This is a genomic window from Kitasatospora sp. NPDC032150 (assembly GCF_055579945.1).
The window spans coordinates 4,586-60,739 of sequence record NZ_JBVIMH010000039.1 but is presented as its reverse complement, the minus strand read 5'-3'; the positions used below and the strand labels follow the sequence as shown (position 1 = coordinate 60,739).

The following is a 56,154-nucleotide window of genomic DNA, read 5'->3' as shown; positions in this document are numbered from 1 at the left end:
AGGGGCTGCGGGCGGAGCCGATGGTCGCGGCCAAGCTCCGGCTGGCCGTGCTGGGCTTCTCCGACGACGTGCAGGTTCGGCTCGCGGTGGCCGACATGCGTACCGAGACCACGGTGCCCCGGCTGGTGATCCGCGGGGTGACCAACTACCGGGCCGTCTTCGAGGACCTGCTGCAGCGGATCCCCGGCGACGTGAAGTGGCTGCGCGGCGAGGGCTACCGGGTGCACCGCCCGGTGGTCTTCCTGCTCAGCGACGGCCAGCCCACCGACGGCTCGTCCTGGCACGCGCCGCACGCGGAGCTGACCGACCGGGACCGCACGCCGACCGCGCCGAACATCATCGCCTGCGGTCTCGGCGACGCCCGGGCGCAGACCATGGTCGACGTCGCGACCCGCCCCGAGTTCGCCTTCCTCGCCAAGTCCGGAACCGACGTCGGCCGGGCGATCTCGGAGTTCTTCCACTCGCTCACCATGAGCCTGGTGGCCTCCGGACACGCCCTGAACTCGGCCAACCCGCAGCTGGTGGTGAACCGGCCCGACCAGTTCACCATGGCCATCGACGAGGTCGGCCGGTGACGCCCGCCCGCCGGGGCGACCCGGACCCCACGCCGCCGGCGGCGCCCCCGAGGCCCGCCGGGCCACCCCCGGCGGCCGGGCCGGACCGGGCACCGTGGCAGCGGATCACCGTGGACGTGCCGGGCCTGGAGTTCGAGGCCCGGCCGCCCAGCCAGTACGCCTTCGACTTCCCCGACAGCGAGTGCGAGGGCTGGTCCACCGACCGGCTCACCCTGCGGTTCGCCTCCGTGCGCGGCGCCAAGCACCGCTACTACCGGCAGCCGCGCCAGGACGCGGCGCGCGCCGCCGTGCACGAGGCCACCGGCAGCATCGTCTTCGCGGTCGCCGACGGCGTGTCCAGCGCCGCCGAGTCCCACCAGGGCGCCGTCGAGGCGTGCCGGGCCGCCGTCGAACGCATCCTGCACCTGCTCGACCGGGGCGCGGAGCGGCTGGACGGCGCCGACGTCGCGGCCCACGCCGTGGAACGGCTGCGCGAACTGGCGCGGTGGCGGCTCGGCGTCGCCGCGCCGCAGGCGGCCGAGGTGGCCCGGCTGTACGCGACCACCCTGGTGGCGGGGGTGGTCCGTGCCACGGGCGACGTCCTGGAGGCCGAAGTGTTCCGGATCGGCGACTCCGGGGCGTGGTTCCTCGACCGGGCCGGCGGCGGCTATCACCCGCTGTTCGGCGGCAAGGCCGTACCGGGCACGCCGCTGGTCAGCAACGAGGTCTCCCCGCTTCCCCTGGTCCCCGACTGGCCGGAGACCGCTGTCGGGCGGCTGGCCGAGCCGTGGACGCTGCTGGTCGGCACCGACGGGTTCGGCGACCCGCTCGGCGAGGGCGACGGCCGGGTCGGCGAGCTGTTCGCCCGCCAGCTCGCGTCGCCGCCGCCGCCGTTGTGGCTCGGCCACGTGCTGGACTTCACCCGGGAGACCTTCGACGACGACCGCACCCTGCTGGCGATCTGGCCCCGGGCCGGGGGAGCGAGGTGAGCGCGCGGCCGGCCGCCCCGGTCGAGTTCGCCACGCTGGCCCTGGACGGGGAACTCGGCCGAGGAGGCCAGGGATCGGTCCACCGGGTGCGCAACAAGCGCATCAACGAGTCGGCGGCCGACGGCGGTTGGGAGGTCGTCTACAAGGAGTACGCCCCCGCGGTGCTGCCGCAGGTGGACGCGGCCGCGCTGGCCGCTGCGGTCGCGCTGCCCGGGCGGCTGACCGGCGAACAGGGGCGCTGGCTGTGCGAGAAGACCGCCTGGCCGGCCGCCGTGGTCCGGCGCGGCGGACAGACGTGCGGGTTCCTGATGCGGGCCGTCCCCGACCGCTTCCGCTTCACGCTCCGGACCCTGGCGGCCGGCAACCAGGGCTTGCCCCGGCTCGCCACCCTGGAGTACCTCCTCAACGAGGACGCCTACGTCGCCGGAATTGGACTGACCGTCACCGACCGGGACCGGCTGCTGCTGCTCGCCGACCTCGCGACCACCCTCGACCGGCTGCACCGCTTCGGCGTCGCCGTCGGCGACCTCTCGCCGAAGAACCTGCTCTTCGCCCTCGCGCCGCAGCCCGAGTGCTTCCTCATCGACTGCGACGCGGCCCGCACCGACCTTGCGACGGTGCTGCCGCAGGCCGAGACCCCGGACTGGCAGGTCCCCGCAGGCGAGGAACGGGCGACCCGGCACAGCGACACCTACAAGCTCGCCCTGCTCGCCGTCCGCCTCTTCGCCCGCGACCAGAGCACGACCGACCCGGCCGCGCTGGCGGCGATCGACCCGGCCCTCGGCGACCTGGCCCGTGCCTCGCTCGGGACGGACCCGGCCGCCCGGCCGACGCCCGCCGCCTGGGCCGAGCAACTGGCCTCGGCGTCCGGCAAGTCGAAGCCCGGCCGCGGGCCGAAAGTCGCCCGGGGAGCGAAGCCGGCCGGCGGAGCGAAGCCGAAGCCGCCGACCGGGCCGGCTGCCCCGCGACCGCGCGTCAACAGCGGGGCAGGTTCGGCGGGTTCGGCAGCAGGTGGCGCGGGAGTGGGCAGCACGGCGGCCGGAGTCGGCAAGGTGCTCGCCGCCGTGGCCGCCGTCGTGGCAGTGCTGCTGTTTGTGGCCCACCGTGACGACTCCCACCCGGCCGACGCCCGCTCGGCCGCCGACAGCCACCCACTGACGGTCAGTCACCCATCGCGCTCCGCCGGCAGTTCGTACCGGACCCCGCAGCCCGATCCGACCCTCAGCAACACCCGCCCGAGAACCCCGACCCCGACACCCACGCCCACCCCGAGCCCGAGTCCGACCGATCCGGTCGCCACCGCGGGCGTCGGCGACTGCTTCTTCGACACCGGGACCAGCGGTCACGCCGACCTCACCCCGACCACCTGCACCACCGGGACGTTCAAGGTCGTCCGGATCAACGAGGGCAGCACCGACCTGGACGGCTGCGCCAACGTGCCCGGCAACGACGAGAGCGTCAGCTCCAAGCGCTACTCGCGGGTCCTGTGCCTCAGTTACCAAAGTTCCGGCGGGGACTCCTACCACGCCCGGCAGGGCGACTGCGTCTTCGGGCCGAACGGCGCGGGCCCGTGGTCGCTGCTGTCCTGCCGGACCGGCGCCTTCAAGGTCCTCGCCGTCTACCGCGGCACCAGCGACCACTCCAAGTGCGACAGCTGGCCCCACTACAACCAGTGGCGGACCGTCTCCGGCCCCAAGGGCGCCGACCAAGACGTCCTGCAGTGCCTGTCCATGGTGTTCCCCGATGACGCGGGCTACGCCACCGTCCGCGAATGCCTGTCCAAGTCGGGCTCCACCTTCACCAACGTCGGCAGCTGCGACCGCTCCAACGTCTACGTCACCGGACGCACCAGCACGCCGAACTACCCCGCGTTCTGCGGCCAGGACGCCTCCACCTACTGGCGCTCCAACGAGTTCCCCGACCTCGGCTACACCGTCTGCTGGCGCTGGCGCTGACCCCGCCGAGCGGCGACCGATCCACCATCCCACCGACAAAGTCCAAGGACCTGACATGGCATACCGCTACCGGTGCGGCGAGTGCGGCTTCAAGACCTCCTGGGGCACCGAGTCCCAGGGCGAGCGGGCACAGATCGCGCACTACACCAACCGCCACCCCGGCCTGTACCCCGGCGGAACGGTCGAGACCAACACCAAGAACCCGGAGGGCGGCATCGGCTGCCTCGGCCTCCTCGCCGTGCTGTTCCTCCTGTTCCTCCTCGCCGTCTCGTGCAGCCGATGAACGGCGCCGACCCGAACACCGCGACCAGGAGGACGTCATGACGAAGCACTACTGGAACCAGGACCCGGCCACACCGGCACCGCCCACCTGGCAGCAGACGCCACGCGCGGTGCCGCCCCAGCTCGGCCGCGGCGGCGGCACGGCGCCGTCCGTGCCCGTGCAACCGGCTGCCGGGCCGGGCGCGCAACCGCCGGCCGCGTCGGTGACGCCGCCCGGGGCGCGGGCAGCGCGCCGCGGAGTCGGGGTGCTGCGCCACTGGCGGCTGCTGGTGGCCGCAGTGGTGCCCTGTCTCCTGCTGGCCGGCATCGGGTGGTGGTTCTGGCCGCAACAGCCGACGGGCCTCCCTCCGCACATCGCCGAGGGGACCGTCCAGGCGGACCTGCTCAGCGCCGACGGCGTCAGCAAACTGGCCGGAACGACGCTGGTGACCGGGCCCCAGTCGAACCAGCCACACGCCCCGCTCGCCGCGACCCCGTCGGAATGCGCTGTCGCCGCCGGACCGACGACGCAGTCGGTCTACGGGCAGGCGTGGAAGGCGTTCCTGTCGGCGACCTACCAAGACGCCGCAGGCTCGGGCAGCTACACCGTCAACCAGGTGATCGGCGTGTTCCCGGACAGCGACAAGGCGGCCGCAGCCTTCCGCGCGCTCACCGACGGCCTCACCAAGTGCCCGTCCTCGACACTCACCGACCAGTCCGGACGCACCTCGAAGTGGACCTACACGGCGCACGCGCCGTTCGCGGTCGTCATGGCGTGGAAGGCGACCCAGGACGGCGCTGCGGGCTGGGCCTGCTACCACCAGGCGCGGGTGAAGGACACGAGCCTGGTGCAGGTCGCCGTCTGTCAGGCCGGTGACGGCGCGCCGACCACCTCGAAGATCGCCGACGAGCTCGCCGGGAAGGTGACCGGATGACCCCGCTCCCGCGCAGGGCGGCCGCGCGCCGCCGGCGGACGCTGCCCCTCATCGTCCAGCTCGTGCTGATTGCGCTCCTGGCGCCGATCGTTGCCGCGGGAGCGCAGACGATCGCGGCGACCGATGCCGTGGCGGTGACGGCGCAGGCGGGCACGCTCGCCCCCGTTCCGCTGGTGGCGCCCCGGGGTTTCGAGGCTGCCCTGGCGACCCTCCTGGTGGAGATCGAGGACGCGAACCGGCAGGCCGCGGAGCTGGCGCAGCAGGAGAAGGACGTGGTCGCCGAGGCGGAGCGGATCACCAAGGAGTCCGCCGCCATACGCGACAGCAAGACCGCGCTCAACACCAGAGTCGCCGCGGTGAACCAGGAGATCAGCGGCCACAACGAACGCGCGAAGGCCCTGGACGGCAAGATCGCCGCCCACAACGCCAAACCGAACAGGTTCGAACTGCCGGCGCAGGCGGCCGCAGCCAATGCCTACGACGCCGAGGCGCGCCAACTGGAGGCCGAGAAGAGCCAGGAAAACGCCGTGGAGGACAAGATCCAGGGCGAGGAGAGCCAGATCCAGCAGGAGGCTTCCCAGGTCGACGCCAGGTCCTCCCAGCTCGACGCCGCCTCCAAGGCCAATGACACGAAGGCCGACGGGCTCAGGACGAAGACACAGCAGCTCCAGTCCAAGAGCCAGCAACTGCTGGCGCAGATGGCGCAGGTGATCCAGAGTTTCACCTCCGCTCCGTCGAACCCGGCGGCCACGATGGACCAGGGCGGTGACGCGCCCGCTCCGGCCCCGCAGGCCGGCAACCGGTCCATGAGCCAGGACGAGGACACCGGCGACACCCCCTACCGGCAGCCCTGGGCCTCCGCACTGAAGCAGTACGCGAAGCAGCACGGCACCACCGTCGACATGCGACCGGGCACGGCGTACCTGATACCCGAAGCCGTCCGGCGGCTCCCGGCCGCGCAGGCAGCCAACCTCGGCAGCCCGTCCGTCACCTACGACGGGCTGCTCCGCAAGCCCAACGGGCGCTACACGGCGCTGCGGGTGCGAGCGCCCGGGGCCGCCGCCCTCCCGGCCCCGACGCCGGAGGTGCTGGCATCCGGCGGGCTCGTCGTCCACCAGGCCGGCGAGCAGCGCGTCGTCGACGAGGTCATGTCCGTCGAGGAAGCGCCGAGCCCGTCCCAGCCCGGCCCCGCGAACCCGCCGTCCCCCGATTCCGATCCCGCCGACTGCCGGAGCGGTTTCGGTGGCGGATGGCGCACGTACCTGCCGGTCGACCGGTCCGGCCGTGCCCAAGGCGCGGAGGCGTGCCTCACCAAGGACTTCATCGACAACAACAAGGGAACCGCAACCGACACCAAGACGGTGGCTCCACCCGCATACCTCTGGGCGGCGATATACGCGTCCGGCCTCGGCGACCGGCCTGCCAAGTTCTGGCGCAACGCCTGCCACCTGTTGGCCGGTTCGCTCGGTGGCTCGGGCACCAGCTACGACAACCTCGCCACGTGCTCCCGTACGGCGAACTCCACGAACATGGGGGGATCGCCGCCTCACCACACCGGGAATATGGCCGCCTACGAGAATGAAGTCCGGCAGGTGCTGAACAATGAGATCGGCGTGGTCGTCCATTACACCGTGACCCCGGAGTACAACGGGACAAGGGTGGTCCCGACCCAATTCCACATGCAGGCCACCAAGTACACGCCCGGCGTCGGGGCGGTGAAACTCTTCGACAACTACGTCCCCAACGACATCTTCAGCCTGAAGGATCAGCAGTGGCACAACATGGGCAAGGACGCCCCGACCGGATGGGAACCGTAGAAATGAGCGACGGACAGAGCCGGGTGCCTGCCGTGGTAAAAGACCTCGCGAAGGAACTGACGGTCATCGGGCCGACCCGCGGCGACGTCATCGACTGGAACGCGGCCGAGGCGGTGTACGGTCGACCCTTCCCGGCCGACTACCGGGCCTTCGTGGCACTGATCGGCCACGGTTCGATCGAGGAGATGGTGGGAATCCGCATGCCCGCCGTCACTTCTGAAGAGTCGTATCAGAACAAGGTGTCACCGCTCGCACCTCACGCGATCGCCGACGCGACCGTTAACAACTGGGCTGCTCCCGTCCAAGCCGGGGAGTACCGCCTGGACGACCTGCTCATCTGGGGAGAGACGGCCGCGGCCGACACCTTTGCCTGGATTGCCGCTGATTCGGATCCCGACCGGTGGCCGGTCGCGGTGTACTCGCGCTTCGAACTCGCCTGGTCCGTGTACCCGGGCGGAATGGCCGAATTCCTGCTCCGGCTGCTGCGTGACGGGTTCGAGGAATGGCCGATCAGCGACACCTCCCTCCGAGGTGTCACCCGGCCGCGATTCCTGCATGACCAGGACGAGGAAGCCGCGTGGGAGTCGGGGACCAACCCTTGGGAATGACTGACGGCGTGTCCGCCGCCCCGTGCCTTCGGGTGCCGGGGCGGCCCGCTGCGTGCGGGCCACGACCCGGCAGCTCCCATGAGGCGGTGAAGTTCTTGTCGATGAGCAGCTGCAGGACGTTGACGTGGAAATCGGAGAAGTCCACCGGGACGAGGCCGTAGCGGGCGGGCTGGGCGGTGCGGGCGGCCAGGTTGGGGGTAGACGGACTGGTCTATCAGGGTCTGTTCGGCGGTCTTGGTCAGAGGCCGCCGGCGTAGCTGAGGAAGTTGACGTACATCTGCGGGAAGCCGGGGTCGGCGGCCGCGGCGTCGAACTGCCGGGTGATCACCCGGCCCTTGACCTGCAGTGGGAACAGCTGGTCGGTCTGCCAGAGGTCCTGGGTGCGGAAGTACTGATTGGTGCCGCCGGGCCGACGTCGACAAGCTCGTCCATCGGGAGGCCAGGGCGGTCGAGCGGCACCAGCCTGCGGGGTAAGTTCACCATCGGCCTGTCGGGCGCGGCGTCCAGGGTCGGTGAGGCTCTTGTGCCGGCGGCCGGGCCCCTGGCCATCTGGGCCGTCGATCCACCGTCGCACTGGTCACATTCCGGATTCCCCACCGAACTGTCCGTGTACCCCAGTACTCTCGGCGGGTGGCCGTGCCATGGACTGAAAGGGGGCGTTGGTGGACGGGATTTCCGCGCGGTTCGAACGTCTGCAGGCGCAGGTGAGGACACGGCAGGCTGCGCTCGAAGGGATGGAGGCCGGCGACGATGGGTACGACGGGGCGTTGAACGCGCTGCTGGATGCCACGGACGCCTTGCTCGCGTTCGGCAATGAGGTTCCCGCTCTGCGCGAGGCACCGGCGCGCCACCAGACGGCCCGGATCGTTGTCTGGACGGCGCGAGGATTCGCCGCCGTCACGGCCGCAACGGCCGGTGCGGTGTTCTTCGGCCTGGTGGGATGGGGGTGGCTCTTCCTTCTCCTGCCCCTGCTCGTGACCGGACTGGCGATGGGGCGGAGGGCCCGGCCGGCCGCATCCGGTGAAGCGCACGGGCACCAGCGGTGGGGCGCACTCTTCCTCGGGGCGGCCGCAGTGTTCCTCAGCGCAGTCGCATTCCACGTGGTGAGTGCCTGGTTCGTCCTTGCCGTCCTGGCTTGCGTCGCCGTGGGCGCCGTCGCAAGCCTTCCCGCCGGCAACACGGGCAAGGAGGCGCGGAAGTGACAACCCCGTACGACACGAGCCATCAGATCAGCGAGCTGCAGCGAAAGGTCCGGGAGCTGCAGGACACCGCGGACGACGTCGGCCGCCTTCGTCGCCAGCGCCCGCAAGGCCGGGGACGAGTGCGCGCCGCTGGACATCCTGCCCGAGGTCTACCACCGCTACGGCGTAGGCCCAGGCGGCGCCGTCATCCCCGACGGCCTGCTGCACTACACCACGGGCGGGGCCCGCCGGCGGTCATTTCCGCGTCCAGGGCGCGTTCCAGCACTGCCTTGGTGACCTGGGTCAGCAGCCCGCCCTCCCCCAGCAGGGCCGCACCCGACGCGTCGGCGCGGTCCATCAACCGATCGACGACCTCGTCCACCAGCCGCTCATCGACCGGCTCGACGTCCGGGTTCGCCTCGTCCGTCATGACTCGTCCGTTCCGCCTGGCCAGAGAGCCCGTGGCCGAGCCCTCGGCCAGACTGTCACGTCACGGACTTACACGATCTTTCGGACACGCTCTCTCAGAACCGTCTCGCACAACCTGCTGGTTTTGCGAGGGGTTCTGCGAACGGCGACCTGCGGATTCGTGAGCGGCTCCGGGGCATTCGCAGAACTCTCGCAACTGGTCATTTGTGAGAATCACGCAGCACCCGGCCGTAGCCGCTGCGCTCGGGTACGCGGGCCGAACTGTTCCGTGTACAGAAGCCCCGGCCGCGCCTGACGGTTCAGCCCGTGAGGGTGTTGAGCCAGCCGGTCAGCAGACGGTTGATCTCCTCGGGGCGTTCCTGCTGGATCCAGTGGCCGCAGCCCTCTACGAGGTGGGAGGCGGTCAGGCCGGGGAGGGTGGTGGGGAAGGCGTCGATAGCGTCGGACATCCAGGTGGTGGAGGCGTCCAGGGCGCCGCCGATGAACAGGGACGGCTGCTTGATCGGGGCTCCGCGGTGGGGGGCGAGGTCCTCCCAGTCGCGGTCCACGTTGCGGTAGCGGTTGAGGGCGCCGGTCAGACCCGTGCGCTCGAACTCTCCGGCGTAAACGTCGAGGTCGTCCTCGGCCAGCCAGGCCGGGAGGATGCCGGCGGGAAAACGGTCACGCAGCTGGCCGCCGTGGGCGACGAAGTGCGGGTCGGGCTCGCCCTGGGCGGGCATGGTGTCGGCGGACAGGGCGGCGTAGAAGCCCGCGAGCCAGCCCCGCACGTCAGGCTCGATCTCCGTCTCGGCCCGGCCGGGCTCCTGGAAGTAGGAGACGTAGAACTCCTGCTCGGGGCCGCCGATCTGCCCGAAGATGTCGGTGGGGCGGGGGCCGCCGGGTGGCGCGTACGGGACGCTCAGCAGGGCGACGGCCCGGAAGACCTCGGGGTGGAGCAGGGCGGAGGTGGCGGCGATGTTGGAGCCCCAGTCGTGGCCGACGACCACCGCGTTCTCCTCGCCGAGGGCGTGCACGAGGGCGACGTTGTCCTCCACCAGGTCCAGCATCCGGTAGGCGTCGGTCTCCGCAGGCTTGGAGGAGCGGCCGTAGCCGCGCACGTCGATCGCCACCGCCCGGTAGCCGGCCGCGGCGAGGGCCGGGAGCTGGCGGCGCCAGGAGTACCAGGACTCGGGGAAGCCGTGCACGAGCAGGACCAGCGGGCCGGTGCCCTGCTCGACCAGGTGCAGGCGCCCGGCCGGGGCCTCGACTGTGCGGTGGCGGAGTGCGGCGGACGGCTCGGGCTGCATGGGGTCTTCTCCTCGGTTCGCGGGTGGACGCAGGTACGCATCGATCATGCGGCGCAGCGACCGTCCACCGCGATTGCACTTGCCAATCTGGCAAACTTGCAGGACAGGATGGTGGAGCGGCACGTCCGGAAGGGGGCAGAGCGGGTGACAGGCGACGACGTGGCCGACGCGCTGGCGGCGATGGGCCCCCGGCTGCGGGCCGCACGCGAACACCGCGGCTCCACGCTCACCGGCGTCAGCTGCGCGACCGGCATCTCCCCGAGCACGCTGTCGCGGATCGAGACCAGCCGACGCAAGCCCACCCTGGAAGTGGTGTTGCAGTTGGCGAAGGAGTACGGCGTCTCCCTGGACGAGCTGGCCGGCACCGCCCCGGCCGCCGAGCCCCGCACCTCCGCGCTCCAGCGTTTCGGCGACGACAAGGCGGTGCTGCCGCTGACCCGGTACGTCGGGGGCCTGCACGCCCACAAACATGTCCTACCCGCCGTCCAGGAGCCGCCCGCGCGGCCCCGGCAGGTCTCCCACGACGGCTGGGAATGGCTGTGCGTCCTGTACGGGCGGCTGTGGCTCGCACTCGGCGACCAGGACCTCGTCCTGAGTGCCGGGGACGTCGCCGAGTTCGACACCCGCAATCCCCATGGGGTCGCGAACGCCGGCCCCGGCGGCCCGGTCGAGTACCTGATCATGTTCGGGCCACAGGGAGAGCGCCTGCGACCGCGCACCCCACCCGCCCCCGGCCCCAGGGCCCGGTAGCAAACAGCGAACGAACGGCCTGACGTCCTGGAGGCACTGTCAGGTTGAGCGGGGTGGCCCGGGCAAGGGATGATCGTTGGGCTTGTTGATCATCCGGAAGGGGGCGGCAGTGGAGACGGACGCAGCGGTGTCGTACAAGGGGTTCCGGTTCCCGGTGGAGATCATCTCCCACACGGTATGGCTGTACCACCGCTTCCCGCTCAGCTACCGCGAGGTCGAGGAACTGCTCCTCGCCCGCGGGATCGTCGTCTCCCATGAAACCGTCCGGGCCTGGTGCGGTCGCACCAGGCCCGGACGGTTTCATGGGAGACCATCAATAGGTATGTTCAGGGCCTAAACGCCCAGTCAGAGGTGGACGACCTGACTGGTGGACTCCAGCCAGCACCAGTCGACCGGGGAATACTGCTTCTTCAGCGCGAGGCGCCCGGAGCCGTAGGCCTTGAGGGCGGTCTCGACGGCGGCGGGCAGGGTGTCCAGGTCCTGCGGCACCGGGACGCGCAGCAGCAGGCGCTGCTTGCGGTGGAGGAGGAGGATCTCGCCGGCCGGGGTGCATTCCAGCAGCTCGAAGTTCTTCAGGGCTGTGTAGGGCTTGACCGTGGTGGACATGTGGGAGCGCAGCTGACCGTCGGCGGTCCAGGCGTAGAGGCCGTACCGGTTGAGGTGGTAGGCGCGGCCGCGGTGCGGGTCGGCGGTGACGGTGAAGTCGAGGCCGGTGAAGGGGCTGTCGTCGTGGCGGTGCAGGCCCTCCAAACGGCCGCGCAGGGTGCCCTGGTCGTCGAGGAGGGCGAAGCTGAACTCCTGGCCGCGGCTTCCCGACCGGAAGGTCCGGCCGAAGACCGGGACGACGAAGAGGTCGTCGCCGAGGGCGGAGGGCCGGGTCATCGTGCAGTCCTCGTAGTTGTAGAAGCTGCCGGAGGTGCCGGTGAAGTCCGACAGGAGGTCGGTCAGCGTGGGCGAGGGGCGGTTGTCCCGGCACACCGGCGCGTCGCCGAAGACGACGTGGGGGTGCTGGTCGGCGTCGGTCTGCCGGTCGGTGTTCGCGTGGAGGCTCGCGATGGCCCGCAGGGTGGGCTTGGAGCCGGGCGCGAGCGCGGTGACCGGATCGGAGACGGCGACGATGTTGGTGTTCGCGCCAGCCCACTTGAGCCCGTACTCCGAGGTCGTGCAGAGCAGACGACCTGAGGGCGTGACGGCGATCGAGGCGGCGAAGGGGTCGCCCGCCCTGGCCTTCTCCTCCTCGAAGCCCCAGGGCATCGGCCACGTGGCCAGGACCTGGCTCAGGTCGGCCGAGAACAGGTGGGTGCTGCCCGGCCGCAGAGCGAGCGCGACTGTCCCGTCCGGGAGGACCGCCATGGTGTCACCGCTCCCGTCCGGGATGATCGCCGACGCGGTGGCGTCCGGCCGGGGATGTCCGAACACGGCGGTGGCGACGGGCGTTCCGTCCGGGGCGTAGCGGGTGATGAAGCGGAAGTTCAGCGGGCAGTGGGCGGGGTCGGCCGGATCGCCTGTGCCGCGCCAGGGGCGCCACACGGTGGAGACCACGTAGGTGTCGCCGTCCGGCGTGGCCACGGCGTGCTGCGGGGCCCACCCGCCAGCCGCCGGGTCGAGGCCGTAAGTAACGGCCAGCGATGCGGGTATGGTCATGGGCAGGGTGGGCGTCCGGTTCATGATCGGAATTCTGCACCGGCCCACCGACAGCAAGACCGAGGTCGGCATCGGTGAACCCGAACCGGCGCGGACCGTTGCCCCGCCATTCCGGTGTCGTTGACGGGTGGCACTATGGCGATCATGAGCCGGATCATCTCGTACAGCACCGCAGCCAAAGCCGACGTCCTGGGGTTCATCGGAGCCGCCGATCGGCTCACCGACGACCAGCAGCGCCTCCTGCCCGTGATCCGGGAGATGGCGGAGACGCGCCAGCTCTCACTCGACCGGCAGGGCATCGACTTGGGCATAACTGTTCCCGAGGCTCTCGACCACCTCATCGCCGGTCACGCGAACTCGGACGCCGAGTACGCGGCCGGCGCCTACTACCGTGCGCTCCAGCACATCATCGACTGCAACGCGTCTGACCCCGCGGATCTCGGCGTCTACTCCAAGCCCAGCACTTTCTTCAGCGTCCTCGACCAGGAACTGGCCCGTCTGGGCGTGCCCAGTGACTTTTTGATGCACGACCACCTGTTCTCTGGCCCGCCGCAGGAGATCCCCTTCCTCATCCCCTACCCCGTGGACGGCCCGCACATCGGGATGCTCCCCCTAGCCAAGGCCGGGCCCGCCGCCGACGCCTACCGGGCGGTCCTGGATCTCGTCGACAAGAGCTTCCGGTACGACCTGCAGCTCCTGATCGACAAGCTCGAATTCGAACACACCGAGTGGGAGCGCGCCACGAACGCCCTCGACTGGTTCGACTCGGACACGATCTTCTTCTCGATCACCGGCTGACCGCAGGAGCACGGCCCTTCGACTGCCTCCCGGGACGGCCTCCACGGTGCTCCCCGCCCGCCCCGGCGGGATGGTCGTCCGGCCCCGGCCAGGCGGCCTGTTCGGCATGGCGGCGCCGGCCCACTCGAACCACTCTTCGCCACGCGCCGCGATCCTGATGTCACTGTTCGTCATGGCGGTCAGGATGTCAGTCGTTGGGGCCGCGCACCGGAAAGCCGCAAAAGATCTTGGAATTTGGCGTGGGGTGCCCGGCCACAGGCCATTTACAAGCGGTACACGGCGCGGGACCTACAACCCGCGCTGGTACGGAGCGCCTGAGAAGGGCATCCACTGGGGCGGACGTCCCCTCGCCGATGCAGCTTGATGGGTCGGGCGACCTTTCTGGCCCGGTCCTAGCAGTAGCCGTCCATCCTGGCGCCGGCCGGGGCGAGGTCGGGCCAGGGACGCCCAGCTTTGTCGGAGGCGGCCGACCGCAGGAGGTCAAGAAGAGTGCACCCCGGGTAGCCCTGGAAGCTCGCATAGGCGCCGCGGTAGTAGCAGCTCCAGTAGCTCACGACCCGCCGTTGCGTGCGTGCGAAGAAGGCCGGGTTGTCCACGATGAACTGCCCGTAGGCGAGGTGGCCGCTGGTGCCGGGTGCGATGAGATCACGGAGCTCGTCGCAGATGACCACAAGGATCTCCACGACGTACTCGCCGACCAGTTGCACGACGAAGGGCACAACCCACGGGTCCGTGCAACCAACGACCTTCTCCAGATGGCGCTGCCTGACCACCCCGCCGCTGCGCCTTGAGTACAGGCAGTGCAGAAGCTGCCGTTGGCGCGGCGAAAGCGATGCCACGGCGTCAGTGGCGGCTCGTGGTTGTAGAGGCGCCCGGGGATCGAACCCAGCTGGCCCTCCACAGCGACGGAGAACGGGGCACGCGGCTGGAACCGAGAAACAGGCATCACCGCCCGGACTGCCTCGGCATCACTTGGGAGCTCGATTGGGAACGCCGCGGCCAACGGATCGCTGCTGTCGGAGAGCGACTGCACGAGGGGGCGTGGCTATTGCGTGTCGGTGGCGATCACGGTCCATGCCTTGGCCGAGATGTCGTCCAGCCGCAGGTCGAAGGTGAAGGCGATCGGCCTGCGCTTGTGCGCGTCACCGCGCAGTACCTGTTCGGTGCGGCGGTCGACTTCGTAGTAGACCCCCTGCGCGTCGACCGCGACGCGGAAGACGACCGGGTCGCGTGAGACCAGCGAGCGCACCGTGACCGACGTGACGGTGGCCTCGCGCAGGACGGTCCGACGGGCCGTGCGGACGGGGGTGAAGTCGAGGCTGCCGTCGTTCATGACCCACTCCTCGAGGAACCGCTCGACGGCGACCTCGAGAACCGCTCTGTCGAACCGGCCGTCGAGGACGCTCAGATCGCCGGCGGCAGTGTCGGCGTCCGTGCTCCACGAGATGTTGGTGAGGGAGAGGACGTCGCTCGCCTTGGTGACCGTGCTCTTCTGCGCGACCTCGAGCACCGCGTCCCGGGCAACCTCCTTCTGGTCCCAGCCGTCGGTCTCGATGGCGCTGCTCAGGTGGTGCGCTCCCTCGGCGGCCTGCTCGAGTGAGGACACGATCCACTCGCCGGCCGCACTCTTGCGCAGCGTCCAGTACTCGACCGGGCGCGTCGAGCCGTCCTTGCGCACGGCCTGCCGGCCGTCGCCGCGGCGTACGTAGTCGCGGAGCGTCGCGGTGATCCGGAAGGTGACGGTGTCGTTCACCTCACCCGCCCGGTTGGCGACGTCGACCAGCTCGACCACCGGACCGTCGACGATCTCCACGACGTTGACCTCGCCACGCGACTCGTAGTCGCGCAGCTCCTCGGCCCACTTGCCGTACAGCACCGGGGACAGGATCCGCTGCAGCGTGGCGTGATCGTGTCCGGTCCACGCCCGCTGGGCCGTCACGTACAGCCACACCGCGCGGCGCTCGAGCGCCGCGCGGTCGAAGGTCGCATCGGTGTCGGCGATGGCATCGACCCGGGCCGAGACCCGGGCCGAGCGCTCGCGCGCCTGCGCGTCCGCACGGTGCGCCGTACGGTCCGGGACCGTGTTCAGGCCGCCTGTCAACGCCGCCTTGCGGCGCCGGGACCTGAGCCACAGGATCAGCAGGACCACGGCCACGATCACCAGCACGGCGACGAGCCCACCGCTACCGGCTCCGAACCCGGTCCCGAAGCCGACTCCGGAGCCGCCGCCAGTCGACCCGTGGAAGCCGCCACCGCCACCGCCATGGCTGCCACCGCCCCCGAACCCGTGACCGCCGCCCCCACCGCGGGCATAGGCGACCGTCGGGCTGCTCAGCGCAACGGCTCCCGCGACCACACATATCCACCGACGGACGCCCACCGGGCCCTCCTACCAAGAACCGCAGACCTTCCAGGCGAGCAAGCGTACAAGCAGGGGGTGCGCGTGAAACTTCGGGACCAACACCGTCTCGCTGCCACTACTGTCAGGGGCGGGCGGTACATGCCGATCGAGTCCGGCGCGGTGTCGGTGAACCCGAATTTGCGGTAGAGACGGTGTGCCTCGCCGTCGGCGATCAGGGAGATGAACGCGGTGGCCGGCGCGCTGGCGCGGGGCGGGGTCGTCTGGTCCAGTTCGTCGGAGAGCGCCTGCAGGATGACGCGGCCCAGTCCGCGGCCCTGGTGCTGCGGAAGTACGCACATGTCGACGATGAACAGGTGGCATGCGCCATCGCCGACGATCCGGCCCATGCCGACCGGCGCGCCCTGGTGGCGGAGGAGAACCGAGTGCCAGGAGTGGGCCAGGCCGATTTCGGCGGCTTGCGGGCTCTTGTCGTTCAAGCCCGCGCCGCTACGCAACATGCGGTAGTCCTCGATCGAGGGCACTTCAGCGCTCACGATATAGCCCTCGCCTGGAGGCTGAGGGGTGGTCACGATCCGCTTCCCGTCAAGGTGCCGCGAAGGAACTCGACGATCTCCGCGCGGGCGGCTTGGGCCTGGGTCATCACGCCCGGCATGCTCAGGAACGCGTGCGTGGCCCCGGGGTACTCGGTCAGCCGCGCAGGCGTTCCCGCCGCGCGCAGGTGTTCGGTGTAGCGGCGGCCGTGGTCGGCCAGCGGGTCGTGGGTCGGCAGCACCACCAGCGCCGGGGCGAGGCCGCTCAGGTCGTCGGCGTACAGCGGGGACATCTCCCGGGAGTCGGCGCCCGGGGGGACGGCGAGCCGGACGAAGAGCTGCAGGGTGGGGACGGTGAGGGTCGGGGTCCGGGCGTACTCGGCAACCGAGGGGTGGTCGAGCGCCGTCTCGGTGACGTCGGTGACGGGGTTGACCAGCACCTGGGCCCGCAGCGGCAGGCCGGCTCCCCTTGCCCGGTGGGCGGCCAGCGCGGCAACCAGCCCGCCGCAGCTCTCGCCGACGACGGCGAGGCGCACCGGGTCGATGCCCCAGTCGTCGGCGTGCCGCACCAAGTGCTGGAGTGCGTCCCAGCCGTCGTCGACGGCGGCGGACAGCGGGAGGTCATGGGCGAGCAGGCGGTGCTCGACGGAGACGACCACGGCGGGCAGTCGGGCGGCGAGATGGCTGGTGGTCCAGTCGCACTGCACTGCGGTGCCCACGAACCCGCCGCCGTGGACGTGCAGCACCAGGGGCAGCGGACCGCCGTCCGGGGAGGACGGCCGGTGGACCCGCACGGGGAGGCGGCGCCCGGGCAGCGGCAGTTCCTCCCAGGTGATCACGGCACCGGGGTCGGGCATCCCGGTGATGGCCCGCGCCTCGGGTGCTGCCCTCCGGCGGTTCTCCGCCTCGCGGTAGGCGGCCAGTTCATCGGCGGTCATCGCCGGCCAGTCGGGCTCTCCGGTAGCTGCCGAGCTCATGTCATCCCCCTCTTCAACGCGCTTCACCAGCGTGGTTTCGATACCCAAGGTTTCGCTACCTCAGGTATCGATACCTAAGGTAGCGCAACCGGTATCGTGAAGGAATGCCCCAAGCCCCCCGATCTCCCGGCCGCCCCCGCGCCGGCGTCACCACCGAGGTCTTCGCCACCACCCTGCGCACCGTCCACGAACTCGGCTACGCCCGTGCCACGGTCGAGCGCATCGCCGCCGCTGCCGGCATCGCGAAGACGACGGTCTACCGCCGCTGGCCCTCCAAGGGCGAGCTGATCGTGGACTGCCTGCTCGACGCGTTCGGCCCCGTGCCGTTCGAAGAGGGCGCCGACCGAGCCGAGTTGATGGCCTCGATGATCCACTGGATCGCGGCGAAGATCGCCGAGCCGGGCGTCGGCGACGCGTTCGCCGGCGTGTTCAGCGACGCCGTCAGCGACCCGGCTCTGCGCGAGATCCTGGCCAGCCGGCTCCAAGACCCCTACCGGCTCGCCCTACGAGACGCGCTCGACGAACCGGACGACCGTGTCCTGTTCTTCATCGACACCGTCGTCGGCACCCTCCTGCACCGCATGGGTATGACCGGCCTACCGATGGCCGACACCGACGTCGCCGCGCTTACCGAGATGGTCCTCAAGCACTTCACCGACAGCTCCAGGCGGACCCACACCCACCATCCAGCCACCCCTGACAGCGAAGAAGCCCGCCCCACCGTTGAGCCAGGACACACCCCGCCGACCCGTGCAGCCCAACCCGAAACGTGAAACAAGGGCCAGACAAACTGAGGCGCATCCAGATCGGCACTGGCCGATTTCACAGATGCTCATCAGCCGGCCGGTCAGGTAGTGCCGCCAGGACGCGGCGGCATTGTCGCGGTTGAACCAGGGCGTGTCGGTGAAGGTCCGGGCCGACCAGGTCTCCTGTCGGTCGTCGAGCCCGGGCTGGTTGAGCAGTTGGAAGCGGATCGCCGGCGCCCGCCGCGTTGACCCGGCCGGCCGGAAACTGATCCGGCGAGCCGAACCGACTCGGCCCGGTGTTGCCGCTGACTGCTCCCCCCGGCTCGGTCAGCGACGGAAGGCGGGCATCCCGGCGTGGGTGGACACCAGGGCCGGCTTGGCGGAGCCGTCGGCCGGGACGGTGGCGATGCCGCCGGTGGTGCGGGCCGCGATGGTCCTGCCGTCCGGGGACCAGGTGGGCTGAACGTAGTTGGCGGTGGCGCCGGGGGTGATGTCCTTGCCGGTCTGGTCCTGGCTGTCCAGGTCCCGCTCGAACAGGTGATTGTGCCCGTCGACGGAGCGGACGAAGACGACCTTGTCGCCGTCGGGCGACAGCGCGGGCTCGGAGCCCTCGGTCACCTCGCTGCCGCGCTGGCGCAGGTACTCGTCGCGGATGTACACCTTGCCGGTGTCGGTGTTGGCGTAGCCGGAGCGGCTGCCGTGGCCGCTGGGCCAGACGTTCCCGGTCTGCGGCAGCGGGTCCGGTGTCGAGAAAGCGTTCGCATTCCATCTTCCGTGTGTCACTGCTGTGTAACAGTGCTCAACTGCCCTGTCTCCCAGAGGCCTCCTCCCCCAGTCCCTCCTTGCCGCAGATGACCACGAGCCCTGTTGGAGCAAGCCCCGCGGTCATCGGCGTGTGCGGCCCCCGGTCGGCCGGCACGGGTGGAGGCCTGCGGGGGGACGTGAAACTGACTGAGCACGTGGCCGAAGGGGGCGATCCGGCCGACCTGGTGTCGGTGTACACCCGAATGTGCTCAGGCAAGTACACGGCTACGCACCCACTCTTCTCTGGCTGGTGGCGACGCTCGCCTCGCCCGCCCGCGAGAGTGGCCCCGGGCCCGCAGCTACGATCAGATCGTGACCAAAATACAGCCAATTCCGGTGCGGCGACTCTGGTGTGCCGTATTCTTAACCTATCTCGCCCTCGGTGCGACACTGCAGGAACTCCCCGGTTATGTGGGCGAGAAGTTCCACGGCGGCCCGACGGCGGTGGGGGTGGCAGTGGGTGCCGCTTACGCGGGTACGGCACTCACCCGTCCCCTGGCCGGGTGGGCTGGGGACGCTGGACTGGCCCGGCGCGTCTCGTTGGGCGGGGCCGCCGCCGCCGCGATTGGCGCCGCCGGCCAGTGGTGGGCACCCGCCCTGCCGGTGCTGGTGATCTGTCGCTTCCTCATGGGGGTCGGCGGAGCGGCCGTGTTCTCCGGGGCGCTGCCCTGGGTGATCGGGGGCGCGGCGGCGGGTCACCGGGGGCGGGTGACGGGCTGGTTCGGGCTCTCCATGTGGGTCGGCATGTCGCTGGGCCCGCTCCTCGCCGACGCGGCTGTCTCCCGCGGTGGGTCAACTCCCTTGTGGTGCTTGATCGTCGGCCTTCCGTCGGGGTCGGCCGTGCTGATCGCCGCGGTACGGCCGCAGCCCGGCGGTTCCCGGTCATCGGGCGGCCGCTGGCCGGCCGGCTGGCAGGAACTGGTGCCGCGCGGGGTGACGTTGCCGGGGATGTGCCTCGGGCTCTCCTCGTACGGGTACGGCATGCTCGTCTCCCTCCTCGTCCTCTATCTGTCCCGCGAGCACATCGGCGGCGAGGAGTTGGGGCTGACGGTCTTCTCGGTCGCCTTCCTCGTCACCCGGGCGGTCGGGAGCCCACTGGTGGACCGGCTCGGCGGAGTCCGGGTGGCCCGAGCCGTCCTGGTGATCGAGGCGCTCGGGCTGTTGATGCTGGGGAGCTCACGCAACGCCCCGCTGGCGCTCACGAGTACGGCGGTGACGGGCGTGGGGCTCGGCCTGATCTACCCCTCCGTGAGTGCCATCACCCTGGACCGCACCGGTTCCCGGCAGGCCGGGGTGTCGATGGGCACGATGACGTCCTTCTGGGACCTGGGGGTAGCGATCGCAGGGCCGGTGGGCGGCGCGATGGCCGCGTGGCTCGGCTACGGCACGGCCTTCGTCACCGCGGCCGCGGTCAGCCTCACGGCGGCGGGGCTCACTTGGGCGATGTCCGGCGTGGTGACGTGCCGTCACATGAGCTGGGGAGGCGGCGAGATGGCGAAAGCCGGCGAGTGGAAGAGATCATCTCGATAGTAGGGTGTGACCATGGAACAGCCAATGCAGCCGGAGAAGGTCCAGATCACATTCGGGAAGTTCCAGAATGTCGATCTCCGCGTCGCCCGTGTCCTGTCCGCGCCCCTCGCTGAGGGAACCCGCTTCCCCTGCCGCGTCCTCACCCTCGACCTCGGCCACCTCGGCCGGCGCACCTCGGTGGGTCAGTACGCGCTCCTCGACGAGGCCGAGCTGACGGCCCGGAACGTCGTCGCCTGCGTCAACCTGGGGGCGCGCCCGATGGGGGAATACGTGTCGGAGGCCCTCGTGCTGGGCGCGCCGCATCCGGCGGGGCCGGCCGACCAGGCGCAGGCAACCCCGCTCTTCGTTTCGGCCGATGCCCGGCCCGGGGACTGCATCTACTGAGCCCCTTCACTCCGAGTCGCGGGTGGGGCACGGACACGACGGCGGCGTCCCGTACCGCGGGGTGCGCGCGCAACACGGCCTCCAGCTCGTAGGGGGAGACCCGGTGGCCGCCGGTCTTGAAGACGTCGTCGGCCCGGCCGAGGACGCGCAGGTAACCGTCCCCGTCAGCCTCGCCGATATCGCCGGTGCGGTAGGAGCGGGTGCCGCCCACCGCCCGGATCGGCCGGCCGTCATAACCGGCCAGGATCCCGGCCAGGTCGACCTCGATGTGGCCCTCGTTGACGCGGATCTCCCAGCCCGGCAGTGGCTTGCCCAGCCAGCCGGGCTTGCGGACCATGCCGGGCGCGGTGCCCGTAGCCGCCCGGGCCGGGGTAGCCGGGATCCTCCCGGGCCCACCACTCGACCAGGGTCGGGCCGGCACCCGCCCGGGCCTGGCCGCACTGCCCGGGGCCAGAGAACATCGTCACCTCGCCGCAGGCGGTGTTCATCAGGAAGCACTCGTCCTGCATGGTGCGCCACACGCGTCCGGAACCCACCTGGACCTTGTCGTTGAGGGTGATCGACACCTCCTGGTTGGTCACCTGGTACCCGCTCTCCTCGAGCTGCAGCTGCAGGAAGACTGGGTTCCAGGTGTGCAAGTCTGACGACACGGTCGACAGGACGATCCGTCTCCGGAGTATCGCTGAGCCGGCCAAGTCATTGCTCCGTTTCGTCATCACGACTGCGCGGTGGAGGGTGGTGGTATGAGGCGCAGGGCGGCGGTCAGCGCCAGGAGGCAGCCGGCGACCCCGACGGCCATGGCCGCGGTCGTCCCTGTCGCCAAGTGGCCCGAGACGATGGCGCCGAAGAGGGCGACACCGACGACACCGCCGGTCTGCCGGGCGGTGTTGAGCGCGCTGGAGCCCATGTGCCGGTGCTCGTCCGGAGCGAAGGACATGACCGCGAGGGTCTGCGCCGGGGCTGACAGGCCCATCCCGAGGGAGAACAGCACGAATCCGACGGCCACCAGCCAATAGGGCGTGGAAGCCGGGGAGATGGCGAGGATCGCGAGGCCCAGACCGGAGGTGCCCATGCCGTAGGCCAGGCAGAGCCGGGCCCCGAAGGCGTTCATGGCGCGTGCACTGATGAGCGTCGAGGCCGCGGTGGCGGCGAGCGTCAGCGGCAGGAACGCCATGCCGGTCTGGAACGCGGAGTAGTGCCGCAAGTCCTGGAAGTCGTAGGTGAAGACGATCAGCATGCCGTAGAGCGTGAGGTTGTAGACCGCTCCGCAGAACAGGCCGGCCTGCACCGGTCGGGCCGCCAGGATGGACGGCGGCAGCAGCACCTCGCGTCCGCGGCGCGCTCCCAGGTGCTGGGCGAGAACGAAAACGACGAGCATCGCCGCACCGCCGACCAGGGGGCCGAACACGGTGGGCGACGCCCAGTCGTGGAGGCTCGAGGTGACGCACCCCCACACCACACCGGTGAGGGCGGTGACGGCGAGGAGCTGGCTCCACAGGTCGAACGAGACCCGCTGCCGCGGCGACTCCTCGACGTGGCGGACGATCAGCCACGCCGCGACGGCGGCGACGGGGAGGTTGATCAGGAAGATGCTCCGCCAGCCGAGGGTGTCCACCAGCAGGCCCCCGAGGAGCGGCCCGACGGCGAAGCCGACGCTGCCCACGCTGACCCAGGCCGCCACCGCCTTGGTCCGGGCAACCGTCTCAGTGTAGGTGCGGGTAATCAGGGTGAGCGGGGCGGGGGCAATCAGGGCGGCGCCCAGCCCTTGGCCGGCGCGGGCCACGATGAGCAGGGCGGCATCGGGTGCCACGCTGCACAGGATGGAGCCCACGCTGAAGACGGCGAGCCCGAGCAGGTAGCCGGACCGGGCGCCGATCCGGTCCCCGAGCCGCCCGGCGGAGAGCAGCAGAGAGGCCATCACCAGGGCGTAGGCGTCGACGACCCACAGCCCGGTGGCCGCGTTGGCGTGGAGCTCGGCCCGGATCGTCGGCACCGCCACGTTGACGACGCTCGCCTCCGTGATGATCAGGCCGGTGCCCAGGCACATCCCGGCCAGGCCGAAGCCGCGCCGCCGGGCGGGCCGTGGCGCGGCGGTCCCGGCCCCGCTCGGCGTGCCGGTGCCAAGCGTCGCCTTCACGCCCCCACCTCCGCGGCGAGGGCGAGCGGTGTCGTCGCGGCGGCTAGGAGGTCGCCCGCGATGGCGTCGGCGTCGACGAGGTACTCGCCCCAGGGGCCGGGGCGGCTGCTGCCGACCTGGGTGAGCCACCGGACGTGTTCGGTGGGTATCCCCAGCGCGTACAGCTCCGGCACGGGCCGCCCCCGCCCGTCGACGGGGTGGAACGGCGACGGGGCGATGGCCATGCCGCCGGTCTCGAACCGCTCCTCGCCGTCGGCGTTGACGTGGTCGCTGACGACGGCCTGCCGGCGCAGCTGCCGGATGAGCGGGGAGGTGTCCCGGCGGATGTCCGGGGCGGGGATCCGCGCGTCGACCAGCGCGTCCAGCAGCACCGGCGGCTCGGCGACCCGGGGTGAGTGGGCGGTGAACCGGCCCAGCTCGTCGTCCACCCCGAACTGCGCACCAGGCCCGATGAGTTGGAGGATCCCGGCATCCATCAGCGCCAGCAGCTGGCGGGCCCTGGCGATCGGCGGCCCGGCGAACAGGTGGTGGCTGACCGGGGCGAACGAGCCGAGGAAGTCCTCCCGGTGGGAGCGGGGCGTCAGTCCGGAGAAGTCCACGGCGGCCCGGATCGCGCCCCGCACGTCGCGCAGCGCTTCGATCGCCGCCTTGAGCGGGTTGCGGACGTTGCCCTCCTCCGCGTCGGCGATGTCGCGGCGGAGCAGCTCGGCGACCGCCCGCTGGTAGCTGGCCCGGTCCGGGAACTCCCGCCCGGTGAACGGCTTGGCCAGCCCGCGCAGATCGAGCGGGGCCGGGTCGACGCACCCGAAGTCGACAGCCTGCCGGGCCACCACGTGCTCCGGCGCGTCCTCGGTGTCGACGGTCGACGCGAGGGCGTGGACCGCCCGCACGGCCTGGTCCGCGAAGAGCCTGGCATCCTGCGGCCCACTGCGCTCCCGGATCTCGGTGGCGTAGTAGACCAGCGTGACCTCGGCTGACAGCCAGGGCAGCACCTGGCGCACGAAGTCGAGCTTGCCGTGGGCCCGCAACCGCTCGACCCGGTCCCGGGTGAAGATCCTGGCCTGGTGGGCGTGGCCGACGGGCCGCTCGTCCCGCGGCCGGGGCGGCAGCGTGGCACCGCTGCGCGAGCCCGCCACCAGCCGGGGCTCGCGGCCGCTCGGCAGGTAGCGCAGTGACGCCCCGTCGGGGCCGGTGGCGAAACGGCCGCCGCGTCCCTCGGTCAGCAGGCTCACGACGTCGAAGAAGGTCAGCCCGAGGCCGATGATGCCCACGGTGCCGCCGGCGGGTAAGCCGTCGAGCGGCATGTCGGCTGCCGAGTCGCCGCGTACGTAGGCGAGGTTCGGGCGGGCCGCGGCGAAGGCCGTGAACTCCTGGTCGGCCGCGGTGGGTTCGAGCTCGGGGTGGCCGGTGGTGAGCACCACCCGGTCGGCTTCGAGGGTGCGGCCGCTCGCCAGGGACAGCAGCCACCCGGTGCCGGGGTCCGGGCGGTCCATGCGCAGCACGGTGTCCCGCACCCGGTGCAGGCGCGCGCCGGCCGGCAGGTCGCGTTCGACGGCGTCGAGGACGAACCGCAGGTACCGCCCGAAGACCGCGCGGGGCGAGTAGTTCCCGGATTGCACCGCGGGGTTGCCGGGGTCGTCCGCCGCCCACCACTCGAAGAGCGAGGGGCCGGCGCCGGGGCGGGCCGGGCCGGCGTCCTGCGGGCCGGAGAACATGGTGACGTCCGCGGCCATGGAGTTCATCAGCAGCTGCTCGGGCTGGGCGGGCTGCCAGATCCGGCCGCAGCCGGGCTCGACGGCGTCGATGGCGTACAGCTCGACGGCCCGCCCGACGGGCCGCCCGGCGAGCCGGGCGGCGAAGCGTTCGAGCACGGCCAGGCCCCGGGGGCCGGCGCCCACCACTGCCACCCGGTAGGGGGGCTGGTAATCCGTCATGACCGGACAGCCCCGTCAGCGCCGACGGCGCGGGCGCGGTCCCGCACGGTCGCCGCGAGCCGCTCGCTGACTTGCGGCCACTCCTCGTCGATGACGGAGAAGACCACGGTGTTGCGCCAGGAGCCGTCCCGCCGCCGGGCGTGCTTGCGCAGCACCCCCTCGCGCTGGGCGCCGGTCCGCAGCACGGCGCGCTGCGAGCGGATGTTGAGGTCGTCCACGTACAGCTGGACGCGCACCGCACCGAGCGTGTCGAAGGCGTGCCGGAACAGCAGCAGCTTCGCCTCGGCATTGATGGGGCCGCCCTGGACGGCCTCCGAGAGCCAGGTGTAGCCGATGGTCAGCTGGCGCCTGGCCTCGTCCACCTGGTAGATCGAAGTGGTGCCCACCGCGGCGCCGGTGGCCCGGTCGACCTGCAGGAGCACGTTGCGCGCCGGGCCGTTCACCGCCGCGGCGACGTTCTCGGCGGACGGCGGCTCCGACTCCGGACCGTAGGGGAAGTACTCCAGGATCCCGAGACCGTCGTGGGCCTTGGCGAGCGCCTGCCAGTCACTCTCCTCGAGCGGGCGCAGCATGACGAACTCGCCGTACAGGGTGGGGGTTTCGTGCCAACGGCTCATGTCAGTGAACTCCTCGGTGCGGTGGTGCGGGTGGTGCGAGTGGTGCTGGTCGAGCGTCGCCGCCCTCAGGTCCTCGGCCACGATCTTCGCGTTGCGGGTGGCCTGGTAGAGGGAGGACGAGTAGAGCAGCGATCCCCGGGTGGCGTAGCCGATCACGTAGATGCGGGAGCGCGTCCCGCCCTCGCTGACCAGCCGTCCCGTGGTGCGCTGCACCCGGATGCCGCCATAGGCGTCCAACTGCGCTCCGGCGGTGGTGGCGAGGCCGAGTTCGAACTCGACCTGGCCGGCGCTGGTGGCCCGGCCGGTCGCGTCGACCAGCAGGTCGAAGCGCTCGGTGCCGTGCTCGCCGACGACGACCGGCCCGCTATCGGTCGTCCCGAGGGTGCCGCGGATGATGCGGATGCGCCCGCTCCGGTAGCCGTCGGTGATCATGCGGGCGGTGCTGCGCGGCACCGGGGCCGTGATCGCCTGCAGGTGGCGGAAGTAGCGGTCGTGGAAGAGCTTGCGGTCGCTGTCATCGAAGGCGTACCAGTACGCCGGCAGGTCGCGGTTGGCCAGCGAGATGCAGAGGTTCTGGATGGCCCGGTGCTCGGCGGGGATGTCGTCGTACCGGACGAAGCCGGTGATGCCCAGCCGCAACCGGTCCAGATAGGCGCGGAGTTCGTCGTGGCCGATGCCGTGCGCCCCCAGCTCCGCCAGGAGCTGGGCGCGGAGGTCGGCCATGGTGAGCCGACCTCCGGGGCTGACCTCGGGGGTGGTGAGGGGGAGGTCGACCGCGTAGTCGGCGCGGACGTCGGGGAGGAAACCCGACCGGGAGAGCAGGGTGATGCGGGCGTCGAGGTCGGCCTCGAGCAGCGCGGTCACGGTGTCCATCGCGGTGAGGCCGAGGCCGACGATGCCGATGTCCCGGGCGCCGCGCGCGCGTTGCACCAGTGAGGAGAGCGGGTACGGCGCGGCGATCCCGTCCCGGTCGGCGCCCGCGCGGTCCTGACGCCCGTGGCCGGTGCAGGTGATGGCGTAGTCGTACGACTCCCAGCCGGTGCCGGCCGCGTGGAGGTGGACCGCGTCGGGCGACTCCCGCACGGTGTCGACGTAGGAGCGGACGAGCCGCAACGGCGCGCCATCGGCCGCCCAGGCCCGCGCGGCCTCCTCGAACCGCTCCTCCAGGTACCGGCCGAACAGCTCACGGCTGTAGTACTCGCCGTCCAGCACCGCGGCCGAGACCAGGTCGCGTGCGCGCAGCCACGCGGCGAAGTCGTCCTGGTCGTCGTAGCTGACCGACATGGCCCGCGCCTGCCGGTTGACCAGCGCGCACGTCAGGTCCTCGCGGTACACGCCGCCCGGCCCGAACCTGGGCGCGCCATCGATCACATGCACCTCGGGCAGCTCCGGCCGCAGCCGCCGGTGCAGTTCGTGAAGTACCGACGTGGCGGCCGCTCCCGCGCCGATGACGGCGATTTTCATCGCGGATCCTCCGCTAGCAGTGGGTGGGCCGCCCTCCGGACCGGTTCCGTCCGGAGGGCGGGTGGGGTTGGACGTTCAGAGCAGCAGGTGGCTCTCGACCGCGTCGGCCATCCGCGCCAGCTCCGCGGCCTCCGCCGTGGACAGCCTCCCGCCGTCGATCGCGTCCCGGGCCCGGGTGAGCCGGTTGAGGACGTCGCGGACGGTGAAGTGCTCCGGCGCGGCGAGGCGTTCCAGGGCGGCGGCGAAGGCGCGGCCCGCCGGGGTGGTGGCCCGGGGGAACTCGGCCCGGCCCGCCGCCCGGCCCCGCTGGCCCGCCTGGTCCGCCTCGTCCGGTGGCACGAAGTCCCGCTCGCTGAACTCCGGGCAGGAGCGGGCCAGCGCAGACCGGGCGGACCGCACCGGCACGGAGGTGCCGAAGTCGGCCGCCCAGACGGCGTTGTTGCGGCTGGAGGAGATCTTCCGCCCGCCGAGCCGCAGGAACCGGTTGGCCTTCAGCACCGCCGGCACCGCCCCGGGAAGCCCGAACACGACGGCGAGAAGCGGCAGGAGCGCGGCGTAGTAGTAGGTGTTGTCGGTGCCGAAGTAGTAGGTCAGCCGCAGGTCGTCCCGGTCCCGGACGACCTGCCGGACGTCGTCCAGGGTGCAGCTCTCCGGCAGGCCCAGGATCTGGCCCAGCGCGTACATGTGGGCGAAGAAGATCTCGATCCACGGATTGATGACGCGGCCCTGGCCGACCGGGAAGCCGTACTCGCTGCGGAGGGTCAGGGTCACGTCGTGCGGCCGCAGCCCGGCGACGAGCTCGTCGATGAAGACGTCGTCACGCGTGATCGACCGGTGCAACCGGCGCAGTTCCCGGATGTCCTCGGCGCCGACGGAGAAGACCGTCGGCACCCCGCTCGGCAGCTGCTTGAACTCGCCGCTGCCGGAGGGTTCGGCCCGCGGGGCGAGCAGTTCCGGCAGGGTGAGCGGACGGCCGCAGGCCTCGCAGACGTTGGCGGCGGCCTGCTGGAGACAATCCGGGCAGTGCCCGGACACGAACGCCTCCACCGCCGACCGGCCCTCGGCGGTGACCCACTCGTCCTTCGCCGCGGCACGCGGGTCGCCGAGCAGCTCCTCGACGCAGCCGCGCAGGTACGCCACGTAGGGCGCCGCGGTGTTGTCGATGCGGGAACCGAACTCCATGTCCAGGGCGGCGTAGTCGCGTTCGATGGCCTCGATCATGTCGAGGCGGAACTCCTCGACGTCGCGCTGCTTCTCGTCCGCCTTCCGCTTGACGTAGGTCTGGTAGTTGTCGATGTGGGAGGCGTGGACGGCTTCCGTGCCGAACATCCGCAGCAGCCGGGTATTGAGGTCGGCGCGGAGGTACGGACCGGCCACGTGACCGACGTGCAGGCCGCCGTTGGGCGTGGGCGGCGGGGTGATGATGACGTAGACCACGGGATCGCTCCTCTACTTCTCCGGCTCGCTCCACCAGAAGCTGAAGAAGCGGATCGGCTCGTCGCCGGCGTTCGAGACCTGGTGGACGTGGTCGCCCTCGATCACGATCACGTCGCCCTCGGACATCTCCTGGATGGTGTCCTCGACCCGGACCCGGGCCTTGCCGTTGATGAGGTACAGCAGCTCCGTCACCGGGTGCTGGTGCTCCTGGATCGACTCGCCGGGCTGGATGGAGGAGACCGCGGAACCCAGCTTGGTGTTGGCCGGCCCGGTCTTGGCCATGAGCTCGGTGAACCGGCGGATCCGGACGCCGTACTCGGGCTTGTAGCTGTCCTCGGTCTGCGGCTCGTAGGTGAAACTCATCGTTGGCCTTCCGATCGTCTGAGTGGGGTGGTTGGTGGGTGCGTTGCGGGATCAGGAGAGCTGGAAGGGGAGCTCCAGGCCGTCGAGGACGGTGGCGCAGTGGCAGTTCCGCTCCGTCGGCATCTCCTCGACGGTGCGGAGCACGAGGTCGCGCATGCGCTCGGTGTTCTGCTTGAACACCTGGAAGACCGACTCCTGGTCGACGCTCTCACTGGCGTCGATCCCCGCGTCGAGGTCGGTCACCAGCGCCAGCGACGTGTAGCACAGGGCGAGTTCGCGGGCGAGCACGGCCTCCGGGTGGCCGGTCATGTTCACCAGCGACCAGCCGGCCGCCGCGAACCACTGGGACTCCGCGCGGGTGGAGAATCGCGGCCCCTCGACGACCGCCATGGTGCCGCCGTCGACCACCGCGCTGCCGGTCTCGCCCGCCGCCTTGAGCACGGCGCCGCGGCCGTCGGCGCAGTAGGGATCCGCGAAGCTCACATGGACCGCGCCGGAGTCGTAGAAGGTCTGCACGCGCCCGCTGGTGCGGTCGACCAGCTGGTCGGGGACCACGATGGTGCCCGGCGTGAGCTCCCGGCGCAGCGACCCGACCGCGCAGGGAGCCAGGATCTGCCGCACGCCGAGCGAGCGCAGCGCCCAGAGGTTGGCCCGGTAGTTGATCTTGTGTGGCGGAAACTCGTGGTGGCTGCCGTGCCGGGGGATGAAGGCCGTGCGGCGCCCCGCGACGACCCCGACGGACACCGCGTCGGACGGCGCGCCGTAGGGCGTCTCCACCTCGATCCGCTCGACGTCGGTGAGCAGCTCGTAGAACCCGCTGCCGCCGATGACTCCGATGTCCGCCGCGTTCATTGCCTCGTTCATTCCTGCACCCCCGCCTGTTCGTTGTGTACGCACTGAGTGCCCGTGACCTGGAGCCGATCGAGGGCGGCGACGGTCGGGTGCGCGCCGACCGTGGCACCCCGCGGGTCGCCGGCGCGCCGGATCCCCGCGGTGTGCCAGCCGGCGGCCGCGGCCGCGTCCAGTTCCGCGTCGACGTCGCTGAGGAACAGCACGGAGGGGCCCTCGGCGCCCACCGCGGCGGCGATCCGCCGGTAGGAGTCGGGTTCCCGCTTGCCGCCCGCGGTGGTCAGGTCGAAGTAGCCGTCCAGCAGTGCGGAGAGGTCGCCGAGGTCGCTGTGGGCGAACCAGTCGCGCTGCGCGGCGAGCGCGCCCGACGAGTAGATGTACCGGGCGATGCCGGCCTGCTGCCACCGGGCCAGCACCCCGGGCACCTCCGGGTAGACGTGCCCGTGCAGCGACCCGTCGGCGTATCCGTCGGCCCAGATCGCCGCCTGGACGGCCTTGAGCGGCGGCGTCTTGAGGTCCCGGTCCGACCAGCTGCCCAGGGCGGCGGCCGCGCCGGCCGCATCCAGGGCCGGATCGCCGGTCAACTCCCGGATCTCCCGCCGGATTCCGGCGTACCGCGGGTCGTCCCAGTGCTCCGCGGTCCAGGCCGCGAGCCGCTCCCGCGCGTAGGGGAACAGCACCTCCTGGACGTGGGCGAGCGAGCCGACGGTCCCCTCGATGTCCAGCACCACCGCGTCGACCGCGAAGGGGCCGGCGGTCACGGCGTTCACCGGTCACCCGCCAGCAGCGCGTCCAACCGGGGGACGCTGCGGGCGATGGGGTCGCCGGTGAAGTCGCCGACCCAGCCGTCCTCCTGCTCGAAGAACCGCACGGCGCAGAAGTCGGGTCGGGGCCCCATGTCGAACCAGTGCCTGGTGCCGGCGGGAACGGACAGCAGATCGCCCGCCTCGCAGACCACGGCGAGGACCTGGTCCCGCACGTGGAGGTAGAAGCAGCCGGTGCCCTGGGCGAAGAAGCGGACCTCGTCCTCGCCGTGCCGGTGCTCCTCGAGGAAGGCGAGCCGGGCCTGCTCGGCGCGGGCCCGCCACTGCGGGGTGTCCTCGGGGTGGAACTGGACGGCGTCGGTGAGCCTGAGCCCCTCCTGGGCGCACAGCTCGTCCACCTCCGCCCGGTAGCGCTCGATCAGGGCCTCGTCGGCGGTGCCGGGCTCGATCGCCCCGCGGACCGGCCAACTGCGCAGCCGGACCGAGCAGTCGAGCAGCACGTCGGCGATCTCCGCCCGGTCCCGGGTGCGCAGGAGCACCACGTCCGGGGCGTCGTCGGGCATGACATGGAGCAGGGTCATAAGCTCGTTCCTGTGGTGAGTACGGGTACGGCGGCGCCGTTGACGGTGAGCACCTGGCAGATGGCCTCCAGGCATTCGAGGCGGTTCCGGGCCTGCGCCAGGTCGCGTCCCCAGGCGGTGATCCCGTGGTCGGCGATGAGCAGCGCGGGCGGCGCCTGCGGGGTGCGGCCGAGGTGGTCGGCGGTGTCGGCCGCGATGCGGGCGACGTCGGGCCGGTTGGGCAGCACCGGCAACTCGGTGGCGGACGGATCCGCCAGCCCCAGCCCCTTCAGCAGCTCGAACCGCTCCAGCCGCAGCCACTGGGGCTGGTCCGACCGGTCGAGGCGGCAGGCGACGGCGGTCGCGTAGGGCGAGTGGACGTGGATGACGGCTCCGGCGTCGGTCGTGCGGTAGATCGCAGTGTGGATCGACGTCTCCGCGGACGCCCGCAGCGCGGTGGGCTCCGCCACCTCGCCGGTCGCGATGTCCACCACCACGGTGTCGGCGCCGGTGAGCTCGCCCTTGGCGAAGCCGCTGGCCGTGATGAGCGCCCGGTCCGTCGCGTCCGGGAGCCGGACCGACAGGTTGCCGGAGGTGCCGGGCAGCCAGCCCCGCTGGTACAGCCGGCCGGATAACTCCGCCAACTCCTGGCCGAGTTCGGCGACGGTGGCGGTGGTCATGCCGGCACCTCGCACAGGGTGAGGACCGGATGGCCGGCGAGCCGCTCCCGGCCGCCCAGCCCCGTCAGGGCGACGATCGCGGCGAGACCGGCCACCTTGGCGTCGCTCACCCCGACCAGCCGGGCCGCGGCCTGGAGGGTGCCCCCGGTGGCGAGGACGTCGTCGACGCACAGCACCCGGTCGCCGGGGCGCACCGCACCCTCCTGCACCTCCAGCCGGTCGCTGCCGTACTCCAGCTGGTACGCGGCCTGGTGGACGGGGCCGGGGAGCTTCCCGGGCTTGCGAGCCAGGGTCAGCGGCAGGCCGGTCAGCGCGGCCAGCGCGGCGCCCAGCACGAAGCCGCGGGACTCGATGGCGAGGATCCGGTCGAACTCCCCGGCGAAGCGGTCCGCCACCCGGGCGGCCAGCCGGGCCGGCATCCCCGGCTCGGCGTAGAGACCGGCCAGGTCGCGGAAGACGACCCCTGGGGTCGGGTGGTCGGGGAACTCGGTGAGCAGTGCCGCGATCTCGGCGTCGGTCGGTCCGGTGCCCCGGAGCCCGGGACGCACGGTCCGCCGTTCCGAGACCAGTGCGGTGATCAGCTCGGCCGGAGTGACGTCGAAGGCGGGGTTGAAGGCCCTGGCGTCGGAGGGTGCCGCCTGGACGCCACCGAAGCCCGTGACCTCGGCGGCATCCCGCTCCTCGACCACGATGCCGGAGCCGTCGGGGAGTTCACGGTCCCAGGTCGATTCGGGGGCCACCACGAGGAAGGGCGTCCGGTGCCTGGCGGCGGCCACCGCGAGGCCGTACGTGCCGATCTTGTTGGCGGTGTCGCCGTTGACCGCGATCCGGTCGGCACCGACCAGCACGCAGTCCACCAGGGAACGGTCTATGGCGGCGGCGGCGGCGGAGTCGACGCACAGCCGGTAGGGCACGCCCGCCTCGGCCAGTTCCCACGCCGTCAACCGCGCCCCTTGCAACAGCGGGCGCGTCTCGTCGACGAGCACCTCCTCGATCAGCTCCCGGCGGGCCAGTTCGAGGATGGCGCCGATGGCGGTGCCCTCCGCGGCGGTGGCCAGCCGTCCCGTGTTGCAGTGCGTCAGGACGCGCAGCTTCCGGCCCGGCACCAGATCCGCCACCACATCGGCCGCCCGGTTGGCCGCGGCGCGGTTGGCCGCGGCGTCCTCCGCCACCATGGCCCGCGCCTCGGCGAGCATGCCCTGCGGCCCCGCCGCCAGACGGCTCAGCGCACGGCGCACGCCCCAGGCCAGGTTGACCGCGGTGGGCCGGGCCTCGGCGAGCCTGGCCGCATCGGCCCGCAGCGCGGCCTCGCCGGCGGGGGTCTCGGTGTCGTGCGCGTGCGCGGCAAGGGCGACGCCGTAGGCGCCGGCGAGCCCCAAGGTGGGCGCGCCGCGCACCGCCAGGCTCTTGATCGCGTCGATGATCTGGTCGACCGTCTCGAGCCGCAGCAGTTGCAGCGCCCCGGGCAGCGCCCGCTGGTCGACGGCGACGACGACCCCGTCCTCCCAGGCGAGGGCGGCTGGCACGGCGGACGCGCTCATCGGGCCCCGCCCCCCGAACCGATGCCCGCCGCATCGCGCAGGGCGTCGACGCGGTCGGTGCGCTCCCAGGTGAAGTCCGGCAGCTCCCGGCCGAAGTGGCCGTAGGCGGCGGTCTGCGCGTAGATGGGGCGGAGCAGGTCGAGGTCGCGGGTGATCGCGGCCGGGCGGAGGTCGAAGACCTCGCCGATGGCGTGCTCGATCTTCCTGGGGTCGACGTTCGCGGTCCCGAAGGTCTCGACGAACAGGCCCACCGGTTCGGCCTTGCCGATGGCGTAAGCGACCTGGACCTCGCACCGTGCGGCCAGGCCAGCGGCGACGACGTTCTTGGCGACCCAGCGCATCGCGTAGGCGGCCGAACGGTCCACCTTGGACGGGTCCTTGCCGGAGAAGGCACCGCCGCCGTGGCGTGCCATGCCGCCGTAGGTGTCGATGATGATCTTGCGGCCGGTGAGCCCGGCATCGCCCATCGGGCCACCGATTTCGAACCGCCCGGTGGGGTTGACCAGGAGGCGGTAACCGTCGGTGTCGAAGCCGGGTGCGGCCCCGCTCTCCGCCAGCGCCTTCAACTCGGCGTCGACCACGTACCGCTGGATCTCCTCGGGCAGCGTCGTGTTCAGGTCGACGTCCGGGGCGTGCTGGGTGGAGACCACCACGGTGTCCAGCCGGACCGCCCGGTCACCGTCGTACTCGATGGTGACCTGCGTCTTGCCGTCGGGTCGCAGGTACGGCAAGGTGCCGTCCTTGCGGAGCGCGGACAGCCGCCCGGAGAGCCGGTGGGCCAGGTGGATGGGGAGCGGCATCAACTCGGGAGTCTCGTCGGTCGCGTAGCCGAACATCAGTCCCTGGTCGCCGGCGCCCTGGCGGGCCAGTTCGTCGCCGGTCTTGCCTTCGGCGTCGACACCCTGGGCGATGTCCGGGGACTGGCTGCCGATCGAGAGGGAGACGCCGCAGCTGGCGCCGTCGAAGCCGGTGGCCGAGGAGTCGTACCCGATCTCCAGGATCTTCTCCCGGACGAGGGCGGCGATCGGGACGTAGGCCCTCGTCCTGACCTCTCCGGCGATGTGGACGAGACCCGTCGTGATCAACGTTTCGAGGGCGACCCGGGATTGCGGGTCCGCTGCCAGCATGGCATCGAGGATCGTGTCGCTGATCTGGTCGGCGATCTTGTCGGGATGTCCCTCGGTAACCGATTCCGAGGTGAAAAGGCGGTGGGACACTGCTGCTCCTCCGTGACGTTTGTCGTGCGAGTTCAGACGAGACTTCAACTGATCTCAGCCGAGGCCGAGGGTGATGCAGCGGCCGTAGCGATTCGCCGATTCAGCCAGCACCTCAACCCCGGATTCTGCCAGCAGCTCCGAAAGTCCTTCGCCACCAAACGACTCAGATTCGAAACCGTCGTTTCCCCGGAATCGCACACCGCCGTAGCGGCCGGACTCCTCCGTCAAGGCGTCGATGCCGCAGGCCGAGTAGTACGCCCGGCGCACCTCGGTGGTCCACGGTTCGGCATTGAATGCCGAGACCAGCGCAATGCCTCCCACCTTGCTCATCTCACGGAGCAGTTCCGCCGGTTCGGCGAAGTTGCCGATGAGATTGAATGGGACCACTTGCAGGGGGTTCACCCCCGAAATGCGGGACTGCCATTCGTCACTCTTGAGCGCATTCCCGTGGACGGCCTCAGCCCGCCCCCGCAGCCCCTCGTCGGCGATGCGCTGTTTGAGCGCTTCGATCCCCCGGCGGTTCACATCAATGCCGAGGTAGGAGATGCCTGCAACCCGTGCGACCTCCAGCGCACGGCCGTCATAACACCCCAGCTCGATCAGGGTGTCGCAGCCATGGAAGGCCACAGTCTCGCGGGCGACGAGTAACTCCAGCTGGAGAAAGGCGAGTAACTCGTCGGGAAAGTGCGCCGCCCTCATGATCGCGGAGGCGCCTCGATCGCGGTAGAAGTCGTCACTTCCGGGAACCTCTTGCTGTGCTATCACGCCGACTTGAGCAGCATGCATGGAATCCTCCGACACAAAAAACGAGAAGCATGACAATGGGCTCTTAGGGGGCCAGATGGAGATCTTCTCAGACTGCACATACCAACCGGTAGGCATATCCCATGAGAAACCCGTCGAAACAACCAGCCCGTCAGCGCCGGTTCATCACCGGCATCCACGGCGGTGATCAAGTCCCGGGTCGGCGCTCTTCTCAACGGCCAGGATTATGGCGACTCGAAGGAGCGTAGCAAATACTCCCAAGCAGGAGCCATGATCTGGATCACATAAGTTTCGGGTTTCTTATACCGGAGCATCTATCTCTGGTATCAAGGTTGTGCCGCCCGACTTCGGACGGTGCAAATCACACGCTATTCAGCAGGAGGATAAAGTTGACCCGACCGCTCCTCAACCAGCGCCTGTCCGGCTTCGGTACAACGATATTCGCGGAAATGAGCGAACTCGCCGCGGCAGCCGGAGCAATCAATCTCGGCCAAGGTTTTCCGGACACCGACGGACCCGCTCAGGTGCGCGAGGCGGCGGTGCGCGCCCTGCGGGACGGCCACGGCAACCAGTACCCCTCGGCCGCCGGCGTTCCCGAGCTGCGCACGGCCGTCAGCGACCACCAGGAGCACTGGTACGGCCTCGGCTACGATCCGGACAGCGAGGTCCTAGTCACCGCCGGCGCCACCGAGGGCATCGCCGCGGCACTGCTGGCCCTCCTCGAGCCGGGCGACGAGGTGATCACCCTGGAGCCGTACTACGACTCCTACGCGGCCGGCATCGCCATGAGCGGGGCCACCCGGGTTACCGTCCCGCTCCGTCCGGACGGGCAGCGGTTCACCCTGGACCTCGCGGAACTGCGGGAGGCCATCACCCCCCGCACCCGGCTGCTCCTGTTGAACACGCCCCACAACCCCAGCGGCACCGTCTTGACCCGCGGCGAGTTGGCTGAGATCGCCGAACTCGCATGCGAGCACAACCTCCTGGTCATCTCCGACGAGGTGTACGAGCACCTGGTCTTCGACGGCAGCCACGTGCCGATCGCCTCGTTCCCCGGCATGCGGGAGCGGACGCTCACGGTGGGCTCCGCGGGCAAGACCTTCTCGTTCACCGGCTGGAAGATCGGCTGGGTAACCGGGGCCGAGCCGCTGGTGCGGGCGGTGCGTACGGCCAAGCAGTTCCTCACCTACGTGAGCGGCGGCCCGTTCCAGTACGCCCTCGCGGAGGCACTGCGGCTGCCCGACTCCTACTTCACCGCCTTCAGGGAGGACATGCGGGCCAAGCGGGACCTGCTCTGCGCGGGGCTGCGCGACGCGGGCTTCGGGATCTTCGTCCCGCAGGGCACCTACTTCGTGACCGCCGACATCCGTCCGCTCGTCGCGGCGGGGGTCGAACTGCCGACGAACGGACCGGACTTCTGCCACGCCCTGCCGGCGAGCCACGGCGTCGTGGCCATTCCCAGCGCCGTCTTCTACGACGACAAGGAGGCGGGCGCACCGTTCATCCGCTTCGCCTTCTGCAAGCGCCCCGAGGTCCTCACCGAGGCGGCCGACCGGTTGAGGGTACCGGCGAAGTCCCGATGAGCCAGCGGTGGACCGTCGCCGGACCCGGACCTCCGATGGATCGGTCAGCGGATGTTCACACGCCGCGTACAACACTTGCGTCCCCCTATGAGTAGCAACTGGCCATGAAATGGCCAGAGTCAGTCGACCGACGGCCGGGTGGTGCCCCGTGGCAGGTGAGTGCCGATGCTCACCTGTCACGGCCCGCCGGCCCGGCCGGGCGCGAAGTCCGAAGGGCTGGCCCGCCGGAGCCTACGGCTCTCGCGCCACGGTATGACGGGCGCCGGCACGGTCAGCACCGGACACCGGGCCTTCGCCAGGACGTGGCGGCGGACCCGGCCGCACAGCCACTTGAACGGGCCGCGGCCGCCGGCACCGATCACCACGAGGTCATCGACCCGGTCGGCGACAGCGCACAGCCCCCAGCCCGGCAGCGACTCGATGGTCACCAGGTCGGTCCGCATCCCCGCCGGGAAGCCGCCGAAGACGGCGCCGAGCGCCGCCTCCAGCCGGGCCGAGGCCTGGTTCTCCCACAGCTCCAGGAGCGACGGGGGGATCCGGCCACGGTCCGGCCCCCGGCCGCCCGGCGGGTACCACTCGTGTACGGCCACTAGGATTCCGCCGTTCTTCCGGGCCTCCCGGGCCCCCTGGCGAAGTGCCGCGAGACCACCTGGGGAGCCGCTCACCCCGACGACGACTCGTGCTGCGCCGTGTGCCATGGGTCCGGCTCAACCAGCTTGCCGGAGCCGCTGGTTGGCGCGCAGCCCGGCATAGCCCAGGCAGAGGAGTGCCACCCAGACGCCCATGACGTACAGGGCGATCCGGGTGTCGCTCTTCCAGGCGATGAGCACCGTCACCAGGGCGAAGAAGCCGAGCGCCAGCCAGGTGGAGTACGGGGCGCCGGGCAGCCGGTAGTCCGAGCCCGCCGCCCGGCCCGCCGCCACCGCGCGGCGGTACCGGAGGTGCGTCACCAGGATGGTGCTCCAGACGAGGATCGCTCCGCCAGTCGACACGGAGGTGATGTAGGCGAAGGCGTGCTCGGGATCCACCCCGTTGACCCACACGCCGATCGCCATCACCACTGCCGAGACGGCCAGCGCCGGCGCCGGCACACCGCGCCGCGTCAGCCGGCCGAGTGCCGCCGGCGCGTGGCCGTTCCGCCCCGCCGTGCGCAGCATGCGCGCCGTGGAGTACAGGCCGCCCGCGTTGCAGGAGGAGAGCGCGGAGGTGAGGACGACGAAGTTGACGATCCCGGCCGCCGCCGGGATGCCGACCTTCGCGAAGACGGCGACGAAGGGGCTGACGCCGGGCTGGAACGCGCTCCAGCTCACCACCGAGAGGATCACCAGCAGGGTGCCGATGTAGAAGAGGCCGAACCGCACCGGCAGGCTGTTGATGGCGCGTGGGATGTTGCGGCGCGGGTCTTCGGCCTCGCCCGCGGTGACGCCGACGAGCTCCACTCCGAGGTAGGCGAAGAGCACGATCTGCAGGGTCATCAACGAGTGCCACATGCCACGGGGTGCGATGCCGCCGTCCTGCCACAGATGGGTCACCGAGGCCGAATGCCCCGCCGGGCCGACGCCCAGGGTGAGAATCACCAGTCCGACCACGATCATGCCGACGATGGCGACGACCTTGATCAGGGCGAACCAGAACTCCAGCTCACCGAAGGACTTGACCGAGATCAGATTGACCGCGAAGAGCACCACCAAGGCGACCAGGGCCGTCTGCCACTGCGGGATCTGCGGGTACCAGTACCTGACGTACTGTCCGGCCGCGGTGATCTCGGCCATGCCGGTGGTGACCCACATGATCCAGTAGGTCCATGCGGTGGCGTAGCCCCAGAACGGTCCCAGGAATTCCTGCGCGTAGCTGACGAAACCCCCCGGATCACCGCGATGGGTGAGGAGTTCGCCGAGCGCCCGCATCACGACGAAGAGCACGCATCCGGCAACGGCGTACCAGATGATGAGGCTCGGGCCCGCCTGCGATATCGCGGTGCCGGCACCGAGGAAGAGTCCGGTGCCGATGGTGCCGCCGATGGCGATCATCTGGATGTGCCGCGTGCCGAGCCCGCGTTGGTACTCCGCGGTGGCCGCCGCAGCACCCGTACCGGCTTCCCCGTCCTGGACGGCTAACGGTTCCACGGCTTTCTGTGGCTGCATCCTTCACTGTCCTTCTCTGTCCGGTCAGCAGCCGACTGATGACGAGTCATGCAGTCGGCGAGAAGCTGAACCCCTTGTGTTCGTCCGGTGTGCTGGCACGTTCCGAACCACCCGCCCCTGAGCTACTCAACAGTCACTCGGTGTGTGCTCGTACGATATTTTGGTTCAGTGTTTCGATCTACGCACGCCCGTTTCAGAGACATTGTCACGTTGATGCGCACGTGTCCGGCTGAGGGCGTGCCGGGGTGGGTGGGGCGCTTGGGTCAGGCTGCGGTGGGCAGGCCGATGGTCTCGGTGACGTGGTCCCAGATGGTGAAGCGGAAGCACTGTCACGTCGGCTGATGGTGAATGATCTCCGGGTTGGTCGTGCTGTGAGGGGGCTGTCGTGGGGAGCGTGTCGCCGTCGTACAGGGGGCACCAGCCGGAGCACGCTTCGAACGCGGCCAACTCGTCGAACGGCCCGAACTCGTCACAGCTTGACCGAGCTCAAGGCGTGACCCCTGTCACGTCACGGCCGAGGTTGCAATGGGCCGTTGGCGGCCCAGGCAGAATCGCCATCGTGAGTCCGCATCTTGATCCCGCACGTCGTCCCGCCAGATGGCCTGGGTATGCCGCTGCCCTATGGGGGTTCGTCTTCGCCGTTCCGAGCTTCTATTGGGCGATGGGCGGTCTGGCCTGGACCTCGTCCACGATCTCACCATCGCTGGTCAAGCTGGCTCAGGCGCGGGACGCGGGCTTCATCGCTGTGTTGTGGGTGACGGGCGCGCTCAAAGTCGTCGGCGGGGTACTGGGCTTGGCTCTGGTGCGCTGCCGCGCGTGCGGCCGCGGAATGGATCGACTCCCGCAGTTGATGGCATGGGGTGCCGGGGTTCTGCTCGTCTGGCATGGAGCTCTGTTCATCGGTCAGGGACTGCTCGTACAGACGCACACCATCAACCTCGCCCCAGAGCTGCTGTCGGTCAGCCGCTGGTACACCTATCTATGGGGCCCCTGGTTCGTGACTGGAGGCATCGCCTTCATGCTCGCCGCACGAACCCACCTGAACCAAGCAGCCCACCGTCGGGATGCCGCGATCGCGGGCACCGCCGGCGGCCTTGGCGCGCTCGCCCTGTCCGCCACTGCTCTGGTAGCCGGAGTCGGATAGGCAGCTTCCTGACCAAGCTCAACCGATCCACGGGTATTGACAATTACTCACGATCCACGCTGCGGAAGCGTTCGCGCCACCCGGTTGTCGGCGGCAGGTGTCGCTGCGGCGCGGTGAGTTCGGCGATCGCCGTGATCCTGGCTGGCTGCTGCTCCAGCCGACCGGAAAGGAACCGCTAGGGGGCTGGGAGGCGGCCAGGAAATCGGGGCCGCGCTCGCCTCGAGGCCAACCCAACACGCCGCATCCGCCGTAGATCGGGACCTAGCGCTCGTACTCGGCTACGCGGCTCTGGTGGCACTCTTCGGGCTAACGGTCGGATAGACATGAGTGCCGACACCTTCCAACAAGTCGGCCACCGGTGTCACACCGAGACCCGGTCAAGGCCGGGCTTCGTTCGTTGCCGCCTTCCTCGGGTTGACCGTGCTGTTCCTGGTCGACACGGTGTGCTGCCCCGGGCGGCACCGTCGACGGCCCGGGGCGGGGTGTCACAGGTCGATCACCAGCCGCAGGTAGGTGCGGATCTCGTCGGCTTCCTTATCAGTGACGGTTCCAAGCGGCCGGCCGGTGAGGCGCTGTTCGGAGATGGTGCGGACGTCGTCGGTGCGGGCCCAGCTGAGCCGGTTGAGGCCGGACTGGGGGGAAGTGAGGGGAACGTGGTGGGGCAGGCCACGGTCGGCGGTGGTGAGGGGGATCACGATGGCCATAGCGGTGGGGAAGGAGGCGAACAGGGGGCTGGAGACGACCACGACGGGTCGGCGGCCGGCCCGCTCGGAACCGATGACCGGGGAGAGGTCGGCCATCCAGAGCACGGCCAGCGCGCGGCGTTCGTACGCGGTGATCGGTACGACGTGGCTGGAGGCCGAGCACACGCCGGCCGAGCGGCGGGCCGTTTACTGGGCACGTTCGCCTCCCTGGTCGGGGACGACGGGTGGCGGCTGCCGCGGTACATCCTGGCCTCGGTCAACGTTCCGAGGGCCACGGGAACGGCAGTGGTGGTCGACCGGAAGCGAGGAGGCACAGGGACTGGTGGCGCGGCCTCGGCACAACTCGCCCGTCACGGAACTGTAACAGGCGCGACCGGGCGGGCCGGGGCTGCGTGTAGAGAGATACCAGCAACGACGAACCCGGCCTCTTGTGAGCAACAGGCCGGAAAACTCAGGGGGTTCACCATGTCGACTCACCGTCGTCTGTTCACCGCCGCGGCTCTCGCCGCGACCACCGTCCTCTCCCTCACCGCCTTCAGCGGCCCCGCCAGTGCCGCCGGATCTGCGGCGCGGTCAAGTGGCCATGACGTCGCTCTGTGCGGCAACTCCGAGTCGGAGAGCGACATCGCGCCCAAGATGATCGGTCTGAACAAGAGTGCCGATGGCCGGTGGACCGGCGTCATCAAGCTCACCAACACCTCGAGGCAGAACTGCGTGATGTACGGGCCCGCCGATCTGCGGACCGACCACACGAGCGGCGAGTTCACCAGGCTGACCACCGGCGTCCTGGGCGATGGCATCTTCTCCACCGACCGGGCGCACGGCACTGTGGTACCGGTGGGACATTCGGTCTACCAGCCCGTCACCTGGCTCTCCTCTCCGCCGATCGCCCCGAACGCGAGCTGCACGACTGGCAACCTCCTTGTCCTGTTCCGCAACGAGGGAGTCCTGGCCCTGCCCATCCCCGTCTTCAAGGACGCCCGCTTCTGCCCGAGCGGGGAAATCGGCTCCCCGCAGGTACTGATCGGCGTCCCGAAGACCACCCTGGCCGACGCGCAGGCCCAACTGCACGGCCTCGACGCCGCGTAGCGGACTCGGACGCCGGGCCGCCCGCCACCGGGCACCGGCGGGGACGGAGCTGGGCGGTGAACGGCCGGGGCGAGGACGCCCCGGCCGTTCACCGCCCTCTCGCTTCGTCCAACACCACGATCAGCAGCATGGTGCTCACCCTCCGGGTACGGCACTGAGGTGACCCCTGTGATGTGGACACTCTGATGGCGGATCTTGATGGTCCGGGAAGATGGTTCATATGGCAGGGCGGAAGTACACCCCGGAGTTCCGGGCGGATGCGGTGGCGTTGTGGCGGGCCTCGGCGCGGGGCAGCGGACGATGAAGGACGTTGCGGCTGACCTGGGGATCACCCGGGAGACGCTGCGGTTGTGGGTTCGTGCGGCCGACGGCGGCGGGCAAGCTCTAGCCGGCGGGTCCGGACCGGAGGACCACCAGGAGGAGCTGGCCCGGTTGCGGGCGGAGAACGCCCGACTGCTGAAGGCGGAGAAGGAGTGGCAGCTGGAGCGGGAGATCCTCCGCCGGGCGGCCCAGTATTTCGCCAAGGAGATGAAGTGACGTCCCGCCGCTGGGACTTCATCTCCGAGTGCGCCGGCGAGTTCGGCGTCCAGCGGCTGTGCCGGGTGCTGCAGGTCTCCCGCTCGGGCTACTACCGGTGGCTGGCCGGTGCGGAGGCCCGTGCCATTCGGCAGGCAGCCGATCAGGCCCTGGCGGCGGAGATCCGCGGGATCCACGCCGTCTCCGGCGAGACCTATGGAGTACTGCGCGTTCATACCGACCTGCAAGGATCCGGACACCACGTGAACCGCAAGCGGGTGGCACGGCTGATGCGCGAGCACGGCATCGTCGGCCGTCACCTTCGCCGCCGGAAGCGGACCACCGTCCCCGGTCCGGTGGCGCCGCCGGTGCCGGACCTGGTGCAGCGGGACTTCACCGCCTCCCGGCTCGACCAGCGCTGGTGCGGCGACATCACCTACGTCCAGGTCGGGGGCCGGTGGCTGTTCCTGGCCTGCGTGATCGACATCTGCTCACGCCGGGTCCTGGGCTGGTCGATGGCCCCGCACATGCGGGCCGAACTGGTCGTCAACGCCCTTGAGATGGCGGTGGCGGCGGTACAGGATGCTGTTCTCCACGATGGAGCAGGCCGAATGGTGATCCTGCGGTGGCTCACGTACTACAACGCACGGCGACGCCACAGCGCACTGGCCTACCTCTCCCCGATGGAGTTCGAACAGCAGCAACACACGACGACTAAACTCTCACTCGCGGCGTAAACCCCTGTGTCCACAATCCGGGGGTCACCTCAGTCGTAACTCAACCGGCAGCCGGTGCACGCCTCCTGGCGCTTCGGGTTCGCCTCGTTCGGCACCTGAGGTCTCGTTCTCCCCCGGGCGTACCGGGGGTTCTCCCCACCCCCGGTACGCCCGGCAGCTCCATGGTTCCCGGGCCGCCGCGCTGGAAGTGTTGGGGGCACCGGGAAGGCCCGGGAGCGCAACCGAACGAGGGAACACTTCGATGACCAACCCGATGCCGAAGCAGCAGTCGCACCGCCGCACCGCCCTGCGGCTGTCCGCAGCCGCCGCCGTCCTCTGCCTGACCGCCGGGGCCGGCAGCGCCACCGCGACGGCGGCCGACCTGGGCGCCGGCCGGGCACACCGCGGCACCGTGGTCTCGGTCACCCCGCTCGCCTTACTGGACGCCCAGCAGGCCACCACCAGTGTCCGGGACGCCGGCTTCGTCACCCCGGCCGAACGGGGCGGGGTCGAGCTGGAGCGGGTGGTCTACCGGACCGTCACCCCCGAGGGGCGGCCCACCACCGCGAGCGGGCTGGTGGCGCTCCCCCGCGATCCGGGGCCGCGCGCACTGACCACCGTCGAGTACGCGCACGGCACCATGGCCTACCGGGGTGAGGCCCCGTCAGTGGCGGACGGGCCCAACCGCGCGGCGGCGGTGATGTTCGCCGGGGACGGCTTCGCCGCAGTGGCGCCGGACTACCTGGGGCTGGGCGTCGGGCCCGGCACCCACCCGTACCTGGACGCGCCCTCGGAGACCACGGCCTCGACCGACCTGCTGGTCGCCGCCCGGGAGGTCGAGGCCCGGCACGGCATGCGCGCCGACGGCCGGGTGCTGGTGACCGGCTTCTCCGAGGGCGGGGCGGCCGCGATGAGCATCGGGCGGGCGTTGCAGCATGGGCAGGTCCCCGGATACCGGCTGACCGCACTGGCCCCGGTGAGCGGACCGTACGACCTGACGGGCAGCGAGCTGCCGGCCGCCCTCGGCGGCCAACTGCTCGGCACGCACGCCACGTTCTACGCCGCCGACCTGGTGGTCGCGTGGAACAGGCTGCACCCGCTCTACGGCTCGCCCGCCGAGGCCTTCCAGGCGCCCTACGACCGCACCGTGACCGACCTGTTCGACGGCGAGCACACCGACGAGCAGGTGGCCGCCGCCCTCCCGGACAGCCTGCAGCAGCTCTTCACTCCCGCCTTCCTGCAGCAACTCCAACACCCGACCGGCAAGTTCGCTCAGATGTTCCGGGTGGCGGACAGCGTCTGCCAGTGGGCCCCGCAGGTGCCGGTCCAGCTCTACGACGCGGACGGCGACCGGGACGTGGCACCCACCAACACCCGCAGCTGCAAGGCGCAGTTGGCGGGTGCCGGGGTCGACGCGCCGGTGGTGGACGCGGGCGCCGCCGACCACAACCGCTCGGCGCTGGCCTCCTATCCCCTCATCCGCACCTGGTTCGACACCCTCGCCGGACGCTGAGGTCCCGCCGCCGCTTGCGCAGCCTGACGCACCATCAGGGCGCCGCCCGGCCCCCCGCCCCGCAGCCCGGCCCGCTCCCCCACCGAAAGTTCTCTGTGCACCGCGCGCTGCAGGGCGCGCAGCGACGGAACGACAACCGTGGGATCGCCGGCGGCCTGGGCGACGAGCTCGCGGTGGACCGCGGCGACGTTCCCGCCTCAGAAAGCCAGCAGACGCCAGACCTCCGGGGTGACCACCGCACTCTCGCGCGACCGGGCCGAAAGCCGCCCCTCCGCGCGGGCGACAGCCACCCAGTACCAGACCGCCCGCTCTCCCCCATCGCCGAAGCAACCAGCCGTACGTGAGCGGTAGTCAGCTCGCCCCGGCCGTCCAGGTCCATCAGCCGGGCCACGGAGCCCTCACGCCCCGGCGCGGGCGGCGGTGTCTTCGGGCGCATGGTCGGTTCCCGCATTCCATGGCTCCTGAAGTTCCACCCGCGGTTGGACACTGTCCGTCTACGCCGCCAAGGCGTGACCTTGCTGGTGTCGCTGTCGGATTTCGAGTGGGGTGAGGTAGCCCCACTGGGGGTGCTTGCGCAGGCGCCTGCGGTTGTAGAAGGTCTCGATGAATGCGAAGACCTCCGCGCGGGCGGTGGCGCGGTCCGGCCGGATCCGAGTGCCGATCTCCTCCTTCAACACGGCGAAGAAGCTCTCAGCGGCAGCGTTATCGTAACAGGAGCCGACTCGTCCCATCGACTGCCTCATGTCCAACTTGCTTATCTCAGTTCGGAATTCAGTCGACGTATATTCACTTCCGCGATCCGAGTGGAAAATACAGCCGCGCTCCAGGCCGCCGCGGCCGGCCGCCATCCGCAACGCGGCCACCGGCAGCTCGGCGCGGTGGTGGTCGGCCATCGCGTAGCCGACGACCTCGCGGGTGGCCAGATCGATGCAGGTGGCCAGGTAGAGCCAGCCCTCCTCGGTCGGCAGGCAGGTCATGTCGCCGACCAGCCGCACTCCGGGGCGGGGTGCGGTGAAGTCGCGCCCGATCAGGTCCGGCACGAACACCGGCTTGCGAGCCTGGCGGCCGGTGCAGCGGTGCTCGCTCGACGACGGCGGTCAGGACCTTGGCGTCGGAGCCCATGAAGAAGGCGGTCCTCGCGGACCGACGGCCTTACCCGTCTTCACGTCCGCAACCCCGTAGCCGCCACTGAGCACCTCGTGCCCGCCGGCCACCACGGTCACCGCCGCACCGGGTATCCGATGGTCCGTCAACTGCCGGGCAGCGAATTGGTCGAACAGCGGCGCGTACTGCACACAGTCGCCTTCGACGGCACCAGCCTGCAGCTGCCGGACCGTGATCCGGTCACCGCGCGCTTCCCCAAGCGCCGCGGTGAGCAGCGCGAGTTCGGCTGCCCGCTGCTGCGGCCGGTCACCTTGGTCGAGACCGGTACCCTCGCGGTGGTCGCCGCCGCTTTCGGACCCGAGGAGGACGGTGAGCTCGCCTATGCCCGACGTTTGTCGCACCACCTCAGCGCCCGGATGCTGGTCCTGGCGGACGCAGGTCTCGACGTATGGGAGTGCCTGCGCGACATCCAGGCCACCAGCGCGCACTTCCTGGTGCGCTCCTCCGCCCGCCGCTGCCCCACCATCCAGCGCCGGCTTCCCCGACGGTTTCGATCCGGACGCCTCGGCCACGCTGGCGGGGGAACGACTACGTTGCGGTCCTGCGCCGCATGGGTGGAGGAATCGGGCCGACGCGCCGCGGAGCCGCTCGCAAGTCGGCTTTCCCGAAGAATGCCGTGAGTCTGGCGATGCCTTGGCCGGCTTTGTCCAGGCCCGCGAGCTGCCGCCGATCAGGTTCTGCGCGAGATGACCATGATGTATTCGCAGGGCGCGTTCGTCGGGTTGGCGAAGCCGTGGTCCGCGTCGGCCTGGAAGAACAGGGAGTCGCCCGTGTTCAGGGTCTCGCTGATTCCGCCGATCGCGACGGTGAGGGTGCCTTCGAGCACCACGAGTTGTTTCTCGGTACCCGGCGGATACGCGGGCAGCAGTCCGGTGGAGACCTGCGCGGGGAGGTAGTGGACGACCATCTCGCCTCCTCCCGCGCCCGGGGCGGCTGACACCATGTGCCGCTCGAAGCCGGTTTCCGGATCACGGTAAACGGGGCGATCGTTCTTGCGCATGACAATGGCCACGCCGGGCGCGGCAGCAGCTGGCGCACCGATCAGGTCCGAGAGCGACACGTCGAGCGCGTGGGCGATCCTGGACGCGACGCCGATCGTCGGGCTCTTCTCGCCGCGTTCGACCTTGGACAGCATGGCCCGGCTGACCGACGACTGTGTGGACAGCTGCTCCAGCGTCAGGCCAGCCTCCTCGCGGCGTCGCCGCACGTTACCGCCGAACGCACCGGCCAGGTCGTCACCGTGCTGTGGTTCGGTCGCGTTCCCGTCTTGCTCGACCACCGTGCTCCTCGATCGATGGGTACCCCGCTGCCCCACAGTGTAGTGTTTCTCCTAAAGAAGAATTGATCTTCTATCGGAGACGCGCGATGTACGCCCGACACGACGGAGGGGTTCCATGCGTTTGATCTCGAGTGGCCGGCACCATGCCACGTTCGAATTCGGCGACCTGCAGGTGATCTCGTTGCGAGACGGGTACATCGACATGCCGCCGACACGGCTCCGCGACGAGGACGGGCGCACGCTCGATGTGCTGCCGGCCGCCGTCCCGCTGGCCGGCGACAACTTGCGGCTGTCGGTCAACGCCTTCTTCGTCACCGACGGCACGCGGTCGGTGCTCATCGACACCGGCGCGTCCAACGCCTGGCACGACCCCACCATGGGATTGATCTACGATGCGCTCGACGAAGCAGGAATCGACCGCGCGCGTGTCACCGATGTGGCCATCACTCACAAGCACGAAGACCACGTGAGCGGCCTGATCGCGCCGGACGGTTCAGAGGCGTTCACCAGACTCGAGCGCGTGTGGATCGGCGCGGGCGACGCCTCGGTGTTCACGGGGCGGCTCGAGCCGATCCGCGACCGGGTCGTACCCGTGTCGGAGAAGGTCGCGATCAACGACTGGACCAGCGCGATCCCGACACCGGGCCACACACCCGGTCACACCGTGTACGACATCAGGAGCGGCACCGGCCACCTTCTCGTCTGGGGCGACACCGTTCACGTTCCCACGCTCCAATTCGATCAGCCGAACGTGTCCTGGGAGCTCGACGGCAACCAGTCCCAGGCCCGCGCCGCGCGAGCGGCCCTCCTCGAACAACTGACCAAACCACACCACTTCGTAGCCGGCGCCCACCTCGACTCACCCGGCATCGCCCGCGTAACCCCCTCCGGCGACGGTTATGCGCTGGAATACCTCGCACCACCGATCGGCTGATCGACTCTGTCGGCTCCGGGCTGCGCTCGGGATGGCGGCCAAGGGCAAGCTCATCTGGCCCGGCTGGTCGCCCACCAACTCGACCACCGGGACGGCCGCCTCGACACCAGCCGCATGCGCGACGGCCTCCAGCCCATCCCGGTCGAGGAAATCCGCGGCATCGGTCGGCCGTGGATCCACGGGCGCCGCCCGGCGACCTTGACGATTTGCGGTGACGCCGGCGGCCTACAGGGCGGTCCGGTCGGCACCGTCCGGGAGCTCAGGCAGCAGCCAGGCGGGATCCGGTGCCCAGGTGGGCCACGGGTCGGCGAACGGCCCGGAGCGGTCCTGGAGCAGGCCAAGGGCCCGCGTCCGGGCCTGCTCGACCAGCCTGGGTTGGGCCGTCTGAGCGCCCCGCCGAGTGGGCGGAGCTACTGGCGCTGGGGCATGTGCTGTCGACCGCCGACACGTCTCTTCGGCCCCCTTCCCCGAGTACGCTTGCCCGCCCGGTGGGCAGGAACCAGTGGTCGTTCTGGTGGGACTGGCGGAACGCCTCGACGCGATGCCCCAGGCCTGGCCCTGTGCCTGGCGCTTGTCCACGTACTCGGTGATGATCGAGAAGAACCGCGCCGGGTCCTCGAACGGCAGACCGTGGCCGCCGGGGACCTGGAGGTAGTCGGCCTGGTGGATGGCAGCGGCCAGCTCACGCTGGTGGTGGGGCGGGATGATCTGATCGTCGGCGCTCGCCAGCACGAGTGTCGGCGCGGTGACCCGGCCCACCGCGTCACGCAGGTCGATTCGGGTGTCGAGTTCTATCTGCCCGAGGATGCGCTCATCGAGCATGGCCGTGAAACCCGAGGCCATTTCGGCGAACTGCGCGTCGTCGAGGGTGCCAAGGAGATCGGGCCCCATCGCGGTGAGGATCAACTGGCGGGCCAGTAGGGCCGGGTCGGTGCGCAGCAGGCGCGCCCACAGGTCGAAGATGAACGCCTCGCGCGGGCTCGTCCTGACCCATCCGGCGTGCAGGACGAGCGAGGTCACGGCAGCAGGGTGGCGGGCGGCCACGGCCGTGGCGACGACGGAACCCACCGAGTGGCCGACCAGGTGGAACCGTTCCAGTCCGGCGGCCTGAGTGGTGGCGACCACCCGGTCGGCGAGTGAGTCCAGGTCGATCGGTGCGGGGTCGACGGGGGTGGTGCCGGCGCCGGGCAGGTTCGGGGCGACGACGGTGTACCGGTCGCGCATCGCATCGATGAGGGCTCCCCAGTTCGAGGTCGCGTCAGCGCCGGTGCCGTGGATCAGGACCAGGCCCGGGCCGGACCCGGCGATGATGTGATCAAGCGGTTCACGGCTGGACAAGGGGTGCCTCCATGAGTGAGTGGCTGGGCGACTCACCCAAGTTAACAGAGTTCTGTCATATAGCAGAGCTCTGTCATGAGCCTGTGTTCGAGTTGGTGGCGTACGATCACCTTCATGGAGATGCCGGTCACGGAACGCCTCGGGCTGCACATCAAGCGGGTGGAGCAGGAGCTGATGGCGGCCAAGCACGCGGCGCTCCGGCCGCTCGGGCTCACGGTTCCGCAGTACGTCGCGCTGTACACGCTCAACGACCAGCCGGGGCTCTCCGCCGCCGCACTCGCCCGCGCCTGTCTGGTCACCCCGCAGACCATCGCCACCGTGCTCGCCAACCTGGAGGCGAAGGGCCTGATCACCCGCCAGCCGCATCCCTGGCATCGCAAGGTGGTCGAGGTGCGCCTCACCGAGGACGGACGCCGACTGCTCGCGCAGGCCGACGCGGAGGCCGTCACCATCGAACGACGGATCGCCAACGGCTTCAGCCCCGAGGAACGCGCCCTCCTGATCGACCTGCTGGCCCGCGCATCAAGTCAACTGGTGCTCGCACCAGAGCAGGACTGACACCGCGGCCGACCCCCGCCGGCGATGGGCGTACGGGAGCCGAGGCGGCTCACCAGGTTTCGCGCCGCGGTCGACGACGGCGAGCGGGTCGTGCCAGGTGACGTCGATGCCGACATCGTCATCATCGGACGTCAGGTCTGAGCTGCACTGATCTTCGTGGAGTCCTTGAAGCCTGGGTTACGATCCAGGCTTCAAGGAGAACCACGAGCAGTGCCAGCACCACGTAAGTACCCCGATGAACTCCGCGAGCGCGCCGTCCGAGAGGTCCGCTCGACCGGCCGCCCGGTGGCTCACGTTGCCCGCGACCTCGGCATCCACAAGGAAGCCCTGCGGTCCTGGGTCCGCCAGGCCGAGGCCGACGCCGGCGAGCGCGACGATCGCCTGACGAGCTCCGAACTGGAGGAGCTGAAGCAACTCCGCAAAGAGAATGCCGAGTTGAGGCGGGCCAACGAGATCCTCAAGGCCGCCAGTGTGTTTTTTGCCCAGGAGATGTGCGCCACGAGGCGCCGTGAAGATCGGGAGGTGGTGGAAGACCACTTCCGTTGGGCCGTCGCAGCGGCCTGACGAAGCTGGGGGCAGTCCGAGCCGGGAACGCCGGGGAGGATGGCAAGCGGCCCCGACAAAGGCGAGTCGCGCTGGAACTACCAGACGGTGCGGGCCCGTCGAGCGAGGTGAGAAGGTGCAGCGCAAGCGAACCAGCGGTTGAAGCTCCGTAACAGCGAAGCCGGCTCAAACCTGGTGAATATGGGCCGGTCTGCAGTGCGTGGGGACGTCCGGCTTGATCGGGCTCTCCAACTCCGAAACCGTGTATCTCCGACGGTGGGGAGGCTGCGTCGAAGGTCTGCGGCGTAGACGCGGCGATGCTGCCGGGGTAGAGCTGGGCACCTCCCTGACCGACCGATCGCATGGTGAACGTGGGAGCCGCTCCCCGGTTCGCCCCGGCCGCCGGGCCGCCAGCCCGGAGGACGGGAAGGCCCGATTCGGCCGAGGACCGCGGGGCGGGGCGGAGGCCCCGTAGTAGTCGCGGGAGTGACGACCCGTCTGGGAGGCCGAGAGAAGCGGCCACAGGGCGAAGGGGGCCAGCAAGTCAGCAGTGACTGTACTGGAATGCCAGAAGGGACATGTCGCCGGTGAACACCGACGAACTGGAGTCCGCCCTGTTCGGGGCGGAACGACGGGTACTGGAGATCCAGACGAAGCTGCACCGTTGGGCCCGTGATGATCCTCGTCGCAGGTTCGACGACCTGTTAAACCTCGTTGCCGACCCCGCCTTTCTGTTGGGGGCGTGTCGGCGATCTCGTGTAAGTGCCTTGGGTCCATTGGATGCTGAGCGGGTCCTCGAAGAAGAGCGAGAACTGGTTCAGTGCCTCCTTCCAGTGTGCGGCGACGTGGTTGATGTCGCGGGCCCTGGGGGTGATCTGCTCGCGGACGGCGAGGTAGAGCACCTTCAACGCGGCCTGCTCGGAGGGGAAATGGCCGCGCTTGCGGGTGGCCTTTCGCAGCCGGGAGTTCATCGACTCCACCATGTTTGTCGAGTACACAACCCTCCTTATCGCGGGTGGGAACGCGAGGTAGGGCGTGAACTCGCTCCAGGCCGCCCGCCAGGTGCGGACCACGGCCGGGTAGCGTTCGCCCAACTCGGAAGCGGCAAGCTCGTTCAGGGCCTGCTCGGCGGCCTGCTCGGTCGGCGCGGTGTAGATCGCCCGCAGGGCCGGCGCCAGCGTGGCGTGGTCCCTGGCCGAGGACAGCCGCAGCGAGGCGCGAATCAAGTGGATTACGCACGTCTGCACCGTTGCCCGGGGCCAGGTGGCGGTGACCGCCTCCGGCAGCCCCTTCAGGCCGTCGCAGCAGGCGATGCACACGTCCTCGATGCCCCGGTTACGCAGTTCCGACAGCACCGCCATCCACGTGGTCGCGCCCTCGCTCTCGGCACCGACCCACAGGCCCAGCACGTTCTTGCGGCCGTCCATGTCGACCCCGACCGTCAGGTAGACCGGCTTCGAACTCACCGATCCGGAACGGATCTTCACCCACAGCGCGTCGAGTAGATGATCGGCCAGACCGCGTCCAGCGGCCGGTTCTGCCAGCTCGCCAGCTCGTCCGCCACGGCGTCGGTGACTTTGCTGATCAGGTCGGCGCTGACCTCGACGCCGTAGATCGGGGCGAGGTGGGAGCGGATGTCGCGCACCGACATGCCGTGTGCGTACAGCGACAGGATCCGCTCATTGAAGCCAGCCAGCCGCCGGGCGTTCTTCGGGATCAACCGTGGCTCGAAGTCGCCATTGCGGTCCCGGGGCACCGCCACCGTCACCGCTCCCACGCCGGTCAGCACGGGCTTCGGCGAGGTCCCGTTGCGCGAGTTGCCCGAGCCGCGGCCCGCCGGATCGTGCTTCTCGTAGCCAAGTGCTCGGTCATCTCCGCGTCCAAGGCCCGCTCCAGCACCGCCCGGGCGGCCTCCGTCAGCAGCCCGCCCTCGCCAAGCAGGGCCCGCGTCCACACGGTCCATCAACCGCTCGACGACTTCGTCCACCAGCGTGTCCCCGGTCGCTTCGACAGCCGGGTCCGCCTTGTCCGTCATGACTTGTCCGTTCCGCCTGGCCGGAGAGCCCGTGGCCGAGCCCTCGGCCAGGCTGTCACATCACGGACTTACACGATCTTTCGGACGCGCTCCGGTGGCCCATGCGCGACCCGGTGTCGGCGTACGGCGAGAGCCGGAAAGGACGAGGTAGCGGCTACAGGGCGGTGTCAGCGGAAGCCGTCGCTGGTTTGATGTCGGCACGGCGGCGGTGCTCGGGTCGTGTGACCAGGTAGGCCGACGCCAGGGCCGCCAGGCTCGCGATGGCCAGGAGGAGGATTCGGTAGTCCACCATGGCGATCAGTGCGGCGCCCACTGCGATCGAGATCGTCTGAGGAGTGGAGAGAACCAGGCTGAGCGCCGCGTCCGTCCTGCCCATTAGCTCTGGCGGTGTGCGCCGCTGGAAGAGCGTCATGATGCCGACACTTATCCACGGCAGGCTTGAGCCGATGAACGCGGAGCCCGCGAGGACGGCTGGTGTTGATGATGCGGTCTGCAGGAGGAACCCCACCGCGGCGCCAGCCAGGCCCAGGGCGACGAGGCGGCCTTCGCTGAGGCATCGCATCAACGGGGCCGCCGTGACCCCGGCGACGACCGCGCCGACTCCCTGGGCCGAGATCAGGACTCCCAGGAAGGCATCCGGACGGTGCAGCCCCTCACTCACCACAGCGAAGACGGCTGTTTCCGAGAACCCAAATGCGATCACGCTCAGAGCGCCGGCCATGGTCAGCTGCCGCAGGCTGGGGGTTTTGCGGATGTGGCGGGCGCCAGCAGCTGCCTCGGCGAGCCACTGCTGTTCGGACGGCGTCGGCGACTCCTCGCGCACCTCCAGGGCGAGCAGGGTGGCAACGGCCACAAGGAACGTCACCGCGTCACCGATGATCACCGGAGTCGCGCCGAACGTGGCGAGCAGCCCGGCGCCGAGGAGGGGGGTGACCAGTCTCAGCCCCCACTGTGCTGTCTGCATAGCACTGTTCGCGTCCCCCAGGAGTTCCTCGGGGACCAAGGTCTGCATCAGAGCCGTCTGCGCCGGGCCGAGGACACCGGCCGACAGGCCGTAGCCGAACATCACGACGTAGATCAGCCACACCTGGCTCCGGTCGTGGACCAGCAGGAGGATAACCACCAGCGCCGCGGTGGCCAGGTTCGCGGCGATCAGTAGGGGTCGTCGGCGCATCCGGTCGGCGAGAACGCCTCCGACCGGCCCGCCCAGAGTGCCCAGCGCGAACATGGAGAACGACAGGCCCGCTGCCGAGGCACTCCCGGTGAGCATCTTGATCCAGGTCCCCAGGGCCAGCCACAGTGCCGAGTCGCCGAAGGTCGACAGCGTCTGCCCGGCTATGTAGAGCCGGGCGTTGCGGTTTGCTAACAGGTGTCCCATCCGGTCAGGCCTCCGGCTTGGCCGCGTCAAGCGGGTATGTGAACAGGAGCATCTCGACCGGCAGGCTCTCGGCCGGGCGGCGCGAGGGATCCTCCAAGCGGTCCCGGTAGCGGTCGAGGACCTCACGCAGGTCGGCGTTCAGTTGCTGTGCCTCCTCCGGTGTCACGTAGGCCAGGTTCTCGATTCCGCTGGTCACCTGCCGCCAGGCTCCTTCGAACCGAGACCGGCGGGCGTTCACCGTGCCAACCCGGTTGAGCCACGTCTCCCACAGCAAGTGGGCCAGAGCTTCGGAGGCATGAGATATCTCCGCATCGCCCTGGGTGTCGTCCACCGAGAAGCCGACGTGCTTGAGTCGCCACGGCCTGCGCCGACCGGGTGCGCCGCCGGCTTCCTCGACAAAGCCGTACTTGGCCAAGGTGCGCAGATGGAAGGCGCAGTTCGTCGGCGATTCCCCGATCATCTCGGCGGCTTCCGTCGCGGTGAGCGGTTCTCGCTGGGCGAGTGCCTCCAGGAGCGCGAGCCGAGTTGGATGAGCGACCGCTCTCATCGTCTTGGGATCAGTGAGTTGACGGAGCGGACGCGTGCTACCCCTGTGGTGCTCTGGGGTCTGCTCTGATTCTTCAGAAGACATGTTTCGAGACAGTAGACTCGAAACATGTCTTCTGACAAGGCCTCTGGGGCAGATGAGCAAGATCGGTTGTGCCGGTTTCAGGGCCGAATCGGCCTGAGACCATGCTCGCTCTCAACCTCTCTCCGGACACCGACACGCTGACTTGACAGGGAACACCGCAGCCTCTACCTGGCCGGGACGCGCGTTCCGAAGCGGGAGTTGCTGCCGCGGCTGGCGGCCGCCGTCGGTGTCGCTCCGGCCGACCTGTGCACGGTCGTGCAGGAGCGGCTGGCTCCACGGCCGTCACTGCACCGACAGACAGTCCCCTCCGATGGCTCGACAGGCAGCCATCGCCGGCCTAAACGACTCATCAGGATTCGAACTGTTCGCACGGGCCTGGACTGATCGCGCTGATCACTCAACGGACCGACCAGGGCGAGGCAACAGCGGTCGAGACGAAGTGAGCTTGCTCCGCTTTGACGGACACCGTTGGTGTGGTGGTCAGGCTGCCAGGACGGTCTCGTACTCGGCGGGACTGCGGTAGCCGAGGCTGGTGTGCGGCCTTCGTATGTTGTACCAGGCTTCGGCGGCGGCCAGGCCGCCACGACACTGACTGAACGCCGGAACACGATCTTCACACCGCCGAGGCATTCGGGCCGCCCCCGAGGTGCCGGCGGCCGAGCCGGGCGCCCTCGATCCGCAGCGGCGGGCCGCGCTGGAGGAGATCGACCCGTGATGGCGCCCCGCCTGGCCGATCATCTGGCAGCGCACCTACAGCGTGGCCAGGCAGTGGTGGCTGGAGTCCAACGGCCGCGTCGACGACGCAGGTGCCCGTGGAGACCGTGTTCGAAGGCGAGCAACTCGGCCGCTGGGTGAAGGCGCAGCGGGCTGCCTGGCCCGGTCTGGAGTCCGATCAGCGGGACCTGCTGTCAGCGATCGGGATCGAGGATGACCAGGAGCTGGTGGCTGCGAAGCAGGCTGTGGAGGCGAAGCCGAACGTGTCCCGCGCGGACCGGTTCCAGCTCCACCTGGCGGCGCTGGCGGAGTTTGTCGAGCGGGAGGGGCATGCGAAGGTGCCGCGTGCTCACAAGACCGCCGAGGGCTGTCGCTGGGGGCCTGACTGAACAACACGAAGGCACGCCGGGACAACCTCGGCCCCGAGCAGCTCGGGCAGCTGGAGGCCCTGGGAGTGGCCTGGTAGCTCCGGCCCGGCCGGAGCCAGGGCCGGTGGTCGGCGCCACGCTCCTGGGGTCTGTACGGTCTGTTGGCTGAACACACCCTGTCAGGCGGAGCGGTGGTAGTAGGTGATGGAGACCTTGACCGGGCCGTCGTCCGAAGCGGTGGTGAGCGTGCGGACGATGGCGATGTCCTGGCCGCCGTGGCCGCGGATACAGAAGCTGCGGTCGGCGCGCAGGGTGGTGAAAGGCAGGGCGGAAGTGGGTTGGGTGTCGGTGCCCTTGAGGCAGTCAGGGAGAGTGAGGGCTCCGACCGGTGGGATGTAGGCGTCGCTGTCGTCGGGGATGTAGAAGGAGCCGGCCTGGCGACCCAGGTACCAGGTGGTGGTGTCTTGGGACACCTTTCCGGCTTTCAGGTCGAACTCGTGGTCTGAATCGGGGGAGGTGAGTTCGAGGTTCGTGTAGGCGGCGGTGTAGCCGGAATCCGTGGTCGGTGGCTGGGGCGCTGAGGGGGAGGGCGGTGTGGTGGCGGTGGACGAGGGAAGGCTGCTCGTGGCGGCGGCGTTGTGCTCGGCGGGGTCGTCGAAGTAGTCGGAGTGTTCGAGCAGGAGGAAGGCCGCCGCGGCGCCGACGAGAAGGGCTACGGTCGTCAGGAGCGCGGTGCGGGCGCGTCGGTGTGCGGTGGTCGCGGCTCTGCGTCTGGTGGGGACCGGCTGTGGCCGGGTGGGCGCCGGAGTAGGGAGGACACATGCGGCCCCGGGGGGGGGGGGGGGGTGGGGGGGTGGGGGGGGGGGGGGGGGGGGGGGGGGGGGGGGGGGAAGGGGGGGTTGGGGGGGGGGGGGGGGGGGGGGGTTCTTCTTCTC

General features: G+C 70.3%; 50 protein-coding genes and 6 pseudogenes (1 of these 56 running past the window's edge). 24 read left to right on the top strand and 32 right to left on the bottom strand.

Annotated elements, in window-relative coordinates; genetic code table 11:
• From ACZ5ON_RS31135 to ACZ5ON_RS31100, 8 genes are all read left to right on the top strand, one after another.
• Positions 1–575, top strand: partial view of a vWA domain-containing protein gene (locus ACZ5ON_RS31135; protein ID WP_045306214.1) — the 3' portion only. Its footprint begins 109 nt before the window's first position; 575 of the gene's 684 nt are visible here — the last part of the coding sequence; its start codon lies beyond the left edge, outside the window; it ends in the stop codon at positions 573–575.
• Entirely contained in the window at positions 572–1,543 is a 972-nt protein-coding gene (locus ACZ5ON_RS31130; protein WP_465599693.1) for a protein phosphatase 2C domain-containing protein, read from the top strand. The genes ACZ5ON_RS31135 and ACZ5ON_RS31130 overlap by 4 nt, the downstream gene beginning before the upstream one ends.
• Positions 1,540–3,498 carry an LppU/SCO3897 family protein gene (locus ACZ5ON_RS31125; protein ID WP_465599691.1) on the top strand — a complete coding sequence of 653 codons (1,959 nt, stop codon included), beginning with the start codon at positions 1,540–1,542 and terminating at the stop codon, positions 3,496–3,498. The genes ACZ5ON_RS31130 and ACZ5ON_RS31125 overlap by 4 nt, the downstream gene beginning before the upstream one ends.
• Positions 3,499–3,553: 55 nt before the next feature.
• Entirely contained in the window at positions 3,554–3,781 is a 228-nt protein-coding gene (locus ACZ5ON_RS31120) for a hypothetical protein (RefSeq protein WP_465599690.1), read from the top strand.
• Between the two features lie 37 nt (positions 3,782–3,818).
• Positions 3,819–4,694, top strand: a complete 876-nt coding sequence (locus ACZ5ON_RS31115) for a sensor domain-containing protein (RefSeq protein WP_465599688.1) — start codon at positions 3,819–3,821, stop codon at positions 4,692–4,694.
• Positions 4,691–6,511: a DNA/RNA non-specific endonuclease gene (locus ACZ5ON_RS31110; RefSeq protein WP_465599686.1), complete on the top strand. Its 1,821-nt coding sequence runs from the start codon at positions 4,691–4,693 to the stop codon at positions 6,509–6,511. Before ACZ5ON_RS31115 ends, ACZ5ON_RS31110 begins: the two co-directional genes overlap by 4 nt.
• Entirely contained in the window at positions 6,499–7,119 is a 621-nt protein-coding gene (locus tag ACZ5ON_RS31105) for a hypothetical protein (RefSeq protein ID WP_465599684.1), read from the top strand. Before ACZ5ON_RS31110 ends, ACZ5ON_RS31105 begins: the two co-directional genes overlap by 13 nt.
• Positions 7,120–7,781: 662 nt before the next feature.
• The gene (locus tag ACZ5ON_RS31100; protein ID WP_465599682.1) at positions 7,782–8,321 is read left to right on the top strand and encodes a hypothetical protein; all 540 of its coding nucleotides are present in this window, start codon (positions 7,782–7,784) and stop codon (positions 8,319–8,321) included.
• Positions 8,322–8,553: 232 nt separating this feature from the next.
• Here ACZ5ON_RS31100 and ACZ5ON_RS31095 read toward each other — a convergent pair.
• Positions 8,554–8,730, bottom strand: a pseudogene (locus ACZ5ON_RS31095) (IS256 family transposase); the annotation flags it as partial.
• 298 nt (positions 8,731–9,028) lie between these two features.
• A complete protein-coding gene (locus ACZ5ON_RS31090; RefSeq protein ID WP_217562430.1) occupies positions 9,029–10,015 on the bottom strand; it encodes an alpha/beta fold hydrolase in 987 nt (328 codons plus the stop codon).
• Positions 10,016–10,159: 144 nt separating this feature from the next.
• Between ACZ5ON_RS31090 and ACZ5ON_RS31085 the strand changes: the two genes are divergently transcribed.
• Positions 10,160–10,765, top strand: coding sequence for a helix-turn-helix domain-containing protein (locus ACZ5ON_RS31085; RefSeq protein ID WP_465599679.1), 606 nt, complete (start codon positions 10,160–10,162; stop codon positions 10,763–10,765).
• Between the two features lie 127 nt (positions 10,766–10,892).
• Positions 10,893–11,039, top strand: a pseudogene (locus tag ACZ5ON_RS31080) (IS6 family transposase); the annotation flags it as partial.
• A gap of 71 nt (positions 11,040–11,110) precedes the next feature.
• On the opposite strand, the gene ACZ5ON_RS31075 reads toward ACZ5ON_RS31080, so the two are convergent.
• Positions 11,111–12,433, bottom strand: coding sequence for a hypothetical protein (locus ACZ5ON_RS31075; RefSeq protein WP_465599677.1), 1,323 nt, complete (start codon positions 12,431–12,433; stop codon positions 11,111–11,113).
• A 120-nt stretch (positions 12,434–12,553) separates the two neighbouring features.
• Between ACZ5ON_RS31075 and ACZ5ON_RS31070 the strand changes: the two genes are divergently transcribed.
• Positions 12,554–13,207, top strand: a complete 654-nt coding sequence (locus tag ACZ5ON_RS31070; RefSeq protein WP_465599675.1) for a DUF7691 family protein — start codon at positions 12,554–12,556, stop codon at positions 13,205–13,207.
• 392 nt (positions 13,208–13,599) lie between these two features.
• Here the strand turns inward: ACZ5ON_RS31070 and ACZ5ON_RS31065 are convergent.
• The 4 genes and pseudogenes from ACZ5ON_RS31065 to ACZ5ON_RS31050 all read right to left on the bottom strand — a co-directional run bounded on the left by ACZ5ON_RS31065 (position 13,600) and on the right by ACZ5ON_RS31050 (position 17,076).
• Positions 13,600–14,240: pseudogene (locus tag ACZ5ON_RS31065) on the bottom strand (hypothetical protein).
• A 12-nt stretch (positions 14,241–14,252) separates the two neighbouring features.
• Positions 14,253–15,374 carry a TIM44-like domain-containing protein gene (locus ACZ5ON_RS31060; RefSeq protein WP_465599673.1) on the bottom strand — a complete coding sequence of 374 codons (1,122 nt, stop codon included), beginning with the start codon at positions 15,372–15,374 and terminating at the stop codon, positions 14,253–14,255.
• A gap of 164 nt (positions 15,375–15,538) precedes the next feature.
• Complete coding sequence (locus ACZ5ON_RS31055; protein ID WP_465599671.1) at positions 15,539–16,138, bottom strand: GNAT family N-acetyltransferase; 600 nt, start codon at positions 16,136–16,138, stop codon at positions 15,539–15,541.
• Positions 16,135–17,076 (bottom strand): alpha/beta hydrolase, encoded by a 942-nt coding sequence (locus ACZ5ON_RS31050; RefSeq protein ID WP_465599670.1) that lies wholly within the window; start codon positions 17,074–17,076, stop codon positions 16,135–16,137. The genes ACZ5ON_RS31055 and ACZ5ON_RS31050 overlap by 4 nt, the downstream gene beginning before the upstream one ends.
• A gap of 104 nt (positions 17,077–17,180) precedes the next feature.
• On the opposite strand from ACZ5ON_RS31050, the gene ACZ5ON_RS31045 reads away from it, so the two are divergent.
• Positions 17,181–17,849 (top strand): TetR/AcrR family transcriptional regulator, encoded by a 669-nt coding sequence (locus tag ACZ5ON_RS31045; protein ID WP_465599669.1) that lies wholly within the window; start codon positions 17,181–17,183, stop codon positions 17,847–17,849.
• Positions 17,850–18,149: 300 nt separating this feature from the next.
• On the opposite strand, the gene ACZ5ON_RS31040 is transcribed toward ACZ5ON_RS31045, so the two are convergent.
• Positions 18,150–18,605, bottom strand: a complete 456-nt coding sequence (locus ACZ5ON_RS31040; RefSeq protein ID WP_465599667.1) for a TolB family protein — start codon at positions 18,603–18,605, stop codon at positions 18,150–18,152.
• A gap of 333 nt (positions 18,606–18,938) precedes the next feature.
• On the opposite strand from ACZ5ON_RS31040, the gene ACZ5ON_RS31035 reads away from it, so the two are divergent.
• On the top strand, positions 18,939–20,156 hold the full coding sequence (locus ACZ5ON_RS31035; protein ID WP_465599665.1) for an MFS transporter: 1,218 nt from the start codon (positions 18,939–18,941) through the stop codon (positions 20,154–20,156).
• Between the two features lie 24 nt (positions 20,157–20,180).
• Positions 20,181–20,540 carry a hypothetical protein gene (locus tag ACZ5ON_RS31030; protein ID WP_465599663.1) on the top strand — a complete coding sequence of 120 codons (360 nt, stop codon included), beginning with the start codon at positions 20,181–20,183 and terminating at the stop codon, positions 20,538–20,540.
• A 230-nt stretch (positions 20,541–20,770) separates the two neighbouring features.
• On the opposite strand, the gene ACZ5ON_RS31025 is transcribed toward ACZ5ON_RS31030, so the two are convergent.
• From ACZ5ON_RS31025 to ACZ5ON_RS30965, 13 genes are all read right to left on the bottom strand, one after another.
• Entirely contained in the window at positions 20,771–21,190 is a 420-nt protein-coding gene (locus ACZ5ON_RS31025; protein WP_465599661.1) for an FAD/NAD(P)-binding protein, read from the bottom strand.
• Between the two features lie 65 nt (positions 21,191–21,255).
• Entirely contained in the window at positions 21,256–22,677 is a 1,422-nt protein-coding gene (locus ACZ5ON_RS31020) for an MFS transporter (RefSeq protein ID WP_465599659.1), read from the bottom strand.
• Entirely contained in the window at positions 22,674–24,611 is a 1,938-nt protein-coding gene (locus ACZ5ON_RS31015; protein ID WP_465599657.1) for an FAD/NAD(P)-binding protein, read from the bottom strand. The genes ACZ5ON_RS31020 and ACZ5ON_RS31015 overlap by 4 nt, the downstream gene beginning before the upstream one ends.
• Positions 24,608–26,692: a GNAT family N-acetyltransferase gene (locus ACZ5ON_RS31010; protein WP_465599655.1), complete on the bottom strand. Its 2,085-nt coding sequence runs from the start codon at positions 26,690–26,692 to the stop codon at positions 24,608–24,610. The genes ACZ5ON_RS31015 and ACZ5ON_RS31010 overlap by 4 nt, the downstream gene beginning before the upstream one ends.
• Before the next feature lie 75 nt (positions 26,693–26,767).
• Positions 26,768–28,129, bottom strand: coding sequence for a class I tRNA ligase family protein (locus ACZ5ON_RS31005; RefSeq protein ID WP_465599653.1), 1,362 nt, complete (start codon positions 28,127–28,129; stop codon positions 26,768–26,770).
• A 12-nt stretch (positions 28,130–28,141) separates the two neighbouring features.
• The gene (locus ACZ5ON_RS31000; protein ID WP_465599651.1) at positions 28,142–28,492 is read right to left on the bottom strand and encodes a cupin domain-containing protein; all 351 of its coding nucleotides are present in this window, start codon (positions 28,490–28,492) and stop codon (positions 28,142–28,144) included.
• A gap of 51 nt (positions 28,493–28,543) precedes the next feature.
• Positions 28,544–29,356: an S-methyl-5'-thioadenosine phosphorylase gene (locus ACZ5ON_RS30995; protein ID WP_465599649.1), complete on the bottom strand. Its 813-nt coding sequence runs from the start codon at positions 29,354–29,356 to the stop codon at positions 28,544–28,546.
• Entirely contained in the window at positions 29,353–30,111 is a 759-nt protein-coding gene (mtnC, locus tag ACZ5ON_RS30990) for an acireductone synthase (protein WP_465599647.1), read from the bottom strand. Before mtnC ends, ACZ5ON_RS30995 begins: the two co-directional genes overlap by 4 nt.
• The gene (locus tag ACZ5ON_RS30985) at positions 30,108–30,686 is read right to left on the bottom strand and encodes a 1,2-dihydroxy-3-keto-5-methylthiopentene dioxygenase (RefSeq protein WP_465599645.1); all 579 of its coding nucleotides are present in this window, start codon (positions 30,684–30,686) and stop codon (positions 30,108–30,110) included. Before ACZ5ON_RS30985 ends, mtnC begins: the two co-directional genes overlap by 4 nt.
• Positions 30,683–31,345, bottom strand: a complete 663-nt coding sequence (gene mtnB / locus ACZ5ON_RS30980) for a methylthioribulose 1-phosphate dehydratase (protein WP_465599643.1) — start codon at positions 31,343–31,345, stop codon at positions 30,683–30,685. The genes ACZ5ON_RS30985 and mtnB overlap by 4 nt, the downstream gene beginning before the upstream one ends.
• Positions 31,342–32,886: an S-methyl-5-thioribose-1-phosphate isomerase gene (gene mtnA / locus ACZ5ON_RS30975; protein ID WP_465599642.1), complete on the bottom strand. Its 1,545-nt coding sequence runs from the start codon at positions 32,884–32,886 to the stop codon at positions 31,342–31,344. Before mtnA ends, mtnB begins: the two co-directional genes overlap by 4 nt.
• A complete protein-coding gene (metK, locus tag ACZ5ON_RS30970; protein WP_465599640.1) occupies positions 32,883–34,103 on the bottom strand; it encodes a methionine adenosyltransferase in 1,221 nt (406 codons plus the stop codon). The genes mtnA and metK overlap by 4 nt, the downstream gene beginning before the upstream one ends.
• Positions 34,104–34,157: 54 nt before the next feature.
• Complete coding sequence (locus tag ACZ5ON_RS30965; RefSeq protein WP_465599638.1) at positions 34,158–34,967, bottom strand: class I SAM-dependent methyltransferase; 810 nt, start codon at positions 34,965–34,967, stop codon at positions 34,158–34,160.
• 290 nt (positions 34,968–35,257) lie between these two features.
• Here ACZ5ON_RS30965 and ACZ5ON_RS30960 point away from each other — a divergent pair, with 290 nt between their 5' ends.
• Positions 35,258–36,451 (top strand): pyridoxal phosphate-dependent aminotransferase, encoded by a 1,194-nt coding sequence (locus ACZ5ON_RS30960; RefSeq protein WP_465599636.1) that lies wholly within the window; start codon positions 35,258–35,260, stop codon positions 36,449–36,451.
• Positions 36,452–36,627: 176 nt separating this feature from the next.
• On the opposite strand, the gene ACZ5ON_RS30955 is transcribed toward ACZ5ON_RS30960, so the two are convergent.
• Both ACZ5ON_RS30955 and ACZ5ON_RS30950 read right to left on the bottom strand, forming a co-directional pair.
• A complete protein-coding gene (locus ACZ5ON_RS30955; protein WP_465599634.1) occupies positions 36,628–37,149 on the bottom strand; it encodes a universal stress protein in 522 nt (173 codons plus the stop codon).
• A gap of 9 nt (positions 37,150–37,158) precedes the next feature.
• On the bottom strand, positions 37,159–38,595 hold the full coding sequence (locus tag ACZ5ON_RS30950) for an amino acid permease (protein WP_465599632.1): 1,437 nt from the start codon (positions 38,593–38,595) through the stop codon (positions 37,159–37,161).
• Positions 38,596–39,154: 559 nt separating this feature from the next.
• Between ACZ5ON_RS30950 and ACZ5ON_RS30945 the strand changes: the two genes are divergently transcribed.
• Positions 39,155–39,739 carry a DUF3995 domain-containing protein gene (locus ACZ5ON_RS30945; RefSeq protein ID WP_465599630.1) on the top strand — a complete coding sequence of 195 codons (585 nt, stop codon included), beginning with the start codon at positions 39,155–39,157 and terminating at the stop codon, positions 39,737–39,739.
• A gap of 485 nt (positions 39,740–40,224) precedes the next feature.
• Here the strand turns inward: ACZ5ON_RS30945 and ACZ5ON_RS30940 are convergent, their stop codons facing one another.
• Complete coding sequence (locus ACZ5ON_RS30940; protein WP_465599628.1) at positions 40,225–40,608, bottom strand: type II toxin-antitoxin system PemK/MazF family toxin; 384 nt, start codon at positions 40,606–40,608, stop codon at positions 40,225–40,227.
• Positions 40,609–40,908: 300 nt separating this feature from the next.
• Here ACZ5ON_RS30940 and ACZ5ON_RS30935 point away from each other — a divergent pair, with 300 nt between their 5' ends.
• The 3 genes and pseudogenes from ACZ5ON_RS30935 (at position 40,909) to ACZ5ON_RS30925 (ending at position 44,277) form a co-directional block, all read left to right on the top strand.
• Entirely contained in the window at positions 40,909–41,532 is a 624-nt protein-coding gene (locus ACZ5ON_RS30935) for a hypothetical protein (protein WP_465599626.1), read from the top strand.
• 220 nt (positions 41,533–41,752) lie between these two features.
• Positions 41,753–42,785, top strand: a pseudogene (locus tag ACZ5ON_RS30930) (IS3 family transposase).
• Positions 42,786–43,026: 241 nt separating this feature from the next.
• Positions 43,027–44,277: an alpha/beta hydrolase family protein gene (locus ACZ5ON_RS30925; protein ID WP_465599624.1), complete on the top strand. Its 1,251-nt coding sequence runs from the start codon at positions 43,027–43,029 to the stop codon at positions 44,275–44,277.
• Positions 44,278–44,771: 494 nt separating this feature from the next.
• Here the strand turns inward: ACZ5ON_RS30925 and ACZ5ON_RS30920 are convergent.
• Positions 44,772–45,335, bottom strand: a pseudogene (locus ACZ5ON_RS30920) (IS3 family transposase); the annotation flags it as partial.
• 183 nt (positions 45,336–45,518) lie between these two features.
• On the opposite strand from ACZ5ON_RS30920, the gene ACZ5ON_RS30915 reads away from it, so the two are divergent.
• Positions 45,519–46,061, top strand: coding sequence for a transposase (locus tag ACZ5ON_RS30915; protein WP_465599622.1), 543 nt, complete (start codon positions 45,519–45,521; stop codon positions 46,059–46,061).
• A 50-nt stretch (positions 46,062–46,111) separates the two neighbouring features.
• On the opposite strand, the gene ACZ5ON_RS30910 is transcribed toward ACZ5ON_RS30915, so the two are convergent.
• Complete coding sequence (locus ACZ5ON_RS30910; protein ID WP_465599620.1) at positions 46,112–46,720, bottom strand: helix-turn-helix domain-containing protein; 609 nt, start codon at positions 46,718–46,720, stop codon at positions 46,112–46,114.
• Positions 46,721–46,835: 115 nt separating this feature from the next.
• On the opposite strand from ACZ5ON_RS30910, the gene ACZ5ON_RS30905 reads away from it, so the two are divergent.
• Positions 46,836–47,654: an MBL fold metallo-hydrolase gene (locus ACZ5ON_RS30905; RefSeq protein WP_465599618.1), complete on the top strand. Its 819-nt coding sequence runs from the start codon at positions 46,836–46,838 to the stop codon at positions 47,652–47,654.
• Positions 47,655–47,879: 225 nt separating this feature from the next.
• On the opposite strand, the gene ACZ5ON_RS30900 is transcribed toward ACZ5ON_RS30905, so the two are convergent.
• Positions 47,880–48,992 (bottom strand): alpha/beta fold hydrolase, encoded by a 1,113-nt coding sequence (locus ACZ5ON_RS30900; RefSeq protein WP_465599616.1) that lies wholly within the window; start codon positions 48,990–48,992, stop codon positions 47,880–47,882.
• Positions 48,993–49,106: 114 nt separating this feature from the next.
• Between ACZ5ON_RS30900 and ACZ5ON_RS30895 the strand changes: the two genes are divergently transcribed.
• Both ACZ5ON_RS30895 and ACZ5ON_RS30890 read left to right on the top strand, forming a co-directional pair.
• Complete coding sequence (locus ACZ5ON_RS30895; RefSeq protein ID WP_465599614.1) at positions 49,107–49,550, top strand: MarR family winged helix-turn-helix transcriptional regulator; 444 nt, start codon at positions 49,107–49,109, stop codon at positions 49,548–49,550.
• Positions 49,551–49,760: 210 nt separating this feature from the next.
• On the top strand, positions 49,761–50,114 hold the full coding sequence (locus ACZ5ON_RS30890; RefSeq protein ID WP_465599612.1) for a transposase: 354 nt from the start codon (positions 49,761–49,763) through the stop codon (positions 50,112–50,114).
• Between the two features lie 764 nt (positions 50,115–50,878).
• On the opposite strand, the pseudogene ACZ5ON_RS30885 reads toward ACZ5ON_RS30890, so the two are convergent.
• From ACZ5ON_RS30885 to ACZ5ON_RS30870, 4 genes and pseudogenes are all read right to left on the bottom strand, one after another.
• Positions 50,879–52,128, bottom strand: a pseudogene (locus ACZ5ON_RS30885) (IS256 family transposase); the annotation flags it as partial.
• A 154-nt stretch (positions 52,129–52,282) separates the two neighbouring features.
• Positions 52,283–53,536, bottom strand: a complete 1,254-nt coding sequence (locus ACZ5ON_RS30880; protein ID WP_465599609.1) for an MFS transporter — start codon at positions 53,534–53,536, stop codon at positions 52,283–52,285.
• Entirely contained in the window at positions 53,511–54,137 is a 627-nt protein-coding gene (locus tag ACZ5ON_RS30875) for a helix-turn-helix domain-containing protein (RefSeq protein WP_465599607.1), read from the bottom strand. Before ACZ5ON_RS30875 ends, ACZ5ON_RS30880 begins: the two co-directional genes overlap by 26 nt.
• 480 nt (positions 54,138–54,617) lie before the next feature.
• Complete coding sequence (locus ACZ5ON_RS30870; protein ID WP_465599605.1) at positions 54,618–54,767, bottom strand: integrase core domain-containing protein; 150 nt, start codon at positions 54,765–54,767, stop codon at positions 54,618–54,620.
• 182 nt (positions 54,768–54,949) lie between these two features.
• Here ACZ5ON_RS30870 and ACZ5ON_RS30865 point away from each other — a divergent pair, with 182 nt between their 5' ends.
• Positions 54,950–55,240 (top strand): helicase associated domain-containing protein, encoded by a 291-nt coding sequence (locus tag ACZ5ON_RS30865; RefSeq protein ID WP_465599603.1) that lies wholly within the window; start codon positions 54,950–54,952, stop codon positions 55,238–55,240.
• 158 nt (positions 55,241–55,398) lie between these two features.
• Here ACZ5ON_RS30865 and ACZ5ON_RS30860 read toward each other — a convergent pair whose 3' ends face one another.
• The gene (locus ACZ5ON_RS30860) at positions 55,399–55,692 is read right to left on the bottom strand and encodes a hypothetical protein (RefSeq protein WP_465599601.1); all 294 of its coding nucleotides are present in this window, start codon (positions 55,690–55,692) and stop codon (positions 55,399–55,401) included.
• Between the last annotated feature and the right edge of the window lie 462 nt (positions 55,693–56,154).

Coding starts and splice junctions, on each gene's coding strand:
- ACZ5ON_RS30950 (WP_465599632.1), bottom strand. CDS start 38,595: ATGCAGCCACAGAAAGCCGTGGAACCGTTAGCCGTCCAGGACGGGGAA.
- ACZ5ON_RS30985 (WP_465599645.1), bottom strand. CDS start 30,686: ATGACCCTGCTCCATGTCATGCCCGACGACGCCCCGGACGTGGTGCTC.
- ACZ5ON_RS30875 (WP_465599607.1), bottom strand. CDS start 54,137: ATGTCTTCTGAAGAATCAGAGCAGACCCCAGAGCACCACAGGGGTAGC.
- ACZ5ON_RS30935 (WP_465599626.1), top strand. CDS start 40,909: ATGTCGACTCACCGTCGTCTGTTCACCGCCGCGGCTCTCGCCGCGACC.
- ACZ5ON_RS31070 (WP_465599675.1), top strand. CDS start 12,554: ATGAGCCGGATCATCTCGTACAGCACCGCAGCCAAAGCCGACGTCCTG.
- ACZ5ON_RS31050 (WP_465599670.1), bottom strand. CDS start 17,076: ATGAGCTCGGCAGCTACCGGAGAGCCCGACTGGCCGGCGATGACCGCC.
- ACZ5ON_RS30915 (WP_465599622.1), top strand. CDS start 45,519: ATGGTCCGTCAACTGCCGGGCAGCGAATTGGTCGAACAGCGGCGCGTA.
- ACZ5ON_RS30905 (WP_465599618.1), top strand. CDS start 46,836: ATGCGTTTGATCTCGAGTGGCCGGCACCATGCCACGTTCGAATTCGGC.
- ACZ5ON_RS31105 (WP_465599684.1), top strand. CDS start 6,499: ATGGGAACCGTAGAAATGAGCGACGGACAGAGCCGGGTGCCTGCCGTG.
- ACZ5ON_RS30925 (WP_465599624.1), top strand. CDS start 43,027: ATGACCAACCCGATGCCGAAGCAGCAGTCGCACCGCCGCACCGCCCTG.
- ACZ5ON_RS31010 (WP_465599655.1), bottom strand. CDS start 26,692: ATGAAAATCGCCGTCATCGGCGCGGGAGCGGCCGCCACGTCGGTACTT.
- ACZ5ON_RS31115 (WP_465599688.1), top strand. CDS start 3,819: ATGACGAAGCACTACTGGAACCAGGACCCGGCCACACCGGCACCGCCC.
- ACZ5ON_RS31045 (WP_465599669.1), top strand. CDS start 17,181: ATGCCCCAAGCCCCCCGATCTCCCGGCCGCCCCCGCGCCGGCGTCACC.
- ACZ5ON_RS30895 (WP_465599614.1), top strand. CDS start 49,107: ATGGAGATGCCGGTCACGGAACGCCTCGGGCTGCACATCAAGCGGGTG.
- mtnA (WP_465599642.1), bottom strand. CDS start 32,886: ATGAGCGCGTCCGCCGTGCCAGCCGCCCTCGCCTGGGAGGACGGGGTC.
- ACZ5ON_RS30955 (WP_465599634.1), bottom strand. CDS start 37,149: ATGGCACACGGCGCAGCACGAGTCGTCGTCGGGGTGAGCGGCTCCCCA.
- mtnB (WP_465599643.1), bottom strand. CDS start 31,345: ATGACCACCGCCACCGTCGCCGAACTCGGCCAGGAGTTGGCGGAGTTA.
- ACZ5ON_RS31090 (WP_217562430.1), bottom strand. CDS start 10,015: ATGCAGCCCGAGCCGTCCGCCGCACTCCGCCACCGCACAGTCGAGGCC.
- ACZ5ON_RS31015 (WP_465599657.1), bottom strand. CDS start 24,611: ATGACGGATTACCAGCCCCCCTACCGGGTGGCAGTGGTGGGCGCCGGC.
- ACZ5ON_RS31075 (WP_465599677.1), bottom strand. CDS start 12,433: ATGAACCGGACGCCCACCCTGCCCATGACCATACCCGCATCGCTGGCC.
- ACZ5ON_RS31000 (WP_465599651.1), bottom strand. CDS start 28,492: ATGAGTTTCACCTACGAGCCGCAGACCGAGGACAGCTACAAGCCCGAG.
- ACZ5ON_RS31110 (WP_465599686.1), top strand. CDS start 4,691: ATGACCCCGCTCCCGCGCAGGGCGGCCGCGCGCCGCCGGCGGACGCTG.
- ACZ5ON_RS30995 (WP_465599649.1), bottom strand. CDS start 29,356: ATGAACGAGGCAATGAACGCGGCGGACATCGGAGTCATCGGCGGCAGC.
- ACZ5ON_RS31120 (WP_465599690.1), top strand. CDS start 3,554: ATGGCATACCGCTACCGGTGCGGCGAGTGCGGCTTCAAGACCTCCTGG.
- ACZ5ON_RS31030 (WP_465599663.1), top strand. CDS start 20,181: ATGCAGCCGGAGAAGGTCCAGATCACATTCGGGAAGTTCCAGAATGTC.
- ACZ5ON_RS30870 (WP_465599605.1), bottom strand. CDS start 54,767: ATGCCTCGGCGGTGTGAAGATCGTGTTCCGGCGTTCAGTCAGTGTCGT.